Source organism: Pseudomonas sp. StFLB209, from assembly GCF_000829415.1.
Taxonomy (GTDB): Bacteria; Pseudomonadota; Gammaproteobacteria; order Pseudomonadales; family Pseudomonadaceae; genus Aquipseudomonas.
Window position 1 is genome coordinate 1,359,763 of sequence record NZ_AP014637.1, and the last position, 57,671, is coordinate 1,417,433.

Annotated in this window: 48 protein-coding genes, 1 tRNA gene and 1 pseudogene (2 of these 50 only partly in view); 26 read left to right on the plus strand and 24 right to left on the minus strand. The window is 61.4% G+C overall.

Annotated features, from left to right (window positions below):
- The 4 genes from PSCI_RS06330 to PSCI_RS06345 form a co-directional block, all read left to right on the plus strand.
- Positions 1-201, plus strand: the final stretch of a protein-coding gene (locus PSCI_RS06330; protein ID WP_045484288.1) for a PrkA family serine protein kinase. The gene continues 1,722 nt to the left of window position 1, outside the view; 201 of the gene's 1,923 nt are visible here — the last part of the coding sequence; its start codon lies off the left edge, out of view; its stop codon occupies positions 199-201.
- Between the two features lie 154 nt (positions 202-355).
- Positions 356-1,627 carry a YeaH/YhbH family protein gene (locus PSCI_RS06335; protein WP_045484290.1) on the plus strand — a complete coding sequence of 424 codons (1,272 nt, stop codon included), beginning with the start codon at positions 356-358 and terminating at the stop codon, positions 1,625-1,627.
- Positions 1,624-3,189 carry a SpoVR family protein gene (locus PSCI_RS06340; protein ID WP_045484293.1) on the plus strand — a complete coding sequence of 522 codons (1,566 nt, stop codon included), beginning with the start codon at positions 1,624-1,626 and terminating at the stop codon, positions 3,187-3,189. The genes PSCI_RS06335 and PSCI_RS06340 overlap by 4 nt, the downstream gene beginning before the upstream one ends.
- A gap of 131 nt (positions 3,190-3,320) precedes the next feature.
- Positions 3,321-4,562 carry a multifunctional CCA addition/repair protein gene (locus tag PSCI_RS06345; RefSeq protein ID WP_045484296.1) on the plus strand — a complete coding sequence of 414 codons (1,242 nt, stop codon included), beginning with the start codon at positions 3,321-3,323 and terminating at the stop codon, positions 4,560-4,562.
- Between the two features lie 77 nt (positions 4,563-4,639).
- On the opposite strand, the gene folK is transcribed toward PSCI_RS06345, so the two are convergent.
- Positions 4,640-5,206 carry a 2-amino-4-hydroxy-6-hydroxymethyldihydropteridine diphosphokinase gene (gene folK, locus PSCI_RS06350; RefSeq protein WP_045484300.1) on the minus strand — a complete coding sequence of 189 codons (567 nt, stop codon included), beginning with the start codon at positions 5,204-5,206 and terminating at the stop codon, positions 4,640-4,642.
- Entirely contained in the window at positions 5,197-5,550 is a 354-nt protein-coding gene (gene folB / locus PSCI_RS06355; protein ID WP_045484303.1) for a dihydroneopterin aldolase, read from the minus strand. Before folB ends, folK begins: the two co-directional genes overlap by 10 nt.
- Before the next feature lie 74 nt (positions 5,551-5,624).
- On the opposite strand from folB, the gene plsY reads away from it, so the two are divergent.
- Positions 5,625-6,194 carry a glycerol-3-phosphate 1-O-acyltransferase PlsY gene (gene plsY, locus PSCI_RS06360; RefSeq protein ID WP_045484306.1) on the plus strand — a complete coding sequence of 190 codons (570 nt, stop codon included), beginning with the start codon at positions 5,625-5,627 and terminating at the stop codon, positions 6,192-6,194.
- Between the two features lie 49 nt (positions 6,195-6,243).
- On the opposite strand, the gene tsaD is transcribed toward plsY, so the two are convergent.
- On the minus strand, positions 6,244-7,269 hold the full coding sequence (tsaD, locus tag PSCI_RS06365; protein WP_045484309.1) for a tRNA (adenosine(37)-N6)-threonylcarbamoyltransferase complex transferase subunit TsaD: 1,026 nt from the start codon (positions 7,267-7,269) through the stop codon (positions 6,244-6,246).
- 236 nt (positions 7,270-7,505) lie between these two features.
- Between tsaD and rpsU the strand changes: the two genes are divergently transcribed.
- The 5 genes and pseudogenes from rpsU (at position 7,506) to PSCI_RS06390 (ending at position 14,165) form a co-directional block, all read left to right on the plus strand.
- Positions 7,506-7,721, plus strand: a complete 216-nt coding sequence (rpsU, locus tag PSCI_RS06370; protein WP_003255575.1) for a 30S ribosomal protein S21 — start codon at positions 7,506-7,508, stop codon at positions 7,719-7,721.
- Between the two features lie 378 nt (positions 7,722-8,099).
- On the plus strand, positions 8,100-10,076 hold the full coding sequence (gene dnaG, locus PSCI_RS06375) for a DNA primase (RefSeq protein WP_045484313.1): 1,977 nt from the start codon (positions 8,100-8,102) through the stop codon (positions 10,074-10,076).
- A gap of 67 nt (positions 10,077-10,143) precedes the next feature.
- Positions 10,144-11,991 carry an RNA polymerase sigma factor RpoD gene (rpoD, locus tag PSCI_RS06380; RefSeq protein ID WP_045484316.1) on the plus strand — a complete coding sequence of 616 codons (1,848 nt, stop codon included), beginning with the start codon at positions 10,144-10,146 and terminating at the stop codon, positions 11,989-11,991.
- 284 nt (positions 11,992-12,275) lie between these two features.
- A pseudogene (locus PSCI_RS06385) lies at positions 12,276-14,072 on the plus strand (putative bifunctional diguanylate cyclase/phosphodiesterase); the annotation flags it as partial.
- Between the two features lie 16 nt (positions 14,073-14,088).
- Positions 14,089-14,165 (plus strand) — tRNA-Ile (locus PSCI_RS06390).
- Between the two features lie 297 nt (positions 14,166-14,462).
- On the opposite strand, the gene PSCI_RS06395 is transcribed toward PSCI_RS06390, so the two are convergent.
- Entirely contained in the window at positions 14,463-14,756 is a 294-nt protein-coding gene (locus PSCI_RS06395) for a helix-turn-helix domain-containing protein (RefSeq protein WP_045484319.1), read from the minus strand.
- Between the two features lie 127 nt (positions 14,757-14,883).
- On the opposite strand from PSCI_RS06395, the gene PSCI_RS06400 reads away from it, so the two are divergent.
- Together PSCI_RS06400 and PSCI_RS06405 are read left to right on the plus strand one after the other, a co-directional pair.
- Positions 14,884-15,318 carry a hypothetical protein gene (locus PSCI_RS06400; RefSeq protein ID WP_045484322.1) on the plus strand — a complete coding sequence of 145 codons (435 nt, stop codon included), beginning with the start codon at positions 14,884-14,886 and terminating at the stop codon, positions 15,316-15,318.
- 81 nt (positions 15,319-15,399) lie between these two features.
- On the plus strand, positions 15,400-16,524 hold the full coding sequence (locus PSCI_RS06405) for a Fic family protein (RefSeq protein WP_045484325.1): 1,125 nt from the start codon (positions 15,400-15,402) through the stop codon (positions 16,522-16,524).
- A gap of 424 nt (positions 16,525-16,948) precedes the next feature.
- On the opposite strand, the gene PSCI_RS06410 is transcribed toward PSCI_RS06405, so the two are convergent.
- The 7 genes from PSCI_RS06410 to PSCI_RS06440 form a co-directional block, all read right to left on the minus strand.
- The gene (locus tag PSCI_RS06410; protein ID WP_052483358.1) at positions 16,949-18,262 is read right to left on the minus strand and encodes a GGDEF domain-containing response regulator; all 1,314 of its coding nucleotides are present in this window, start codon (positions 18,260-18,262) and stop codon (positions 16,949-16,951) included.
- Positions 18,263-18,440: 178 nt separating this feature from the next.
- Positions 18,441-19,346: a hydroxymethylglutaryl-CoA lyase gene (locus tag PSCI_RS06415; protein ID WP_045484328.1), complete on the minus strand. Its 906-nt coding sequence runs from the start codon at positions 19,344-19,346 to the stop codon at positions 18,441-18,443.
- Positions 19,347-19,475: 129 nt separating this feature from the next.
- Positions 19,476-21,380, minus strand: a complete 1,905-nt coding sequence (locus tag PSCI_RS06420) for an acetyl/propionyl/methylcrotonyl-CoA carboxylase subunit alpha (protein ID WP_045484331.1) — start codon at positions 21,378-21,380, stop codon at positions 19,476-19,478.
- A gap of 30 nt (positions 21,381-21,410) precedes the next feature.
- Positions 21,411-22,199 (minus strand): gamma-carboxygeranoyl-CoA hydratase, encoded by a 789-nt coding sequence (locus PSCI_RS06425; RefSeq protein WP_045484334.1) that lies wholly within the window; start codon positions 22,197-22,199, stop codon positions 21,411-21,413.
- Positions 22,200-22,213: 14 nt separating this feature from the next.
- Positions 22,214-23,821, minus strand: coding sequence for a carboxyl transferase domain-containing protein (locus tag PSCI_RS06430; protein ID WP_045484337.1), 1,608 nt, complete (start codon positions 23,819-23,821; stop codon positions 22,214-22,216).
- Positions 23,822-23,832: 11 nt separating this feature from the next.
- Positions 23,833-25,008: an isovaleryl-CoA dehydrogenase gene (locus tag PSCI_RS06435; protein ID WP_045484340.1), complete on the minus strand. Its 1,176-nt coding sequence runs from the start codon at positions 25,006-25,008 to the stop codon at positions 23,833-23,835.
- 39 nt (positions 25,009-25,047) lie between these two features.
- Complete coding sequence (locus PSCI_RS06440; protein ID WP_231906564.1) at positions 25,048-28,545, minus strand: indolepyruvate ferredoxin oxidoreductase family protein; 3,498 nt, start codon at positions 28,543-28,545, stop codon at positions 25,048-25,050.
- A gap of 216 nt (positions 28,546-28,761) precedes the next feature.
- Between PSCI_RS06440 and PSCI_RS06445 the strand changes: the two genes are divergently transcribed.
- The 5 genes from PSCI_RS06445 (at position 28,762) to PSCI_RS06465 (ending at position 34,045) form a co-directional block, all read left to right on the plus strand.
- On the plus strand, positions 28,762-29,673 hold the full coding sequence (locus PSCI_RS06445) for a LysR family transcriptional regulator (RefSeq protein ID WP_045484343.1): 912 nt from the start codon (positions 28,762-28,764) through the stop codon (positions 29,671-29,673).
- 120 nt (positions 29,674-29,793) lie between these two features.
- Positions 29,794-30,972: an acetyl-CoA C-acetyltransferase gene (locus tag PSCI_RS06450; RefSeq protein ID WP_045484346.1), complete on the plus strand. Its 1,179-nt coding sequence runs from the start codon at positions 29,794-29,796 to the stop codon at positions 30,970-30,972.
- 241 nt (positions 30,973-31,213) lie between these two features.
- On the plus strand, positions 31,214-32,284 hold the full coding sequence (locus tag PSCI_RS06455) for an ABC transporter substrate-binding protein (RefSeq protein WP_045484349.1): 1,071 nt from the start codon (positions 31,214-31,216) through the stop codon (positions 32,282-32,284).
- Complete coding sequence (locus PSCI_RS06460) at positions 32,265-33,260, plus strand: ABC transporter permease (protein WP_045484351.1); 996 nt, start codon at positions 32,265-32,267, stop codon at positions 33,258-33,260. Before PSCI_RS06455 ends, PSCI_RS06460 begins: the two co-directional genes overlap by 20 nt.
- The gene (locus PSCI_RS06465) at positions 33,254-34,045 is read left to right on the plus strand and encodes an ABC transporter ATP-binding protein (protein WP_045484353.1); all 792 of its coding nucleotides are present in this window, start codon (positions 33,254-33,256) and stop codon (positions 34,043-34,045) included. The genes PSCI_RS06460 and PSCI_RS06465 overlap by 7 nt, the downstream gene beginning before the upstream one ends.
- Here PSCI_RS06465 and PSCI_RS06470 read toward each other — a convergent pair whose 3' ends face one another.
- On the minus strand, positions 34,046-34,507 hold the full coding sequence (locus PSCI_RS06470; RefSeq protein ID WP_045493915.1) for an RES family NAD+ phosphorylase: 462 nt from the start codon (positions 34,505-34,507) through the stop codon (positions 34,046-34,048). It lies immediately after the preceding gene.
- A complete protein-coding gene (gene parS, locus PSCI_RS06475) occupies positions 34,507-34,977 on the minus strand; it encodes a type II RES/Xre toxin-antitoxin system antitoxin (RefSeq protein WP_045484355.1) in 471 nt (156 codons plus the stop codon). Before parS ends, PSCI_RS06470 begins: the two co-directional genes overlap by 1 nt.
- A gap of 187 nt (positions 34,978-35,164) precedes the next feature.
- On the opposite strand from parS, the gene PSCI_RS06480 reads away from it, so the two are divergent.
- From PSCI_RS06480 to pqqD, 9 genes are all read left to right on the plus strand, one after another.
- The gene (locus PSCI_RS06480) at positions 35,165-35,647 is read left to right on the plus strand and encodes a sigma-70 family RNA polymerase sigma factor (RefSeq protein ID WP_045493919.1); all 483 of its coding nucleotides are present in this window, start codon (positions 35,165-35,167) and stop codon (positions 35,645-35,647) included.
- 2 nt (positions 35,648-35,649) lie between these two features.
- On the plus strand, positions 35,650-36,642 hold the full coding sequence (locus PSCI_RS06485; protein WP_052483359.1) for a FecR family protein: 993 nt from the start codon (positions 35,650-35,652) through the stop codon (positions 36,640-36,642).
- A 139-nt stretch (positions 36,643-36,781) separates the two neighbouring features.
- Entirely contained in the window at positions 36,782-39,214 is a 2,433-nt protein-coding gene (locus tag PSCI_RS06490; protein ID WP_045484360.1) for a TonB-dependent siderophore receptor, read from the plus strand.
- Between the two features lie 789 nt (positions 39,215-40,003).
- The gene (locus PSCI_RS06495) at positions 40,004-41,629 is read left to right on the plus strand and encodes a methyl-accepting chemotaxis protein (protein ID WP_045484363.1); all 1,626 of its coding nucleotides are present in this window, start codon (positions 40,004-40,006) and stop codon (positions 41,627-41,629) included.
- A gap of 100 nt (positions 41,630-41,729) precedes the next feature.
- On the plus strand, positions 41,730-42,785 hold the full coding sequence (locus tag PSCI_RS06500; RefSeq protein ID WP_045484366.1) for an FUSC family protein: 1,056 nt from the start codon (positions 41,730-41,732) through the stop codon (positions 42,783-42,785).
- 48 nt (positions 42,786-42,833) lie between these two features.
- Positions 42,834-43,295, plus strand: coding sequence for an Lrp/AsnC family transcriptional regulator (locus PSCI_RS06505; RefSeq protein WP_045484369.1), 462 nt, complete (start codon positions 42,834-42,836; stop codon positions 43,293-43,295).
- A 143-nt stretch (positions 43,296-43,438) separates the two neighbouring features.
- Positions 43,439-45,118 (plus strand): flavin monoamine oxidase family protein, encoded by a 1,680-nt coding sequence (locus tag PSCI_RS06510; RefSeq protein ID WP_045484372.1) that lies wholly within the window; start codon positions 43,439-43,441, stop codon positions 45,116-45,118.
- 14 nt (positions 45,119-45,132) lie between these two features.
- Complete coding sequence (locus PSCI_RS06515) at positions 45,133-45,933, plus strand: carbon-nitrogen hydrolase family protein (RefSeq protein WP_045484375.1); 801 nt, start codon at positions 45,133-45,135, stop codon at positions 45,931-45,933.
- A gap of 100 nt (positions 45,934-46,033) precedes the next feature.
- Entirely contained in the window at positions 46,034-46,312 is a 279-nt protein-coding gene (gene pqqD, locus PSCI_RS06520; RefSeq protein WP_045484378.1) for a pyrroloquinoline quinone biosynthesis peptide chaperone PqqD, read from the plus strand.
- Positions 46,313-46,360: 48 nt separating this feature from the next.
- Here pqqD and PSCI_RS28440 read toward each other — a convergent pair whose 3' ends face one another.
- The 11 genes from PSCI_RS28440 to bioF all read right to left on the minus strand — a co-directional run.
- A complete protein-coding gene (locus PSCI_RS28440; RefSeq protein WP_045484381.1) occupies positions 46,361-46,522 on the minus strand; it encodes a YqaE/Pmp3 family membrane protein in 162 nt (53 codons plus the stop codon).
- A gap of 336 nt (positions 46,523-46,858) precedes the next feature.
- Positions 46,859-48,634, minus strand: a complete 1,776-nt coding sequence (locus tag PSCI_RS06530) for an acyl-CoA dehydrogenase C-terminal domain-containing protein (RefSeq protein ID WP_045484384.1) — start codon at positions 48,632-48,634, stop codon at positions 46,859-46,861.
- A 219-nt stretch (positions 48,635-48,853) separates the two neighbouring features.
- Positions 48,854-50,152, minus strand: coding sequence for a GGDEF domain-containing protein (locus PSCI_RS06535; protein ID WP_045484387.1), 1,299 nt, complete (start codon positions 50,150-50,152; stop codon positions 48,854-48,856).
- 258 nt (positions 50,153-50,410) lie between these two features.
- Positions 50,411-52,216, minus strand: a complete 1,806-nt coding sequence (locus PSCI_RS06540; RefSeq protein WP_045484390.1) for a phenylacyl-CoA dehydrogenase — start codon at positions 52,214-52,216, stop codon at positions 50,411-50,413.
- A gap of 319 nt (positions 52,217-52,535) precedes the next feature.
- The gene (locus PSCI_RS06545; protein WP_045484393.1) at positions 52,536-53,066 is read right to left on the minus strand and encodes a type II toxin-antitoxin system VapC family toxin; all 531 of its coding nucleotides are present in this window, start codon (positions 53,064-53,066) and stop codon (positions 52,536-52,538) included.
- Position 53,067: 1 nt separating this feature from the next.
- A complete protein-coding gene (locus PSCI_RS06550) occupies positions 53,068-53,727 on the minus strand; it encodes a hypothetical protein (RefSeq protein WP_231906374.1) in 660 nt (219 codons plus the stop codon).
- A 240-nt stretch (positions 53,728-53,967) separates the two neighbouring features.
- Positions 53,968-54,264 carry a hypothetical protein gene (locus tag PSCI_RS06555; protein ID WP_045484399.1) on the minus strand — a complete coding sequence of 99 codons (297 nt, stop codon included), beginning with the start codon at positions 54,262-54,264 and terminating at the stop codon, positions 53,968-53,970.
- A 147-nt stretch (positions 54,265-54,411) separates the two neighbouring features.
- Positions 54,412-55,092: a dethiobiotin synthase gene (bioD, locus tag PSCI_RS06560; RefSeq protein ID WP_045484402.1), complete on the minus strand. Its 681-nt coding sequence runs from the start codon at positions 55,090-55,092 to the stop codon at positions 54,412-54,414.
- On the minus strand, positions 55,089-55,898 hold the full coding sequence (bioC, locus tag PSCI_RS06565; protein ID WP_045484405.1) for a malonyl-ACP O-methyltransferase BioC: 810 nt from the start codon (positions 55,896-55,898) through the stop codon (positions 55,089-55,091). Before bioC ends, bioD begins: the two co-directional genes overlap by 4 nt.
- Positions 55,891-56,622, minus strand: a complete 732-nt coding sequence (locus PSCI_RS06570; RefSeq protein WP_045484409.1) for an alpha/beta fold hydrolase — start codon at positions 56,620-56,622, stop codon at positions 55,891-55,893. The genes bioC and PSCI_RS06570 overlap by 8 nt, the downstream gene beginning before the upstream one ends.
- On the minus strand, positions 56,615-57,671 hold the 3' portion of the coding sequence (gene bioF, locus PSCI_RS06575) for an 8-amino-7-oxononanoate synthase (protein WP_045484412.1). It continues 134 nt past the right edge of the window; only the last 1,057 of its 1,191 coding nucleotides appear in the window; its start codon lies beyond the right edge, outside the window; it ends in the stop codon at positions 56,615-56,617. The genes PSCI_RS06570 and bioF overlap by 8 nt, the downstream gene beginning before the upstream one ends.

Below are 57,671 nucleotides of genomic sequence, written 5' to 3' on the forward strand. Positions count from 1 at the left end.
AAGCTGCGGGTGGTGATCGAGAAGAAAATGTTCTCCAACACCGAAGACCTGCTGCCGGTCATCAGCTTCAACGCCAAAGCCAGCAAAGAGGACCAACAGAAACACAACGACTTCGTCACTCGAATGGTCGAGCGGGGCTACACCGACAAACAGGTACGGCTACTCTCCGAGTGGTACCTGCGCGTACGCAAATCGCAATAAGACAGCCACAAGCGACAAGCTTCGAGTGGCCAGCACGTCAGTGCGTCGTCCTCACAGGTTCGACGCACTGACCGATGGTCGCGTGAAGCCGGCGTTTCGACAGTCTAACTTGCAGCTTGTAGCTTGGAGCTTGCAGCTCCCCTAAGGGGCCCGTATGAGCTATGTGATCGACCGACGCCTCAATGGCAAGAACAAGAGCACGGTGAACCGCCAGCGTTTCCTGCGGCGTTACCGTGACCACATCAAGAAGGCGGTGGAAGAAGCCGTCAGCCGTCGTTCCATCACCGATATGGAACATGGCGAACAGATCAGCATTCCTGGCCGCGATATCGACGAGCCAGTGCTGCACCACGGGCGCGGCGGCAAACAGACCGTGGTGCATCCCGGCAACAAGGAATTCACCGCAGGCGAGCGCATCGCCCGGCCGCAAGGCGGTGGCGCCGGTAAAGGAGCCGGCAAGGCCAGCAACAGCGGCGAAGGCATGGACGAGTTCGTGTTCCAGATCACTCAGGAAGAGTTTCTGGAGTTCATGTTCGAAGACCTCGAGCTGCCCAACCTGGTCAAGCGCAACCTCACCGGCACCGACACCTTCAAGACCGTACGTGCAGGGATCAGCAACGAGGGCAACCCTTCACGCATCAACATCATCCGCACCCTGCGCTCGGCTCATGCGCGGCGCATTGCGCTGTCCGGCAGCAGCCGCGCCAAGCTCAAGCAGGCCCAGGCCGAACTTGAGCGAATCAAGCTGGAAGAGCCGGACAACTTCGGCGATATCCAGGAACTTGAAACAGAAATAGAACGGCTCAAGGGCCGTATTCGTCGCGTTCCTTACCTGGATACCTTTGACCTCAAATACAACCTGCTGGTCAAGCAACCCAACCCCAGCTCCAAGGCCGTGATGTTCTGCCTGATGGACGTATCCGGCTCCATGACCCAGGCCACCAAGGACGTCGCCAAGCGCTTCTTCATCCTGCTGTACCTGTTTCTCAAGCGTAACTACGACAAGATCGAAGTCGTGTTCATCCGTCACCACACCAGTGCCCGGGAAGTCGACGAAGAAGAGTTTTTCTATTCACGCGAAACCGGCGGCACCATCGTTTCCAGCGCTCTGAAACTGATGCAGGAGATCATGGCCGAGCGTTACCCGGCCAGCGAGTGGAACATCTACGCCGCACAGGCTTCCGATGGCGACAACTGGAACGACGACTCGCCCATTTGCCGGGAAATTCTCACCAAGCAGATCATGCCGTTCGTGCAGTACTACACCTATGTGGAGATCACCCCGCGCGAGCACCAAGCGCTGTGGTTCGAATACGAACGCATCGGCGAAGAGTTCGCCGACACCTTCGCCCAACAGCAACTGGTTTCCGCCGGTGATATCTACCCGGTATTCCGTGAACTCTTCCAGCGCAGGTTAGTGACATGACCGCTAGAGATCAGAAACGCCAGCCCCTCTCCACGGGGTCAGAGTGGACATTCGAACTGATCCAGGCCTACGACCGTGAAATCAGCCGTATTGCCGACCGTTACGCCCTGGACACCTACCCCAACCAGATCGAGGTTATTACTGCCGAACAGATGATGGACGCCTACGCTTCGGTCGGCATGCCGCTGGGCTACCATCACTGGTCCTACGGCAAGCAGTTCCTGAGCACCGAGAAATCCTATTCCCGCGGGCAAATGGGCCTGGCCTACGAGATCGTCATCAACTCCGACCCGTGCATCGCCTACCTGATGGAAGAGAACACCATCTGCATGCAGGCACTGGTGGTGGCCCACGCCTGCTACGGGCATAACAGTTTCTTCAAGGGCAACTACCTGTTTCGCACCTGGACCGATGCCAGCTCGATCATCGATTATCTGGTGTTCGCCAAGCAGTACATCACCCAGTGCGAAGAACGCCACGGTATCGATGCCGTCGAAGACCTGATCGACTCGTGCCACGCACTGATGAACTACGGCGTGGACCGCTACAAGCGGCCGTATCCGATCTCCGCCGAGGAAGAGCGCCGCCGGCAAAAAGACCGTGAAGAACACCTGCAACGGCAGATCAACGACCTGTGGCGCACCATCCCGAAAAACGCAGGGAAAAACAGCCAGTCAGACAACGCCCGCTTCCCGGCCGAGCCGCAGGAAAACATCCTCTACTTCATCGAGAAACACGCCCCGTTGCTGGAGCCCTGGCAGCGTGAGGTGGTGCGCATCGTGCGCAAGATCGCGCAGTACTTCTATCCACAGCGCCAGACCCAGGTGATGAACGAAGGCTGGGCGACCTTCTGGCACTACACACTGATCAACGACCTCTACGACGAGGGCCTGGTCACCGACGGCTTCATGTTCGAGTTCCTCCAATCGCACACCAGCGTGATCTATCAGCCGGGTTTTGACAGCCCCTATTACAGCGGCATCAACCCCTACACCCTGGGCTTCTCGATGTTTCAGGATATCCGCCGGATTTGCGAGAACCCCACCGAAGAAGACCGCCGCTGGTTCCCGGACATTGCCGGTGGCGACTGGCTGAGCACCATCAAGTTCGCCATGAGCAGCTTCAAGGACGAGAGCTTCATCCTCCAGTACCTGTCACCCAAGGTCATGCGCGACCTGAAGCTGTTCAGCATCATGGACGACGACCAGAAAGATGAACTGCTGGTGCCGGCCATTCATGACGAGGACGGTTACCGCACCATCCGCGAAACCCTGGCCGCGCAGTACAACCTCGGCAACCGCGAACCCAATGTGCAGATCTATAGCATCGACCGACGCGGCGACCGCTCGCTGACCCTGCGCCATCAGCAATACAACCGCAAGCCGCTGGGCGAGTCCACTGACGAGGTACTCAAGCACCTGCATCGCCTGTGGGGCTTTGACGTACATCTGGAAACCCTGCAGGGCGACCAGGTGGTCAAGACCCATCACGTGCCGCCCCGTGGCGAGGGTGCCGAAAGCGAATACCCGCGCCTGGATCTGGCGGTGGTCCACCACCTCTGAAAGGGCGGCTGCAACAACCTAAGCGCGGCAGCCAGCAGGTCGTTTGGGGAGGTTTCAGAAAGATCGTCATGCACTTTTAACCTCCGTCAGCCCCACACAGGGTTTATCCTGTCGGGCTTACGGAGGTTCTTATGCAGATCTATAAAGTCGGCGGCGCCGTGCGCGACCGCTTGCTGGGGCAACCCGTCACCGATATCGACTGGGTCGTGGTCGGCGCGACCAGCGACGAAATGCTGATCAAGGGCTATCGCCCGGTGGGCACGGACTTTCCGGTATTCCTCCATCCCCTGACCGGTGAAGAACATGCCCTGGCGCGTACCGAGCGCAAGAGCGGGGTCGGCTACGGCGGCTTCGTCTTTCATGCCAGCCCCGAGGTTACGCTGGAACAGGACCTGATCCGTCGCGACCTGACCATCAACGCGATGGCCGAAGACAAGGACGGCAACCTGACCGACCCCTACGGCGGCCAGCACGACCTTGAGGCCCGCATACTCCGTCATGTGTCCCCGGCCTTTGCCGAAGATCCCCTGCGCGTGCTGCGCGTCGCCCGCTTTGCGGCACGTTACGCCGGTCATGGGTTCAGCATCGCGCCCGAAACCATGGACCTGATGCGCCAGCTCAGCGAGTCGGGCGAACTTCAGGCGTTGACGCCGGAGCGCAGCTGGAAAGAAATCTCCCGCGCCCTGATGGAGGACCACCCTGAGGTGTTCATTCGAGTGCTGCACGACTGCGGCGCGCTCAAAGAACTGATGCCAGAGGTCGAAGCCTTGTTTGGCGTACCGCAGCCCGAGGCACATCACCCCGAGATCGACACCGGTGAGCATGTACTGAACGTTTTGCAACAGACCGCACGGCACCAGCAACCACTGAGCGTACGCTGGGCCTGCCTGCTGCATGACCTGGGCAAAGGCGTCACCCCGGAAAGCGAATGGCCCCGGCACATCGCCCATGAACACACCGGCCTGCCACTGATCAAGGCACTCAACGAACGGTTTCGCGCGCCTCGGGAATGCCAGGAGTTGGCACTGCTGGTCGGCCAGTACCACACCCATGGGCACCGGGCACTGGAGCTAAAGCCCTCGACCCTGCTGGAGCTGCTGCAGAGCTTCGACGTGTACCGGCGCCCGCAGCGGTTCCAGGAGTTTATCTGCGCCTGCGAAATGGACGCTCGCGGCCGGCTGGGGTTCGAACAGCGCGATTATCCACAGGCAAGCTACCTGCAGGGCGCCGCCGAAACCGCACGCGCCGTGTCGGTACAACCGCTACTGGAAAAAGGCCTCAAAGGCCAGGAACTGGGCAATGCGCTGAAAGAAGCGCGGCTGGATCGGCTGAAGATCTACAAGGCCGAGTATCAGCAAGGACTTCAGGGCTGAAACAGAGCGCCGCCCGGCTGCTCTTGCGGTAAACATCTGCCCCCGTAGGAGCGGCTTCAGCCGCGAAGGCTTCGCCGCTAAAGCGGCTCCTGCGATGCGCCGTGTTTACCGTGCGACAGAGCGGTCTCAAGCAGCTCCGGTGGCGTCAAAGCCTGCCCCCGCCATTCAAACGCCACCGGCCACAATTGCTGGTCGATCTGGGCGCCGGCCCAGAGCTCGACAAACGACTGCCCAGTTCCCGGATGCACACGCTCCGGGGCGATCAATGACAACGGCCACAAAACAAAGGCATTTTTGAGAATTTCAGCGCGCGGCAGGATCAGCCCGTCGAAATTGCCGACCAGATCACCGTACAGCAACACGTCGATATCCAGCGGCAAACCGACGCGATCAGGCGCGTAACGGCCGTTATCTGCCTCGATGAATTTCAACCGGCGGTCCAGTTCAATCAGCGGCAGATCAGTCAGCGCCGAAACCACCAGATTGAAGAACGGCCCGCTCTTGATCCCCACCGCATGGCTTTCGAACACGGGCGAGCAATTCAGGTCGGTAAGAAACCCGGCCAGGGCATCAAGCCCGGCTGCCAGGTGCCGTTCGCGCTCGATATTGCTGCCCAGGCCCAGGAAAATCCGCGTCAGCGACATCCGCGCTCGATCTCCACGCCCACACCCTTGGCGGCGGCAACGGCGCCGGGCTTGGTCAGTTTGATGTGCAACCACGGAATGTTGAACTCACTCATCAACACCTCGGCCAGCCGTTCGGCAAACGTCTCGACCAACTGGAACTGGCTCTGCGCAGCAAAAGCCTGGATGCGCTCGGACACACTGGCGTAATCCAGTGCCTTGCTCAGGTCGTCGTTCTCGGCTGCCGGGCGGTTATCCCAGGCGAAACTCAAGTCCAGACGCAGGCACTGACGAATGCTGCGCTCCCAATCGTAGGCGCCGATGACGGTGTCAACTTCCAGCCCTTCGATGAACACTCTGTCCAAGCACTACTCTCCACTGCACGACAAGGGCGCGATGCGCCGTTAGAATCAGGGCATCCTCGCCCGGAATGGTTAGCATGTTTTGGTTACTGGCGATATTCGCCTACCTGCTCGGCTCACTGTCCTTCGCCATCCTGCTCAGCCGCCTCACTGGCAGCCCGGACCCACGTGCCAGCGGCTCAGGCAACGCCGGGGCAACCAACATGCTGCGCCTGGCCGGCAAGAAACTCGCCATCCTGACGCTGGCGGGCGATCTTTGCAAAGGCCTGTTGCCTGTGCTGATCGCCGACTACTGCGGCCTGAGCCACAACGAGCAGGCCTGGATCGGTGTCTGCGCGGTGCTGGGGCATCTGTTTCCGCTGTACTTCCGCTTTCAGGGTGGCAAGGGTGTCGCCACCGCCGCCGGCATGCTGCTCGGGCTGTATCCGCCGGCGGCCTTGCTGGCTGCGCTCATCTGGCTACTGACCTTTCATCTGACCCGCACCAGCTCGCTGGCGGCATTGATCGCCACGCCCCTGACCCTGCCACTGCTGGCCTGGCAGGAACCCAGAGTGCTGCTGCCAGTCAGCGTCCTGACCCTGCTGATTGTCTGGCGTCATCGCGGCAATCTACGCGACCTGCTCGAAGGACGCGAACGACATTTTTGAATGCCCGTATGAAAATTGATCAGCACCAAAACCGCTGCACGTCGCCCGCTCACAGGCTCGGCAACTGCTCCATCGGCCAGCGGGCCTGAACACTGATCCCAAGCCCTTCCTTCTGCCCGGCCAGCAACCGCTGGCAGCCGGCATAGGCGATCATCGCGCCGTTGTCCGTACAGAACTGTGGCCGTGCGTAGAAAACCTGGCCGTTCATCTCACCCAGCATGCTCTCCAGCGACGCACGCAGCGCCTTGTTGGCGCTCACACCACCGGCGATCACCAGGCTCTTGAGCCCGGCCTGTTTGAGTGCCCGCTTGCACTTGATGGTCAAAGTGTCCACCACCGCCTGCTGGAAGGCCAGCGAGATGTCGCAACGGGTTTGTTCGCTGTCGTCGCCAGACGCCTGGCACTGCTGCCAGGTGTTGAGCGCCGAGGTTTTCAGGCCGCTGAAGCTGAACGTCAGGCCCGGACGATCGGTCATCGGCCGCGGAAAAGTAAAACGCCCTGGCACGCCCTTGCTCGCCAAATGGGCAATTTCCGGGCCGCCAGGGTAGCGCAGGCCCATCATCTTGGCGGTCTTGTCGAAGGCTTCACCGGCCGCGTCATCCAGCGACTCGCCCATCAGTTCGTATTCACCGATGCCATCGACCCGGACCAGTTGGGTGTGACCACCGGAAACCAGCAAAGCAACGAACGGAAACTCGGGTGGCTGGGCTTCAAGCATCGGTGCCAGCAGATGGCCTTCCATGTGATGCACGCCCAGCGCCGGAATGTCCCAGGCAAACGCCAGCGCTTGCGCACACGACGCACCGACCAGCAACGCGCCGACCAGCCCGGGGCCGGCCGTGTAGGCAATGGCGTCGATATCGGTGGCCACGCAGTCGGCTTCGGCCAGCACCTGACGAATCAGCGGCAGCATGCGCTTGACGTGATCGCGCGAGGCCAGCTCGGGCACCACACCGCCATACACCCGGTGCAGGTCGATCTGGCTGAACAGCGCGTCGGCCAGCAGGCCGCGCTCGCTGTCGTATAATGCGACGCCGGTTTCATCGCAGGAAGTTTCTAATCCCAGTACTAGCATGGGGTGCGCCTTTTCAGGGGGGCAAACTTGACGAGACCGCGCAAAAGCCTGAGCGCTCAGCCTCAAGAAGGCGCGCATCATAGTCGCCGACCCGCATGCCGACCAGTGCTTTTCGATCAGAGGCTTTGCATTCCTGCTGACGAAGGGGTAACATCCGCAACCCTTAAAAACCGACGTATTCAGTGCAACGTTTGCACGAAGCGTTGCCCCCCGGTAATGAATGAAGGTAGCTCTGGATGCCAGCCGTCAAAGTAAAAGAGAACGAACCCTTCGACGTAGCTCTGCGTCGTTTCAAGCGCTCCTGCGAAAAAGCCGGTGTTCTGGCTGAAGTTCGCAGCCGTGAATTCTACGAGAAGCCAACTGCAGAGCGTAAGCGCAAAGCAGCGGCAGCCGTAAAGCGTCACGCCAAGAAAGTTCAGCGCGAACAGCGCCGCGCCGTTCGTCTGTACTAATACAGACTGACGCCGCAAGCTTCTGCCTTGCCCGGCCATAAGCCGGGCTGTCGGCAGTTGTTGTTTACTGACAAAACCCATCAGGCATTGCCTGAGCAAGCGGGTTTGGTCAGCGCACTTCCAGCCTGACTCCAGGCCGTGCGATGCGTTTTCCTGTAAAGCGCTTCAACGCACAAAGACGTTATGCCCTCGCGACTTTTCTCGCTTAAAGCCAACGGGGCTACGTTTCAACCGGCCACACCAGGGCCGGCTCAAGCGCATCTTTCAAAAAAGCACCTCAACAAAGCTCCCTGTCGTATCAGGGCCGAGTGCATTGACGTCATTCATACCGCACAATGACGAGCGCTGTAACACCGCATTTCGCCTGATGAGAACGCCATGGCCGGGTTGATTCCCCAGAGTTTCATTGACGACCTCCTGAACCGCACCGATATCGTCGACGTGGTGAGTTCGCGCGTGCAACTCAAGAAGGCCGGCAAAAACCATGTGGCCTGCTGCCCGTTCCACAAGGAAAAGAGCCCGTCGTTCAGCGTCAGCCCCGACAAGCAGTTCTACTACTGCTTCGGTTGTGGCGCGGGCGGTAACGCGCTGGGCTTCATCATGGACCACGACAACCTGGACTTTCCCCAGGCTGTCGAAGAACTGGCCAAGGCCGCTGGCATGGAAGTGCCGCGCGAGCAGAGCGTGCGCGGCCAGAAACCGCGCCAGCCAACCGATTCGCCGCTGTACCCGTTGCTGGAAGCCGCCGCCGAGTTCTACCGCCAGGCACTCAAAAACCACCCGGCGCGCAAAGCTGCCGTCGATTACCTCAAAGGCCGCGGCCTGTCGGGTGAAATCGCCCGCGACTTCGGCATGGGCTTTGCCCCACCCGGCTGGGACAACCTCTACAAACACCTGAGCAGTGACAGCCTGCAACAGAAGGTGATGATCGACGCAGGACTGCTGATCGAAAACACCGAGACCGGCAAGCGTTACGACCGCTTCCGCGACCGGGTGATGTTTCCGATCCGCGACAGCCGAGGTCGGGTGATCGCCTTTGGTGGCCGGGTGCTCGGCGACGACAAGCCCAAGTACCTGAACTCACCGGAAACCCCGGTGTTTCACAAAGGCCAGGAACTGTACGGCCTGTATGAGGCGCGCAAATTCAATCGCAACCTCGACGAAATCATCGTCGTCGAGGGCTACATGGACGTCATTGCCCTGGCCCAGCAAGGCCTGCGCAATGCCGTCGCCACGCTGGGCACCGCCACCAGCGAAGAACACCTCAAGCGGCTGTTTCGCGTGGTGCCCAGCGTATTGTTTTGCTTCGACGGCGACCAGGCCGGTCGCAATGCCGCCTGGCGCGCACTGGAAGCGACGCTGTCGAGCCTGCAGGACGGGCGCAAGGCACGCTTTCTGTTTCTGCCCGAAGGCGAAGACCCGGACACCCTGGTGCGCGCCGAAGGCACGGACGCCTTCAAGGCGCGGATCAACCAGCATGCACAACCGCTGGCTGATTACTTTTTCGAACAACTGACCCATGAGGCCGATCCGCGCTCACTGGAGGGCAAGGCACACCTGGTAACGCTGGCCGCGCCGCTGATCGAAAAAGTCCCCGGCGCCAACCTGCGCACCCTGATGCGCCAGCGCCTTAGCGAGATTACCGGGCTCAGCGGCGAGGCCATGAGCCAGATGGCGCACAATGCCCCGGCGCAGAGCATGCCGGCCCATGACAGCCATGCTGACTACAACGGCATGCCTGACTACGCCGACTTTGCTCCGGCGGGCGGCTATGAAGCCTACGATCAGGAGCCGCAGTGGACGCCGCCCAGAGGTGGCGGCGGTGCCGGTCGTCAGAATCAGAAAAAATGGGACGGCAAGCCCTGGAACAAGAAAGGCCAGGGTCAGGACTTTGAACAACGCAAGCCGCGCACGCCGGTTACGGTCGAGCAACCGATGCAGACCGCTCTGCGCACCTTGCTGCACCACCCGGAACTGGCCGAAAAGGTCGACAATGCGAGCCGGTTTGCCGATGAAGACAATTTCCAGGCGCAGCTGCTGGTCGCTTTGATCGAAGCCCGGCAAAAGAATCCGGGGTTGCGGTCGTTACAGTTGATAGCCCGCTGGCACGGCACCGAACAGGGCCGTTTGCTGCGCGCACTGGCCGAAAAGGAATGGTTGATCGAGGCCGACAACCTTGAACAACAGTTTTTCGACACTATAACTAGGTTAACCGCCCGCCAACGCGAGCGACTCCTGGACCGTTTGATCACCAAGGAAAAGCAGACCGGGCTGACTGCAGATGAAAAAATCCAGCTCTTGAGTCTGCTTTGTCGCAAAGAGCAGACACAAAACCCGACCTCAACTGGCGCGTGAGGTCCTAGCTCGGGTATAATCCTCGGCTTGTTTTTTGCCCGCCAAGACCTTCAGTGGATAGGGTGTTATGTCCGGAAAAGCGCAACAGCAGTCTCGTATTAAAGAGTTGATCACCCTGGGTCGTGAGCAGAAGTATCTGACTTACGCAGAGGTCAACGACCACTTGCCTGAGGATATTTCAGATCCTGAGCAGGTGGAAGACATCATCCGCATGATCAACGACATGGGGATCCCGGTCCACGAGAGTGCTCCGGATGCAGACGCCCTCATGCTGGCCGATGCCGACACCGACGAAGCAGCCGCTGAAGAAGCCGCCGCAGCGTTGGCGGCGGTAGAAAGCGACATCGGCCGCACCACCGACCCGGTGCGCATGTACATGCGCGAAATGGGTACGGTCGAGCTTCTGACCCGCGAAGGCGAGATCGAAATCGCCAAACGCATCGAGGAAGGTATCCGGGAAGTCATGGGCGCTATCTCCCATTTCCCTGGCACCGTCGAATACATCCTCTCCGAATACACTCGCGTCACCAGCGAAGGCGGTCGGCTGTCCGACGTCCTGAGCGGCTACATCGACCCGGATGACGGCATTGCGCCGCCAGCCGAAGTGCCGCCGCCAATGGACGAAAAGACCGCCAAGGCTGCCGAAGGTGACGACGACGAAGACGAAGAGTCCGAAAGCGGCGACGACGAGGAAGAGGCCGAGAGCGGTCCGGACCCGGTCGTTGCCCAGCAGCGTTTCGGTGCTGTTGCCGACCAGTTGGCAATCGCCCTCAAGGCCCTGAAAAAAGGCCGTGACGACAAGCAGGCCATCGCTGAAATGCTGGCCCTGGCTGATCTGTTCATGCCGATCAAGCTGGTGCCGAAGCAATTCGAAGTGCTGGTCGAACGCGTCCGTGGTGCTCTGGAGCGCCTGCGTGCCCAAGAGCGCGCCATCATGCAACTGTGTGTGCGTGATGCCCGCATGCCACGTGCCGACTTCCTGCGCCAGTTCCCTGGCAACGAAGTTGACCTGGCCTGGAGCGACTCGCTGGCCAACAGCAAGAGCAAGCATGGCGAAGCCATCGTGCGCTTCCAGCCTGACATCAAGCGTTGCCAGCAGAAGCTGCGCGACCTTGAAGAAGAAACCGGCCTGACCGTTGCTGAAATCAAGGACATCAACCGTCGCATGTCGATCGGTGAGGCCAAGGCCCGCCGCGCCAAGAAAGAAATGGTCGAGGCGAACCTGCGTCTGGTGATCTCCATCGCCAAGAAGTACACCAACCGTGGCCTGCAATTCCTCGACCTGATCCAGGAAGGCAACATTGGTCTGATGAAGGCGGTGGACAAGTTCGAATACCGTCGCGGCTACAAGTTCTCGACCTACGCCACCTGGTGGATCCGTCAGGCCATCACCCGGTCGATTGCCGACCAGGCGCGCACCATCCGTATTCCGGTGCACATGATCGAGACGATCAACAAGCTCAACCGTATTTCCCGGCAGATGCTGCAGGAAATGGGTCGTGAACCGACCCCGGAAGAGCTGGGCGAGCGCATGGAAATGCCTGAGGACAAGATCCGCAAGGTACTGAAGATCGCCAAAGAGCCGATCTCCATGGAAACCCCGATCGGTGACGACGAAGATTCGCATCTGGGCGACTTCATCGAGGACTCCACCATGCAGTCGCCAATTGACGTGGCGACCGTAGAGAGCCTCAAGGAAGCCACCCGCGAAGTGCTGTCGGGCCTCACCGCCCGCGAAGCCAAAGTCCTGCGTATGCGTTTCGGTATCGACATGAACACCGACCACACGCTGGAAGAAGTCGGCAAGCAATTCGACGTGACCCGTGAGCGTATCCGTCAGATCGAAGCCAAGGCGCTGCGCAAGCTGCGCCACCCGACCCGTAGCGAGCACCTGCGCTCGTTCCTGGACGAGTAAGCGCTTCAGCGTTCACCAGAACCCCCGGCTTGCCGGGGGTTTTGCGTTTCTGAGCCCTACCCATAACCCTGTAGGACCGGCCGGGCGGCGATCCGTTTTATCCGCGAAGCTTCGCAGCAAAGCAGCTCTTACATACCTCCCCAATCCCACCAATCATCATTTACCCGGCAAGCCCGGCAAATATGTCCTACACCTATGTACGCCACGGGCAAAAAACCTGTGCGCACCGGCCCCCTGTTGTAGCCGGCCTCACTCGCCCGCTTCAACAAGGATGTGCATTCATGCATGGACTTATACTCGACCTCGACGCTTGCCCGTCAATCGACAGTTCCCCGGCACCCTTACCTGCCGCACTGGCCCACGAGCCGGACAACCGCCTGCAGCTCGCCGCCACGGCCTTTGAACACAGTACCGCTGCGGTAATGATCACCGACACCCACCAGCGCATCCTGGCGGTCAACGCGGCGTTCAGCATCATCACCGGCTACAGCGAACAACAAGCCCTCAACCAGACACCCCGCCTGCTTGCCTCCGGCCAGCACGACAGCGCGTTCTTCGCCGCCATGTGGCACAAGCTCAACGCCGAAGGCCAATGGCAAGGCGAAATCTGCAACCGCCGCCAGAACGGCGACACCTACCCCAGTTGGCTGAGCATCAACACCCAACGCGACGCCGACGGCACTATCAGCCACTTCATCGCTGTGTTTGCCGACATCTCCGACCTCAAACGCTCCGCCGCCCGCCTCGACCACCAGGCCCACCACGACCCGCTGACCGGCCTGCCCAACCGCACCCTGTTCGAAAACCGCCTGAGCAGCGCCCTGCAACACAGCCAGGACTCCGCCAGCCTCGGCGCGGTGCTGTTCATCGACCTGGACCGCTTCAAACCCGTCAACGACACCCTCGGCCACGCCGTAGGTGACCTGCTGCTGAAAAGCCTGGCCCAGCGCCTCAAAGACAACCTGCGCGACATCGATACCGTGGCCCGCTTGGGCGGCGACGAATTCGTGGTCCTGTTGCCCGGCCTGCTGCAAGCCAGCGACGCCCAGAGCATCGCCAGCAAACTGCTGACCAGCCTGCAGACGCCCCTGCCCGCTGGCGAACACCAACTGGTGATCGGTGCCAGCATCGGCATCAGCCTGTTCCCCGATGACGGCCTGGACAGCGCCACCCTGCTCAAAAACGCCGATGCCGCCATGTACCGCGCCAAAGCCAAAGGCCGTAACTGCGTGGAACGCTACAGCCACGACCTCAGCGTACGCCGCCGCGAGCGCATCGCCCTGGAACAGCAACTCCAACAGGCCATCGACAACCACCAGCTAAGCCTGAGCTTCCAGCCGCGCATCAGCCTGCCCGACCAGCGCCTGAGCGGCGCCGCCGTGCAACTGCGCTGGAACCACCCGCAACTCGGCCTGCTGACGCCCGAACACTTCATGCCACTGGCCGAAGCCAGCGGCAGCAGCCGCCAGATCGGCGAATGGCTGATGGAAACCGCGTGCCGACAACTGCAGCACTGGCAAAAACAACAACCCGGCTTCGGCCCGCTGGCCATCAGCCTGACCAGCGCCCAACTGCGCCAGCCGCAACTGCCCGAGCGGATGCTGCAACTGCTCAGCGCCTTTCGCCTGAAACCTGCCAGCCTGCAACTGGAAATCACCGAACAAAGCATCATGAACCAGCCCGAACACACCCTCAGCGTGCTGCACAGCCTCAAACGCCTGGGCATCCGCCTGGCGATCGACGACTTCGGCACCGGCCATTCCTCACTGGGCTACCTTAAACGCCTGCCGCTGGACGCCCTGAAAATCGACCGCAGCTTCATCCGCAGCCTGCCCGAAGACCGCCACGACACCGCCATCGTCCGCGCCATCATCGCCCTGGGCCACAGCCTGCAACTGACCGTCATCGCCGAAGGCATCGAAACCCCGGAACAACGGCGGGTGCTGGAAGCGGAAGGCTGCCGGCAGCTCCAGGGGCCACTCATCGGCGCCCCGCTGGCGGCGGAGGACTTTCAGGAAAAATGTGTTGTAACGAGGTTTTTGGAAAATGCCGATGGTGCCGCCCGCCAAGCACCGTTATAATCCGCGACCTGCAAAAGGGCCTATAGCTCAGTTGGTTAGAGCAGAGGACTCATAATCCTTTGGTCCACGGTTCGAGTCCGTGTGGGCCCACCAGAAAATCGAAAGCCGCGCATTGCGCGGCTTTTTTGTATCTTGCGGGAAGCGTCGCTCATCTCGTCTCGCCCCCTCTCATCGTCCACAAAACGTCCGCACCTTCGCCACTCAGCCAGCCGGCGGGCAAGACGCTTCAGAACTTGCATACCGCAAAAAATACGTCGCGCACATAGGTCGCCACCAGCGACATAAGGGCACAACGTGTCGCTAAAACTCAAAAACAGCGACACGTTATTTAGAGATAAACACTCAAGGCCCCCTTGGCCGCATCGCATACTCGAAAGCAGTAGCCGCAACTCAGTCCTGTGACATCGGCTCAGCAAAGCCCAGCACATCACCCAGCGCCTCATCCATCAACTTCCCCACATCCGCACCAAGAAACTCCGCCTGCACAAGCGCGATCAACGCAATCGGGCTCACACCCAGAACCTGCGCAAGATCCCCAATGGTCCCCAGCGTCGGCGAGTACTCGCCCTTTTCCAGCATCCGGACATAGCGCTCGCTGACCACCGCACCGAAGTCTTCCTGGGTCAGGCCCTTTAGCCGTCGCAGGCGCTTGAAGGTTGTGCCGAAGGCAACGTTGTAGTCCATCTGTGGCTGCTCAAAAAATGAGCATTCAACACGTTGCACAAAAACCAGAACAGGAAGTATGCATCCGGTAACGAAACGCATCTTTATGCGATCAACCCATCCTCATCGTCCATCCAAGGAGGAGTTCATGAGCCATCACATATCCCCAATCACTCTCAACCATCTACCTACCCTCTCACCCCGCCCCGACAACGCCGCCGATCACACCGGCAAGCGCCGCGGCACCCTGACGGCAATCGCCTGGTATCGCTCCAGCCGCTCCGGCAAAGGCACGGTCTGGCTATGCCGATGCGACTGCGGTCTGTTCGAGTACCGACGCCCCGGCACGTGGGCCAACCGCCCTTCTCCTGACGACACATGCAAAGCCTGCCTGCGCGCCAAGGGGCCGAATGCGCGACACACGGCTCCGGCTCGCTTGCAGCGCTGGGCGGACAGTTTGCGCAGTAACGGGCTGACCGATGCGGAGATTGCCAGGATTCGGGCGCCGGGCATGATGGTGGAAACCCGAGGTTTAACGGCTAGTGAGATACGTGAGCAGTTGGCTGTTATGGATGTACGTTAGACAGTGAGCCGAATATCCAGCACTATAAGCTCATTCGATGAGCCGAATAGGCTCTCTAATCGGCTCATGAGCGAGAATGCTATGCAGAACCCCTTCTGGATCTGGCAGCAGCCCCAATGGCCGCATTTTAATTGGCAAGCCGACATACTGGCGCCGCTGCTGCGTGCCTGCACGATGGCTCAGGGTCGTTTGCTCGGTATGGTCGGTGCCGTCAGTGCGGATGCCGAGGCGCAGAGCCGTCTGGATGCCATGTTGCGCAATATCATTACCTCGTCAGCCATTGAGGGCGAGCAGTTGAATGCTGGCTCGGTGCGTTCCTCTCTGGCCCGGCGCTTGGGCATTAACGAGCAAGGTCCGGTGTCGCCTCGCTCTGAAGGGTTGGCCGAGTTGCTGGTGGATGCCACCGGCACGTCTTCACAACCGCTTGATCTGCAGCGGCTGTTTGCCTGGCACCGCTGGCTGTTCCCGGTTGATGAGGGATTGTTAGCTCGCCCGCTCGGTATCGGCACGTTGCGCGGCCATGAGCCGATGCAGGTTGTCTCCGGTCGGCTTGATCGGCCTACCGTGCACTTTGAGGCGCCACCCCGTGAGGGACTGGAGCAGCAACTGGATACGTTTCTTGCGTGGTTCGAGAACAGCCGCAGCGATAGCCAGCTTGATCCGTTGCTACGCGCCGGTATCGCCCATTTCTGGTTTGTCACCCTTCACCCGTTCGATGACGGCAATGGCCGCCTGACGCGCACCATCACCGATCTGGCCCTGGCCCAAAGCGAGCAGCAGGCCATCCGCTTCTATGCAATGTCGGCGAGCATTCTGGAAGATCGCGCCGGTTACTACCGCATTCTTGAGGCCAGCCAGAAAGGCAGCCTGGATATCACCGCGTGGCTGCAATGGTTCCTGAGCACGCTGCTGAACAGCCTGGAACAAGCCTTGGCCCGGATCGATCGGGTACTGGCCAAGGCCCGCTTCTGGCAGGCGCATCGTGATCAGGCCCTGTCGGCAGAGCAAATCAAAGTGCTTAACCGCCTGCTCGATGGTGGTGAGCGGGGCTTTGAAGAGGGCATCAGTGCAGCGCAATATCAGGCCGTTGCCAAGGTTTCCAAGGCTACCGCCACACGGCACTTGAGTGATCTGATGGAAAAGGGCTGTCTTGTGCGACTGCCGGGTGGTGGGCGTAGTACTCGTTATCAGATTGCGGTGAGCTGAAATTCATCGAACACATGCTTGAATTGGTCACCCCGGGAGATGCGCACGCTCGGGTTGCCAGTGAAAGGGTCGGTAAAACTGCGGTATCTGCTGTGCACTTACCGCCGCCTTCGTCGGCAAGCCAACCCCACCGGGTCTGCGGTGCTTATCTGAACAGGATGGGTAGCTAAGTCAGTGTCGCACTGTGACTACAGGCTACTTAATCACAGCGAGTAGCAGGTATAGTTGACCCCGTTCCCGAAAGGGGCTTGCGAGACTCTAAGGATCCTGGGTAACTAGCAATCGTAGAGCCAGGCAGGTACATGGCGATGACAAGCCGACCTGTCTGTGAATGAGGCGCCGTAAGGCGCCTTTGTCATATCTGTAATCTGGAAAATGCCTCTTTGGCCCTATGCGCCGATTTGCGCAACGACCAGGCCCCACCTCAAGTAATCACGTTATCTACCGTCTCATGAAACCGGTACTGCCCCTTGCCCCCGCGCTTGGCGGCGTACATCGCCGCATCGGCCGCACGCAGGATGTCTTCGACGTGGTTGCCGCTGGACGGGATAAACGCAATCCCGATGCTCGCGCCCAGGCGAAACGGTCCCTCATCCACCGTGACCTGTTCGATCAGTTTCTGCGCAATGGCCGCCGCGTCGGCCGGGGTGTGCATGCTGTCGACGATCACCGCGAACTCATCGCCGCCAATGCGCGCCAGACGGTCGTAGGGGCGCAGGCAGGCTTGCATCTGGACGCTGACCCAGCGCAGCACTTCGTCGCCCTTTTCATGGCTCAGGGTGTCGTTGATCAGTTTGAAGCCATCGAGGTCCAGATACAGCAAGGCACTTAACGAGCCGGTGCGCTGGGTGCGGGACACGGCGCCGTGCAGTGCCTGCATGAAGCCACGACGGTTGAGCAGGCCGGTCAGGGCATCGGTGATTGCCTGCAGCTCCAGTTGCCGGTGCAGGTCACGGACCACTGACATGTCCACTGCCAGCACGGTCATGCTCTGTTGCTCGCCCGGTAACGGCGAGCAGGACATCGCCACCGGAATGTTGCTACCGTCCCGGCCGCGCAGGTTGGCGTCGTGCAGTCGCAGGTTATCGCCGCGTTGCCGCGAGTCATGGAACACCGAGGTCTGCCAGTTGTTTTCGTGCGGCGACTCGACCCACGACAGCAGGTCGCTGCCTTGCAGTTCTTCACTGGAACAGCCGAGCATGCGGGTGATGGCCGGGTTGGCGTAACGCACCCGGCCGTCATCACCGACCACCAGAATACCCTCGGCGGTGTTGTCGAGGATCGAGGCGTTGAAGGCGCGCTCCTGCTCCAGTTGCTGGGTCAGCCGCAGCAGGCTGCGCCGGTATTGTTCGTGCTCCAGCAATATCCTGGCCTTGTGCAACAGGACCGCCGGTTGTACCGGCTTGGTCAGGAAATCCACCGCGCCGGAGGTATAGCCCTCATTGAGCACGGCATCGGTCTGGCGCAACCCGGAAATGAAGATGATCGGCGTGTAACGGCTTTGCGGCTCGGCACGCATGCGCCGGGCGGCTTCGAAACCGCCCATGCGCGGCATCTCGACATCCATCAGGACCAGGCCGATGTTGCCCCGGCTCACACATTCCAGCGCCTCGTCCCCGGAACCGGCGCAGCGTACGGGCCGATCCAGGTCTTCCAGCAGCTCGATCATTTCTTCACGGATATCTTGCTGGTCGTCGACCACCAGAATTTCCAGCGACTCATCCTGCGCTAACGGCACATCTACCTCCATGTCTGCAACGGACCGCCCCAGCCAAAGGGCCGTGGTAAACGGCCGCATCGCTACGTGCACGTTTGCTCACAGTCTAGTCACGCTTTGCAAAACATGTAGGCCAGCCCGCTTGCTTCGAGAACCGGTGCGCACTCTGGACGTTGACTCACAGCATCGCTGTTTGGCGTTAACAACTATTCGCCAGCAACGCCGTCGCCACCCGCGAGCCATTGACCCGCCCCAGCAAGGTACAGATTCGCTGCCCCGCCTCGGCCAGCGCTCGAAGTTCAATGCCGGTTTCAATGCCCAGCCCATTAAGCAGATAAACCACGTCTTCGCTGGCGACATTGCCGGTCGCGCCCTTGGCATAGGGGCAACCGCCCAGGCCGGCCACGGAGCTGTCGAACACCGCGACGCCTTCGAGCAGGCTGGCGTAGATATTGGTCAGCGCCTGGCCATAGGTGTCATGAAAATGCCCGGCCAGTTGCTCACGTGGCACCACCCGCCCCACCACGTCGAGCAACCGGCGGGTGGCCGTGGCCGTACCGACGCCGATGGTGTCGCCCAGCGAGATTTCATAGCAGCCCAGCGCCAGCAGCGCCTTGCTGACATTCGCCACGGCGGTCGGCGCGATATCACCCTCGTAAGGGCAACCCAGCACACAGGACACGTAACCGCGCACGCGGATACCCTGCTGCGCGGCCAGTTGCATGACGGGTACGAAGCGCTCCAGGCTGTCGCTGATCGAGCAGTTGATATTGCGCTGCGAGAATGACTCGGAGGCGGCGGCAAACACTGCCACTTCGCGCACTCCGGCTTCAATGGCGGCTTCAAGGCCGCGCAGGTTCGGGGTCAGGGCGCTGTACGTTACGCCAGCTCGCGGGTGGATACCGGCAAATACCTCGGCGCTGCCGGCCATCTGCGGCACCCATTTGGGCGAAACAAAACTACCCACCTCGATATGCCTCAGCCCGGCCGCCGCCAGGTCATCGACCAGCTGGACCTTGTCAGCCACGGCAATGGGCCGGGCTTCGTTCTGCAGCCCGTCGCGGGGGCCGACTTCGACCAGCCGAACGTGTTGCGGCAGGTTCATGATGATCTCCCTGGCGCATCCCGTAGGAGCGGCTTTAGCCGCGAAGGCTTCCCGGCTAAAGCGGATCGCCGCCCGCCCGGTCCTGCGCAGCGGTGACAAGGCCGCGGGTGAGCGCCTACACAGGACTCTCTAATCATGAGTTTCCAGCTCCACCAACACAGTGCCTTCAGCAATCAATTCACCTTCCTGGCAATACAGCGCCTTGACCACTCCGGCCTCGGCTGCCCGAATGCTGTGTTCCATTTTCATTGCTTCGAGCACCACCAGTTGCGTGCCGGCTTCGACACGCTGGCCGACCTCGACCAGCACGTTGACGATGCTGCCATTCATCGGCGCGACCAGCCCTGCCTGTTGCTCATGGCCAGCGGCAGCATTGGCAATCGGATCGAAGCGTTTGACCGCCAGCCATTCAAGCCCCCACCGCAGGTACAGCGTGTCACCTTCACGCAACACGCTGCGCGGCGGGGCTGTGTCCGGGCTGACTTTCACCTCCCGCAGCGCTTCGCCAGAGCTCAGGACCAGACCGGTTACAGCCGGCAAGCCACTGCGCCAGGCATTGCGCGCCGCCCAGGGTGAATGCGGATCATCGGCCCGCAGCCGGGCCGGTTCACTGGCCAGCACAGCGGCGCCAGCCTGTTGCCAGAAAGCATCGGGCAAGGGTGCGGGCGCCGGCAGCAGTTGCGCCTGATGCCGCTCGATGAACCCGGTGTCCAGTTCGGCAGCGGCAAACGCCGGGTGGGCGAGGATACGTTGCAGGAACACAAGGTTGGTCTTGAACCCGGCCACCACGGTTTCAGCCAGCATCGCCAGCAGCCGCTGCCGGGCTTCTTCGCGGTTCTCGCCCCAGGCAATCAGCTTGGCCAGCATCGGGTCGTAGAACGGCGAAATGTCATCACCCTCCTGCACCCCGCTATCAACCCGGCGCCCCGCTCCTGGTGCGGCTTCGCGATACAGCGCCAGATGACCGCTGGCCGGCAGAAAACCGCCTTCCGGGTCTTCGGCATACAGGCGTACTTCAATCGCATGGCCGTTGAGCGGCACTTGCTCCTGAGTGATCGGCAGCGGCTCACCGCGGGCCACGCGAATCTGCCAGGCCACCAGGTCCAGGCCGGTGATCGCTTCGGTCACCGGGTGTTCGACCTGCAGGCGGGTGTTCATTTCCATGAAGAAGAATTCGCCGCGGGCATCGAGCAGAAACTCGACTGTCCCGGCGCCGACATAACCGATGGCCTGGGCGGCGCGCACTGCCGCTTCGCCCATCGCCTTGCGCAATGCCGGGGTCAGGCCCGGTGCCGGTGCTTCTTCGACCACCTTCTGGTGGCGGCGCTGGATCGAACAGTCACGCTCGTTGAGGTACAGGCAGTGGCCGTGACGGTCGGCAAACACCTGGATCTCCACATGGCGGGGTTGCAGCAGGTACTTTTCCACCAGCATGCGTGCGTCACCAAACGAAGACTGCGCCTCACGCCGCGCCGAGGCCAGCGCTTCGGCCAGTTCGGTTTCGCGCTCGACCACTTTCATGCCCTTGCCGCCACCGCCCGCCGTAGCCTTGAGCAGCACCGGGTAACCGATGCGCTGGGCGGCGCTGCGAAAGGTTTCCAGGTCCTGGTCTTCACCGTGATAGCCCGGCACCAGCGGCACCCCGGCGGCTTCCATCAAGGCTTTGGCAGCGGACTTGCTGCCCATGGCTTCGATGGCGCTGGCCGGTGGGCCGAGAAACACCAGCCCGGCGTCTTCCAGACGTCTGGCGAAGGCGGCGTTCTCAGACAGAAAACCATAGCCGGGGTGCACGGCATCGGCGCCGCTGGCACGGGCCGCTGCAATGATTTTGTCGGCCAGCAGGTAACTTTCGCCAGGCCGGGCGCCGCCCAGGTCGATGGCCACATCCGCCTCGCGCACGTGGCGGGCGTTGCGGTCGATGGCACTGTGCACGGCCACACTGGTGATGCCCAGCGCCTTGGCGGTGCGCATCACCCGGCAGGCGATTTCGCCACGGTTGGCAACCAGCAGGGTATTGATTGTTGTTGTGTTCATATCGGTGTGCTCAGTCGGTTGACGGGCGGCTCACTGCCACGCGGGTTTGCGCTTGTCGAGAAAGGCGCCCAGCCCTTCCTGGCCTTCTTCGCTGACACGAATGCCGGCAATCACGCTCTCGGTACGCTGACGCAGGCCATCGCTGAGTTCACCACTGCCCACGTCGTGCAGCAGCGCTTTGCACACCCGCATCGCGTGCGGGCTGTTGAGCAACAGGTTGGCGGTCCACTGCGCCAGCGCACTGTCCAGTTGCCCGTCGGGGTAGCACTCGGCAAGCAGGCCCAGTTCACGGGCACGCTCGCCGTTGAAGCGTTCGGCACTCAGCGCATAGCGACGGCTGGCGCGCTCACCGAGCGCCTGCACCACGTACGGGCTGATCACCGCAGGCGCCAGGCCGATGCGCACTTCCGAGAGGCTGAACAGCGCGTCCGTGCTGCCAATGGCGATGTCGCAACAGGCGACCAGCCCCACCGCACCGCCAAACGCTGCGCCCTGCACCACGGCCAGGGTCGGGCACGGCAGGCGATACAGCAGGTTCATCAACTCGCCGAGCTGATGGGCATCCTTGAGGTTGGCGGCGTAGTCGAGCCGGGCGCTGGCCTGCATCCAGGCCAGGTCGGCACCGGCCGAGAAGTGTTTGCCGCGCCCGCGCAGGATCAGAAACCGCACGTCATCGTCATCACCGACCTGGCGCAGCGCCTGAATCAGTTCGTCGATCATCGCGGCGTTGAAGGCGTTGTGCTTGTCCGGGCGGTTCAGCCACAGGGTCGCGATGCCGCGTGGCTCGTGAACCAGCTCGATGGTGTTGAATGCGTTCATCAGCGCTCCTCCCGTCACATGCGGAACACACCGAAGCGGGTCGCTTCGATCGGTGCATTGAGGCTGGCGGAAATCGCCAGGGCCAGCACTTCGCGGGTCTGCGCCGGGTCGATGACGCCGTCGTCCCACAGCCGTGCGCTGGAGTAAGTGGCGGCGGCCTGGCGCTCGTACTGCTCGACGATCGGCTGGCGCAACTGTTGCTCGTCGGCGTCGGAAAACGCCTGGCCGGCACGCTCGGCCTGCTCGCGTTTGACCTGCACCAGCACGCCCGCCGCCTGCTGGGCGCCCATCACGCCAATTCGTGCATTGGGCCACATCCACAAAAAGCGCGGGTCAAAGGCACGGCCGCACATGCCGTAGTTACCGGCACCGAAGCTGCCGCCGATAATCACCGTGAACTTCGGCACGCTGGCGCAGGCCACTGCGGTGACCAGCTTGGCGCCATGCTTGGCGATGCCACCGGCTTCATATTTCTGGCCGACCATAAAGCCGGTGATGTTCTGCAAGAACACCAGGGGGATGCCGCGCTGGCAGGCCAGTTCGATAAAGTGCGCGCCTTTCTGCGCGGCTTCGGCAAACAAAATGCCGTTATTGGCCAGCACCGCCACCGGGTAGCCGCCGATCCGCGCAAAGCCGCACACCAAGGTGGCGCCGAACAGTGCCTTGAATTCGTCGAGCTGCGAGTCATCGACAATCCGCGCGATCACTTCGCGCACGTCGAACGGTTGTTTCGGGTCTGCCGGAACAATTCCGTACAGCTCCTCGGCGCCATAGCGCGGAGCGACCGGTGCCAGCGCCTGCAACGCCCCAAGCTTGCGCCAATTGAGGTTGGCCACGCAGCGCCGCGCCAGGGCCAGGGCATGGGCGTCGTCTTCGGCGTAATGGTCGGCGACCCCGGAGGTCTTGCAGTGCACATCGGCACCGCCAAGATCTTCGGCGCTCACCACCTCACCGGTGGCGGCTTTGACCAGCGGCGGGCCGGCCAGAAAGATGGTCGCCTGGTTGCGGACCATGATGGTCTCGTCGCTCATCGCCGGCACATAGGCACCACCTGCGGTGCACGAGCCCATCACCACGGCGATCTGCGCGATGCCCTGGGCACTGAGGTTGGCCTGGTTGAAGAAGATCCGCCCGAAGTGCTCACGGTCCGGGAACACTTCGTCCTGGCGCGGCAGGTTGGCGCCACCGGAGTCAACCAGGTACAGACACGGCAGGCGGTTTTCGCGGGCGATGGCCTGGGCGCGCAGGTGTTTTTTCACGGTCAGCGGGTAATAACTGCCGCCTTTGACGGTGGCATCATTGGCGATGATCATGCACTCGACGCCTTCGACCCGGCCAATACCGGCGATCAATCCGGCTGCCGGCACGTCTTCGCCATACACCTCATAAGCGGCCAACTGACCGATTTCCAGAAACGGCGAACCGGGGTCGAGCAGGCGATCGATGCGTTCACGGGGCAACAGCTTGCCGCGTGATGTGTGGCGCTGCTGAGCCTTGGCGCCACCGCCTTCGCGAATGCTGGCCAGCAGGCTATGCAGCGCCTCAACCTGGCCCTGCATGGCCGCTTGGTTGGCGAGGTATTCAGGTGAGCGGGTGTTGATTTGCGTCTGCAGGATAGTCATGACGGCCTCACTCACATCGTCTCGTTGAACAGCTCGCGGCCGATCAGCATGCGGCGGATTTCGCTGGTGCCAGCACCGATCTCATACAGCTTGGCGTCGCGCCACAGCCGGCCCACCGCAAACTCGTTGATGTAGCCGTTGCCGCCGAGAATCTGGATCGCCTCACCGGCCAGCCAGGTGGCTTTTTCAGCGGTGTAGAGAATCACCCCGGCGCAGTCCTTGCGCACCTGGCGCACGTGGCTGCTGCCCAGCGCGTCGAGGTGCTTGCCCACCGCATACAGGTAGGCGCGGCAGGCCTGCTGGGTGGTGTACATGTCAGCGATCTTGCCCTGGATCAGCTGGAACTCGCCGATGCTCTGGCCGAACTGCTTGCGGTCGTGAATGTACGGCACCACCACATCCATGGCCGCCTGCATCAGCCCCAACGGGCCGCCGGACAGCACCGCGCGTTCGTAGTCCAGGCCGCTCATCAGCACCTTGGTGCCTTCGCCAACGCCGCCGAGGATGTTTTCTTCCGGCACCTCGACATCCTGAAACACCAGCTCGCCGGTGTGCGAGCCGCGCATGCCGAGCTTGTCGAGCTTCTGCGCCACCGAGAACCCCGGTGCGCCCTTTTCCAGAATGAACGCGGTCATGCCTTTGGCACCGGCACTCAGGTCGGTCTTGGCGTAGACCACCAGTACATCGCAATCCGGGCCGTTGGTGATCCACATCTTGGTGCCGTTGAGCACGTAGCGGTCGCCCTTTTTGTCGGCACGCAGCTTCATCGACACCACGTCAGAGCCAGCGTTGGGTTCGCTCATGGCCAGCGCGCCGATGTGTTCGCCGCTGATCAATTTGGGCAGGAAGCGGCGCTTCTGCGCATCGCTGCCATTGCGGTTGATCTGGTTGACGCAAAGGTTCGAGTGCGCGCCGTAAGACAGCCCGATGCCGCCTGCGGCGCGGGAGATTTCTTCCATGGCGATCATGTGCGCCAGATAGCCCATGCCGGTGCCGCCGTACTCTTCGCTGACGGTCAGGCCCAGCAGCCCCATGTCACCGAATTTGCGCCACAGATCCATCGGGAACTGGTCGCTGCGATCAGCCTCTGCGGCACGCGGGGCGATCTCCTTGGCGGCAAAGGCCGCGACCGAGTCGCGGAGCATGTCTATTTCCTCGCCGAGGAAAAAATTCAGTCCTGGGATCATGGTGTGTCTCCGTTCTTATGATTATGGGTTGGGTGCCGTTTACAGCTGCACGGTATCAATCCGTTCGCCCTGGCCTGGCTCTGCAGCATGAAACTGCGGGCCGTTGCGCCATTCATCCAGCAGGCGCTCACGCTTGAGTTGAGCATGGCCCAGATACCGCTCTTTCACCGCGCCATAACCGCGCACCGCATCGGGCAGCGCCGCCAGTTGGCTGGCCAGCGCCAGGTTGTCGCTGCGCAGGCCGCCGAGCAGTTCATCGAGTATGGCTTCATAACTGCGCAGCCAGGCCAGCTCGGTCTTGCGCTCATGAGTGTGGGCGAAGGGGTCGAGCCAGGTGTTACGCACCCGCCGCAACCGTGCCAGCCAGCCGAAGGCCTTGAGCATCCAGGGGCCATAACTGGTTTTCTTGCCTTGCACACCCGCCGCGCTTTTATTCAGCAAAGGCGCAGCCAGGTGAAAGTGCAACCTGTAGTCGCCTTCAAAGGTGGATTCAATCTGCTTGAGAAAGTCGCCTTGGGTGAACAGCCGGGCCACCTCGTACTCATCCTTGATCGCCAGCACCTTGAAGTAATAACGCGCCACCGCCTCGCTCAACGCGCCGGGCTGGCCGGCCAGCCGGGTCTCGGCGGCAGCAAAAGCATCCACCCGATCTTTGTAACGAGCGGCCAGGGCAGCGTCTTGGTAATCAGTAAGAAACGCCACACGACGCGCCACTTGCTCGTCCAGCGTCCTGGCCAACTTGGGCGCGCGCTGATCGGCGATCAGTGCTTGTACCCGTGGCAGGTCCACCGCTGCACGGCGGCCCCAGGTAAATGCCGCCAGGTTGAACGGCACGGCGGTGCCGTTCAGTTCAATGGCCTGCTGCAGGGCTTCGATGCCCACCGGCAGCCAGCCTTGCTGGCAGGCAAAGCCGAGCATGAAGGTGTTGGTGGCAATGGAATCGCCCATCAGCGCGGTCGCCAGCTGGCTGGCCTGGACGAACAGTGCCTGCTCATCGCCCACCGCTTCGCGGATCTGCGCGGTCATTTCCGGGGTACGGAACTGCGCGTCGGGGTAGCGCTGCAAATCGCCGGTTTCTGCCTGGGCGGCGAAGTTACGCACAAAGGCGCCGGTCAGGCTTTCTTCACAATTGACCAGCGCATGGGTCACGCCCTGGCGGACTTTCGACAGGGTTTCGTGGTTGGCACTGACCACCAGATCACAGCCCAGCAACAGGCTGGCCTCGCCTTCGGCGATGCGCGGTGCATGCAGGTCGTGCTGGCGGGCGGCGATGCGCAGGTGCGACCACACTGCGCCGCCCTTCTGCGCCATGCCGGCCATGTCCAGGCTCAGGGTGCCCTTGCCCTCGATGAACGCAGCCATGCCCAGCAGCGCGCCGATGGTCACCACCCCGGTGCCACCGACCCCGGTGATCAGGATGCTGTAGGGCTGCTGTAGAGGAGCTGTTACCGGCACCGGCAGCGGCAGCGGCCATTGCTCGGCCTCGCCCTGGCCCAGCGCTTTGGGCTTGCGCAAGGCGCCGCCCTCGACGGTGACGAAGCTTGGGCAGAAGCCGCTCAGGCAGGTGAAGTCCTTGTTGCACGACGACTGGTCGATCTCCCGTTTGTTGCCGAACTCGGTCTCGACACTGGTCACCGACATGCAGTTCGACTGGCTGCTGCAATCGCCGCAGCCTTCGCACACCGCCTGGTTGATCACCACCCGACGCGCCGGGTCGGGGAATTTGCCGCGTTTGCGCCGCCGGCGTTTTTCCGCGGCGCAGGTCTGGTCATAGATGATCGACGACACGCCGCTGAATTCGCGCAGTTCTTTTTGCAGTTCATCCATGCGGTCGCGGCGCCACACCGGCACACCCGGTGCCAGATCCTGGACATCGCGATAGCGCTCGGTGTCGTCGGTCACCACCACGATGCGCCCGACTCCTTCGGCAGCCAGTTGCCGGGAGATCTGCGCCACACTGAGGCTGCCGTCCACCGGCTGGCCGCCGGTCATCGCCACGGCGTCGTTGTAGAGAATCTTGTAGGTGATGTTGATCCTGGCCGCGACCGCCGCCCGAATCGCCAGCAGCCCGGAGTGGAAGTAGGTGCCATCGCCAAGGTTGGCGAACACGTGCGGCGTGTCGGTGAATGGCGCCTGGCCGATCCACGCGGCGCCCTCGCCGCCCATCTGGCTGAAGGTGCGGGTCTGTGGATAAATCCACGCCGCCATGTAGTGGCAACCAATGCCCGCCAGTGCCCGGCTGCCTTCCGGCACCTTGGTCGAACTGTTGTGCGGGCAGCCGGAGCAGTAATGCGGCGCCCGGTCCATCAGGGTTGCAAAGCGCTGGCCGGTCGACAGTTGCGCTTCAAGCACCGCCAGGCACACCTGCAACTCGCCGCTCTGGTGGTGGCGCAAAATACGCCGCGCCAGCGCCCGTGCGATCTGCGACGGGGTCAGGTCGCCAATCGCTGGCAGCAGCCAGTCGGTATGCGGCCGGGTCCACTCGCCTTTGTCGTCGAACTTGCCGACGATGCGCGGGCGCACGTCTTCACGCCAGTTGTAGAGTTCTTCCTTGAGCTGGTATTCGATCATCTGGCGTTTTTCTTCGACCACGACGATCTCTTCCAGGCCATCGGCAAAGTGCCGTACGCCTTCGGCATCCATCGGCCAGACCATGCCGACCTTGTAGATGCGCAGGCCGATCTGCGCGGCGCGCGCCTCATCGATGCCGAGGATCTTCAGCGCCTGGCAAACGTCCAGGTACGATTTGCCCGAGGTGACGATGCCGATCCGCGCCTTGGGCGCATCCATGACAATCCGGTCCAGGCCGTTGGCCCGCGCATAAGCGGCGGCGGCGTACAGTTTGTGTTCGAGCAGGCGTTTTTCCTGGGCCAGCGGCGGGTCAGGCCAGCGGATATTCAGGCCACCCTCGGGCAGTTCGAAGTCGGGTAGCACCGGCTGCACACGGTCCAGGCTCAGGTCTACGACGGCGCCGCTTTCAACGGTGTCGGCCACCGCCTTCATCGCCACCCAGCAACCGCTGTAGCGCGACATGGCAAACCCGTGCAGGCCAAAATCGAGGTACTCCTGCACGCCGGAAGGCGCCAGCACCGGCATCATCACCGCCTTGAAAATGTGCTCGGTCTGATGCGGCAGCGACGATGAGCGGGCGCCGTGGTCATCACCGGCAATCGCCAGCACGCCACCGAAGGCCGAAGAACCTGCTGCGTTGGCATGCCGCAACACATCGCCGCAGCGGTCAACACCCGGCCCCTTGCCGTACCAGATGCCGAATACACCGTCGTAGCGCGCGCCGTCGAACATGTTGACCTGTTGAGTACCCCACAATGAGGTGGCGGCGAGGTCTTCGTTGAGGCCAGGCTGGAATTTGATGTGCTGTGCCTGCAGATGCTCACGGGCTTTCCACAATGCCTGGTCGAAGCCGCCCAACGGCGAGCCACGGTAACCGGAGATAAACCCTGCGGTGTTCAGCCCCGCGGCCAGGTCGCGCTGGCGCTGCATCAGTGGCAGCCGCACCAGCGCCTGGATGCCGGTCATCAGGGCTTTTCCCTGGGTCTGGGTGTATTTGTCGTCGAGCACGGTCAGCGATGCGGTCACGGCCAATCCTCCGATTCTTGTTATCCGGGGGGCTGTAGGGTTCGGCCCGCCGGTTTGTTCTGGAGTGGTTTGGTGGAGCTTGTTTTTCTGGAGTCTAGAAGCGCCGATCCGCTATCGTAAATTTATAAAAAATGCATCGAGGTATCTGAAAAACACATGTCAGTCCGAAACGATATCTCCATGCGCCAATTGCGCTATTTCGTCGCCGCCGCCGAACTCGGGCAGTTTTCCCAGGCCGCCCTGACCGTGCACGTTTCGCAGTCGGCCATCACCACGGCGGTCAGCCAGCTGGAAGACATGCTGGGTGTGCGACTGTTCGAACGCCTGGCCCACGGGGTGAGCCTGACCGCCGAAGGGCACAAGTTTTATCAGCATGCCCGGCACATTCTCGACACCCTGCAAGATGCGGTCAGCCATCCGCTACTGCTCAGCCATAACCTGCAAGGCACAGTGCGCGTGGGCGCGTCTTACACGGTACTGGGCTACTTCCTGCCGAACCTGCTGGCACGCTTCAAACGCAGTTATCCGCAAGTCGAAATCGATCTGATCGACATGGACACACCGGGCATCGAGCAGGGCATTGCCGACGGATCGCTGGAGCTGGGCCTGACCATTGTTTCCAACGTCGACAGCGCCCTGCCGTTCGAGCGCCATGTGCTGATGCGCTCACGGCGACAGATGTGGCTGCCGAGCGGCCACCCGCTGCTGCAAGTGGAGTCGGTGAGCCTGGCTGACGTCGCCGGGCATGCCTACATCATGGCCACCGTGGATGAAGGCGAAAGCTCGGCGCTGCGCTACTGGCAGGCGGCCGGCCTGCAACCGAAAGTGGTGTTCCGCACCTCGTCGATCGAAGCCTTGCGCGGCCTGGTGGCCCATGGCTTCGGAGTCAGCATCCTGTCGGACATGGTCTATCGTCCTTGGTCGCTGGAGGGTAAAAAGATCGAGGTGCGCCCGGTGGCCGGCAATATTCCGCCCATGGAGCTGGGCCTGATCTGGGGCCGCGACCTGACCTTCAGCGAGCCGGCGCGGGCGTTTCAGCAGTTTCTGATTTCAGCTACTCAGCTTTAGGGGCATTAATCAGCTTTGCAAAACAATTCAGAAGAAAAACAAATTTAACAAATCATTTTCCAGGCTCGACACTGGGGTACTCATACCTACAAAAAGCAGCCTCTGCACAGGAGAAGCATCATGCAAGACGTGGTCATCGTTGCGGCGACCCGCACCGCCATCGGCAGCTTTCAGGGTGCCCTGGCCGGCATTCCCGCGCCGGAGCTGGGCGCGCTGGTCATCCGCCGGCTGCTGGAGCAGACCGGGCTGGACGCCGCGCAGGTCGATGAAGTGATCCTCGGTCAGGTGCTGACCGCCGGCAGCGGCCAGAACCCCGCACGTCAGGCATCGATCCTGGCCGGCCTGCCGCACAGCGTACCGGCGCTGACCCTGAACAAGGTATGTGGCTCGGGGCTCAAGGCCATTCATCTGGGCGCCCAGGCGATCCGTTGCGGCGATGCCGAGGTAATCATCGCGGGCGGCATGGAGAACATGAGCCTGGCGCCCTACGTGCTGCCAGCGGCGCGCACCGGGCTGCGCATGGGCCATGCCCAGATGGTCGACAGCATGATCACCGACGGTCTGTGGGACGCTTTCAACGATTACCACATGGGCATCACTGCCGAAAATCTGGTGGCAAAGTACGGCATCAGCCGCGAAGCCCAGGACGCCTTTGCCGCCGCCTCGCAGCACAAGGCAATCGCAGCTATTGAGGCCGGACGCTTCAAGGATGAAATCACCCCGGTTTCGATCCCGCAGAAAAAGGGCGAACCCCGGCTGTTCGACACCGACGAACAACCCCGCGCCGAGACCAGTGCCGAGTCGCTGGCCAAGCTGCGCCCGGCGTTTCGCAAGGACGGCAGCGTCACCGCAGGTAACGCCTCCAGCCTCAACGACGGCGCCGCTGCGGTGCTGCTGATGAGCGCAGCCAAGGCGGCGGAACTCGGCCTGCCGGTGCTGGCCAGCATCAAAGCCTACGCCAACGCCGGGGTCGATCCGGCGATCATGGGCATCGGCCCGGTGGCGGCAACCCGTCGCTGCCTGGACAAGGCCGGCTGGCAACTGAACGAGCTGGACCTGATCGAAGCCAACGAAGCCTTCGCAGCGCAGGCGCTGTCGGTGGGTCAGGAACTGGGCTGGGACGCGAGCAAGGTCAACGTCAATGGCGGCGCCATCGCTTTGGGCCACCCGATTGGCGCCTCAGGCTGCCGGGTGCTGGTGACCTTGCTGCACGAAATGATCCGCCGCGATGCGAAGAAGGGCCTGGCGACACTGTGTATTGGCGGCGGGCAAGGCGTGGCACTGGCGATTGCCCGGTAAGCACGGCAGGCCGGCGTTCTGCTTCAGCGCCGCAGCTTTCGCCGCTGAAGCGGCTCCTACAGTTTTGCGTCGCCCCGGAGCCCTTCACGGCAAAACAACTTGCATATTAGGTTATTCCTAAATTGAATTTCCCTGATGATGATTATTACCGATAACGTGTAATTCATTCAGGGAATGGCGATTTTCTTCATAAGGCATGCGCATCGCCTCCTGGCCCCTTTCATTCGCCACCGGAGGCTCCATGAGCATCACGTCCATCAATCGCCGTCGTCTTCTGGCCATGGCCGGCACCGCCACGGCGGCGGCGCTGGTCAGTCGGCTGGGGTTTGCTGACAGCAGCCATGCAGGTCATGCCGGGCACGGCACTGCGCCAACAGGCAGCGGGCTGGATCTGGACAGCACGCGCTGGGTGCTGCCCGAGCCGCGCAAGGTCAAGATCGCCACCAACCTCAATGCTGTCTGCCTGGCCCCGGTGGCGGTCGCTGACAGCCAGGGCATCTTCAAACGGCATAACCTGGATGTTGAGTTCGTCAACTTCGGCAATTCCACCGAAGTGCTGCTCGAATCGATGGCCACCGGTAAGGCCGACGCCGCCACCGGCATGGCGCTGCGCTGGCTCAAGGCACTGGAACAGGGCTTTGACGTCAAGCTGACTGCCGGCACCCACGGTGGCTGCCTGCGCCTGTTGACCCTCAAGGATGGCCCACAGGATCTGGCCTCGCTCAAAGGCACGACCATCGGCGTGACCGACATGGCCGCCGCCGACAAGAACTTCTTCTCGCTGATGCTCAAGCGCCATGGGGTGGACCCGATCCGTGACGTGACCTGGCGGGTCTACCCTATCGACCTGCTCAGTGTGGCGCTGGAGAAAGGCGAGATTCAGGCCGCCAGCGGTTCCGACCCGATCATGTACCGGGTCAAGCAGCAACCGGCGTTCCGTGAGCTGGCGACCAACATGATTGAGGAATACGCCAACATGAGCTGCTGCGTGGTCGGGGTCAGCGGCAAGCTGGCGCGCAACGAGCAGCCGGTTGCCGCTGCGATCACTCACTCGATTTTGCAGGCCCATGCCTGGGCCTTCAAAAACCCCGATGCGGTGGCCGATGAATTCCTCAAGTTCGCGCTCAACACCAACAAACAAGAGGTGCGCGCCATCCTCACCGAGCACACCCACGGTTACTACTCGGTGGGCAAGACCTTCGAGCAGGAAATCGCCGTGTACGCCCGCGACCTCAAGCAGGTCGAAGTTCTGAAGCCGCGTACCGATCCTGCGCAATTCGCGGAGAGTATCCATGCCGACGTATTCGCTTGAGCAGACCCAAACCGCCCAGCCCACAAGCGTTGCGCTGTGGTGCAGCGGGCTGCTGGCCGCCGCTGCCTGGCTGGCCTTCGCGCTGTTCACCGGCTTGTACCCGGACGGCGGACGCCCCTGGCCCTTCACTCGCGAACTGGCCCTCGGTGCCGGCGCCGTCGCCCTGCTGCTGACCCTGTTCGCCGTGTTCCCCGGCGTGTTCGCCCGGCTGGTCAGGGTTTTAAAACCGGCAGGTCCCTGGCTGGTGGTATTGCCGTTGCTGCTGGGCGTGTGGGTGCTGGTGACCGCCAAGATCGTTCTGCTGCCGGTGCCGTTCTTCGCCCCGCCGCAAGCGCTGATCGAGGTGTTTGTCGATGACTGGCCACGCCTGGGCGAAAGCTTGCTGCACTCGTTGTGGTTGCTGTTCAACGGCGTGGTATTGGGTGGCGTGACTGGCTTTATCGCCGGAGTATCGATCGGCTGGTCGCAACGCATCGGCTATTGGGTGCACCCGGTACTGCGCATTCTCGGCCCGGTGCCGTCCACCGCACTGCTGCCAATCTGCTTTTTCTTCTTCCCCACCAGCTGGAGCGCCAGCGTATTTCTGATAGCCCTGGCAACCTGGTTCCCGGTCACGGTGCTGACTTGGTCGGGCGTGGCCGGGGTCGATAAGGCGTACTACGAAGTGGCCCGTACGCTGGGCGCCAATTCACGCTTTCTGATCCTGCGCGTGGCGATTCCCGCCGCACTGCCCAACGTATTCGTCGGCCTGTTCATGGGCCTGGGTGCGTCGTTCTCGGTGCTGGTAGTGGCGGAGATGATGGGCGTCAAAGCAGGCCTTGGCTGGTACCTGCAATGGGCGCAGGGCTGGGCCGCTTACGCCAACATGTACGCCGCGCTGATCGTCATGGCGCTGCTGTGCTCGGGGTTGATCACCCTGTTGTTCAAGGTGCGTGACCGGGTGTTGTCGTGGCAGAAAGGAGCGGTGCAATGGTAGCAAGTGCAGCTGCAATTCAGACCCAGGACATCGGCATGGCCCTGGATATTCGCGGCCTGAGCCATGCCTTCGATCTGGGCGACAGCCGCCTGCCGGTGCTGGACAAGGTCGACCTGCAACTGGCACCTGGCGAAAGCGTGGGGCTGCTGGGGCCGTCAGGCTGTGGCAAGTCGACCCTGCTGCGCCTGGTCGCTGGCCTGGAAAAGCTGCAAGCCGGCCATTTACAGGCTGACGGCGCGCAGATTCCTGGCCCGCACCACTCGCGGGTGCTGGTGTTTCAGGACCCGACCCTCTACCCATGGCGCAGCGTGTGGGACAACGTCGCGCTCGGCCTGCAAGCCCGAGGCCAGCTCAAGACCCACAAGCACCGGGTTGATGAGACTCTTGGCAAGGTCGGACTGCTGGAATTTCGCGACGCCTACCCACGCCAGCTCTCCGGCGGCATGGCCCAGCGCGCCGCCCTGGCCCGCGCCCTGATCAACGAACCGCGCCTGCTGCTGCTCGACGAGCCGCTGGGCAAGCTCGACTCGCTGACCCGCATCGCCATGCAGGGCGAACTGATTCGCCTGTGGCAGCAGCAACGCTACAGCTCGCTGCTGGTCACCCATGACGTCGAAGAGGCATTGCTGCTGTGTGACCGCGTGCTGGTGTTCTCCGCACGCCCGGCCAGGGTGCTGGCCGAACTCAAGGTCGACCGGCCTTACCCACGCCGGCGGGATGATCCAAGGCTGCTGGAGCTGCGTCATCATGCGCTGGAGTTGCTTGGGCAGGGGAGTGACTGGTGATCAGGGCTTGAACATCCGGGGGTCGTAAGTGAAGTCATACACCGCGACCACCTGAACCTCACTGATAGCCGGATGGTTCGGGTTAATGATCAGGTTGTGCTCCAAAGGCAAAACTGCCGAGGGCACAACCAGGCCAAGATGAGATTTGGAAGCCAGCCAGCGGGTTCCAAAATCCATGCTGGGTCGGTCGCTCGGCAAAGCATCCCAGCCCGTGGGCAAAACCGTCACATCAGGTTGCCAATACAAGGATTCATCATCCGGTAGATCAAAGCAGGTGATCTTCAATGGCACCGACGGTGGGCCTTCGGCATGTACAAAGGTTTCCAGACAACAGATGGCCGGTGTCAGTCCCAGATAAACACATGGCACGTCCGGGTCATTCCAGCGCCCACCATCGATGGCTGCGCCCTTGCCTGACAGGTCAGTCGCACGCTTGGCTTTTGCTACTCGCCATGCTCTCATCAGGCCGCGCCGCCCCACTCGATGGCATGCAAGACCCGCCGGACCTGTCGGGCGCCAATCTCGGTTTCACACAACATGACAGGCTCCTGACCACCCAAGGCACGGTTAGCTCTCGACATCCAGCTGACCGCCTCTTCCCGGCTCTCAAAGACCTCCTCAGCCAAATGACAAACCGAACCTATCCGGTCAAGCCGCTCGGATGCGACCAGATCCAGGTTTTTGTGCTCTCGACGCCGACGCTCCAGGGTTGAGATCGAAGCGTTGAGCAGCGTTTCGAGGCTGCGCTCAGGCAAACCGAACGTAACCCGGATCGCCTGAAAAAGGCTGGCCGAGAAACCCGCACGAATCTGCACAAGCCGCTCAGACTCACTGAGCCCGACGCGGCCGGAGCTGAACTCCCAAAAGGCAGAAATCACTGCATTGGCTTCGTCTTTTCTGGCAGCGGATCGGTTCAGGGCTGTAGCGCTCATGGGAAAACCGTCATTTGAATTGAAAAAAAACATCAAATGAAGCTTACACGCTTTGCTGCGAACATAGGTACAGCCTTATGTCACCTGCGGTGCATGAAATGAGACATGGCATCCCTCCCACGAATGAGATAACTTCTCAATCCCATTTCGCCAAGAGCCTCTCGCCGTGGCCGACTCCGACAAGCTGATGCATGACGTCTACAGCGAACACCACGCCGGGGTGTTCAGCTGGCTACGGCGCAAACTCGGTTGTGCACACAACGCGGCGGATGTGGCGCAAGACACCTTTGTACGCATCCTCTCGTCTCGCGATGCACTGCTGAGAGCCAGCGACTCGCGGGGCTACATCGCGACCATCGCGCGTAACCTGCTGATCGACCGCGCTCGCCGTCGACGTCTGGAGCAAGCCTATTTGCAGGAGCTATCGCTGCTGGCGCAAGACCACGAGGGTGCGCCCAGCACCGAGCGGCTGTGGGCAACCATTGAGGCGCTGGAGCAGATTTGCCAGATCCTCGAAGGTCTGCCAGCCAGGCCACGAGAGGCGTTCTTGCTGCATTACCTTGAGGGCATGACCCAGGCCAACGTAGCCGAACAGTTGGGCATCAGTGTGCGCATGGTGCAGAAGTATTTGGTTCAAGTGCTGATTCACTGCCAGCAGGCACAGAATTGAGTGTGAGCCAGCAAACCGATCTGCAACGCCAGGCGGCCCAATGGCTGGTGCTACTGAGCAGTGACGACGAGGCTGAACGGGTGCGGGCCGAGCAGGACTTTCAGCACTGGAAACAGACCAGCCCGGAGCATGCCCAGGCGGCTGCCGGTATGGAACGTCTTTTGGCCAGCCTGCGTGACATGCGTGAGGAACCAGCCAGCGAGCAGCGTCTGCACCGGTTGATCGACAACGAAATCCGCCATACACGGCAGCAACGGCGTTCCGCTCGTCTGGGCACAGCCCTGGGCATCTGTCTGGTGCTGATGATCCCGGCCTGGCTGAGCTGGCAGCAGCGGCCGGGGCTGTGGTTGCTGGCCGATCTGGATACGCCCATCGGCCAATGGCAGGACACCCGCCTGGCAGACGGCAGTCGTCTGACCCTGGCCGGGGGCAGTGCGGTGAATGTGCATTTCAGCGCGACAGGTCGGGAAGTCGAATTGCTGCGCGGCGAGATCCGCGTCGAAGTTGCCGCCGATGCGCAGCGCCCCTTCAAGGTCGTCACCCGGGAAGGCAGTATTCGGGCACTCGGCACCCGCTTCATGGTGGACAAACAGGCGGGCGCGACCACTCTGAGCATGCTGGAGTCCCGTGTCCTGGCCCGTGCCAGCCAGGCGCAGGATCAAGGCTTGGTGGTAAGCGCCGGACAACAGGTGCGCATTCACCAGAACGGACTGGGTGAAGTGCACAACATCGATGCGCAGATCCTGGATCAGGCCTGGCAACAGCACCGGCTGATCGCCCGCGGCCTGCCACTACCCGATGTACTGAGCCAGCTGGAGCGCCAGTACGCTGGTGTACTGAGCTTCGACCACAGGGCTCTGGCCCACATTCAAGTATTCGCCGCCTTGCCTCTGGATAACCCGCAGCGCGCACTGCAATTGCTGGAAACCACCCTGCCGATCAAGATCACGCGCCTGACGCCATGGCTGATCAGGGTACAACCTCAGGAGCCTTGAAAAACTCACTTACCGTTTACCAAAGACCACACCAGCCCTCTGCCCGACCGTCCGCAAGAAAAAAGATGACCGCCGGTTCGCCTTTCTTCTTCTCGCTCGTTGAGGTTCGAAAGAATCAGATCAGGGGAGACGCTTTATCATGCCACAGCCACGCTTCAAGCCATTGTTACTCGCCATTCAACTGGCCTTCGCCTTGCCTCTGGCCGCAGCGAGCCTGGCGCACGCCGCCCAGCAACAGACGCTGGTCTACAACATTGCCCCGGGACCGCTGGGCGATGTGCTTAGCCAGTTCGCCACCCAGGCCGGAATCGATATATCGGTAGATGGTGGCCAGATCAAAGGTCTGCGCAGCCCGGGCCTGCGTGGCAGCTTCGATGTCCAGCAGGGCCTGCAACAACTGCTGACAGGAAGCGGCTATGGTTTCAGCCAGACGGCGGTCGGTTACATGTTGATTGCACAACCTGACCGTAGCGACGCCCTGCAACTGGAAGCCACCAGCATCATCAGCAGCGCCACTGAAAACCCCAAGGGGCCGGTGCAAGGCTACCTGGCCAGCCACTCCACCACCGCGACCAAGACCGATACCCCGTTGCTGGAAACCACCCAGTCAATCTCGGTGATCACCCGTGATCGAATGACCGCTCAGGGAGCCCAGACTGTCAGCGAAAGCCTGGGGTATACCGCTGGCGTACATGCCAATGTTTCGGGCAACAACCCCACCGATAACACACTTATTGTCCGTGGCTTTCAGCAGATCAACGCCAATGCCTACACCGATGGACTGCGCAATCAGCAGATCGGCTACTACGCGCCCGAGCCCTATGGCATGGAACGTATCGAACTGCTGCGCGGGCCGGCATCGGTGCTTTATGGTCAAGGCTCGCCAGGCGGCACCTTGAACTTTGTCTCCAAACGCCCGACATTCACCAGCCACCGGGAAGTGGGCCTGTCCACCGGCAGCGACAATCGTGCCCAGGCCAGTTTCGATGTCGGCGATGTGCTGGATGAGCAGAGGACTCTGAGTTATCGCCTGGTAGCTCTGGGTCGCGACGCCGACAACAGCATCGACGGCATCAAGGACGACCGGGTGTATGTTGCGCCGAGCCTGACCTGGGCTCCCGACGAAGACACCTCGCTGACGCTGCTGACCGCCTACCAGCGCAACAAGAACCTGTTTACCAGCAATATGCCCTACTCGATGTTCGACGGCTCCAACCCCAACGGTCGGGTACCCCGCCATCGCTCGCTGAACGAACCGGGCTTTGATGCGGAAAAAAGCGAGCAGACCAGCATTGGTTACGAATTCAGCCATAACCTGAGCGACACCTGGACCTTCAGGCAGAACCTGCGCTACACCCACTACACAGGTTACGAACACCAGCTGTACCGTAACAGCGGCGTCATCAATGACACCACCATCAATCGCTATTACCAGTTGCGCGGTTATGGCAATGACAACTATGCGGTGGATAACCAGTTACTCGGCAAATTCAGCACCGGCCCATTGGCCCATACCCTGCTCACCGGCGTGGATTACCAGCACAGTAAACGCGAGAACCATGTGCAGACCGGCGATGCACCGTCGATCAACGTCTATGCACCGGATCGCAGTGTGCGCATCGATACCAGCCGCTATACCAGCATTCTCGACACCCATGAGCGCACCCGCCAGACCGGCATCTATCTGCAAGACCAGATCAAACTGGATAGTTGGGTCGCCTCGATTGGCGGTCGTTATGACTGGGCCAGCACCGATACCGACAGCCGGACCCTGAGCGCCGCAACAGGTCTGACCAGCGGAGGCCTGAAAGCCACCGATGCAGAGGATTTCACGGGCCGGCTGGGCCTCGGCTACCTGTTTGACTCTGGCCTGTTTCCTTACGTGAGCTATAGCGAGTCTTTCACGCCGCTGAGCGGTACCGATGCTCAGGGTGCGCAATTCAAACCAGAGACCGGCAAACAGTATGAGGCCGGCGTGAAGTACCAGCCGACCGGGCAAGACAGTTATCTGACTATTGCTGCGTTCGATCTGCGTCGCCAGAACGTGCTGACCGCTGATACCGCGCGCCAGGGTTTTAGTGTCCAGGAAGGCGAAGTGACTTCTCGCGGCATCGAAGTGGAGGGTACATTCGAGCCGCTGCAAGGGCTCAACCTGATTGCGTCCTACACGACCAGTCGCACCGAGGTAACCAAGGATAATCCCAATGCTGCCGGAGTAAGCACCAAAGGCAAGACGCCGTTCCGTACGCCTGAACAACTGGCCTCGCTGTGGAGTGACTACACCCTGCAAACCGGACCGCTGGCAGGGCTGGGCTTTGGTATCGGAGCACGCTACACCGGCTCGACCTATGGCGATGCGCAGAACACCTTCAAGGTACCGTCATATACCTTGATTGACGCGATGATCAGTTACGACTTTGGCAAGGCAGACTCCCAGCTTCAGGGCCTCAGCGCGCGGGTCAACGTCAAGAACCTGACAGACAAGTACTATGTGGCAGGCTGTTTTATCAACGTCGCCTGCCTGCCCGGAGCCGAACGAACGCTAACCGCAGACCTCAGCTACAAGTGGTAAGCACGCGCAGCAAACAAGAAGGCTGCTGAGGCAGCCTCATGCGCTACAGGTTTTTGACCAGTAGCCGACGCTGGTGATGACGCTCTTGCGTTGCTCGGCGCTGGCTCGCAGATAAGACAGGCCGACATGGAAAGCCCCCATCAATACACCCAAGAGTCGCAGCTGGTATTTGTTGAGCACCCGGCGTACTGATCGCAGCGCCTGTCGCTGCCAGCGATTTTCCAGCAAGACCGGGAATAACTTACAAATATTGGCACTAACGTCCTAGTAACGTCGGAAAACACCGATACAGAGGCGTTAACTAGTTATCGTAGAAAATCCTAAATAAAGCCGATGTATAGCCGACATAAGTCGCATGCCTGCAGTACAACGAAGAAACATCTTTTTACTTGTACTGAAAGAAGCAATTGGCCATCATTGAACAATCGTACAAGAAAGCTCGTCCGGCACACCTGCTTGTTCGAACACGAACAACATCAAGCAGCCTGGCCCTGAGCCACGGCGTCTCGAATGATTTCACACCTGAGCAATGACAGGCCCTGGCGGGTCTGTGGGCGTTCATTGCCTGCACATGCGCGAGCCGCTGAGCGTGGTGGTTGCGCCGGGTGAAATCCAGCTAATCGATTCAACCAAACCGCGTGACGTGCGTTAAGGAAATATCTGGCCAGTCATGCCGTTATTTGCCTTACAGATCACGCCGGAATAGTTCAGGGCTGTATCCAGGCCGCCGCCTGAGATCCCCAGGATCATTTGCAAGCCACACTTTAAAACTGCCATGAAGGACTAAACATGAACTTGAGGGACTTGAAAGTCGGCACGCGGGCCGCAGCCATTTTTCTACTGCTCGGGGCGCTGGTGCTGGGCATGGGCGTGACCGCTCTGTTCCAGGCCAAACGTATGGATACTGCGACCGACGAAGTCAGGGAGGTCTGGTTGCCGGCGGTCATTGCCCTGGGAGACCTGGGCACTGATCTGGGGCGCGTTCGGGCACTCACCCTGCGCGCCATCCTGCAAGACGACAGCGCCGAGCGCGAGCGGACCCTCAGCATGATCCGCGGTATCAACGACACCATTCCCAAGGTCGTCAAAAGCTATGAAGACACCATTCAGGTGCCAGAAGACCGTGCCTTGTTCAATGACTTCAAAGCCACCAGTGACCGCTATCACCAGTTGCAGGCCAAGGTGCTTGCCACGCTGCAGGACGGACGCAAGCAAGAGGCGGTGGATCTGATCAACGGCCCGCTGGTCGAGTACGCCGACAACATGATGGCCTCACTGAAGAAACTGGTGCGCTACAACGCCGATGGTGCCGTCAGTGCAGCCAAGCTCAGCAGTGATGTTTTCGATGAAGCCTTTGCCGTCATCATCGTCGCCTTGCTGGCCATCTTGCTGGCCATGGCGGTGATTGCCTGGGTACTGACCCGCAGCATCGTCAGCCCGCTGGCCGACGCAGTGACCGCCGCCAACCGGGTGGCCAGCGGCGACCTGACCCGCGACATCAAGGTCTCGGGCCACGACGAACCGGCACAGTTGCTGAACGCCCTGAACATCATGCAGCACAACCTGCGTGACACCATTACCCAGATCGCCGCCTCGTCGAACCAGTTGGCCTCGGCCTCCGAAGAGCTCAACTCGGTAACCGAAGACGCCAGCCGCGGCCTGCACAAGCAGAATGCCGAGATCGAGCAGGCCGCCACTGCGGTGAATGAGATGACCGCGGCGGTCGAGGAAGTGGCCAGCAACGCGGTGATCACCGCCGAAGCCTCCAAAGGCGCAGACAAGAGCACCGCCCAGGGCCGCGAGAAGGTCAATCAGGCGCTGGAGTCGATCGAGCATCTGGTCGGCGATGTGTCGACCACCTCCCAGGAAATCGAACAACTGGCCAGCCAGGTCAACGACATCAGCAAGGTGCTGGACGTGATCCGCTCGGTGGCCGAGCAGACCAACCTGCTGGCCCTCAATGCCGCCATCGAAGCCGCCCGGGCCGGTGAGGCCGGACGCGGCTTTGCCGTGGTGGCCGATGAGGTGCGCGGCCTGGCGCACCGCACCCAGGAGTCGACCCAGGAGATCGAGAAAATGATCGGCGGCATCCAGACCGGTTCGGAACGCGCCGTGGATGCGATGCAAAGCAGCCGCCAGCGCGCCACCGCAACGCTGGACGTGGCCCAGGCCGCCAACCAGGCGCTGGAGGGTATTGCCGAAGCGATCAATTCGATCAACCAGCGTAACCTGGTGATCGCCAGCGCCTCGGAGCAACAGGCCCAGGTGGCCCGCGAAGTGGACCGCAACCTGGTGAACATCCGCGATCTGTCGATGCAGACCTCGGCCGGCGCCAACCAGACCAGCGCCGCGAGCCAGGAACTATCGAGCCTGGCGGTCGGCCTTAACACCATGATTTCCCGTTTCAAGGTCTGACCGGTTTCACAATCGCGCCAATACAAGCGCTGCCAGCCTCTGGCAGCGCTGCACCGGTTATGGCCTACTCCACTGACCTCAGTTGATGGTACGCCCCCGCATGCCCTTTCCTCGCACTGCTTCCATTCCCGCCTGGCTTCGCCCTGTACTACGCCCGTTGCTTGACCCTTATCGCCGCTACCGACACGCCCGGCTGATCCATGCCGCCCGAATCTCGGTCGGCCTGCTGGTGTCGATCCTGCTCACCAGCGGGTTGAACCTGCCACATGGCGAGTGGGCCTCGGTGACCATGCTGATCGTGATCGGCGGCCTGCAGCATCATGGCAATATCCGCAAGAAATCCGTGGAACGTGCCTATGGCACCCTGATCGGCGCAGGCCTTGGGCTGTGCGTGGTGGTCCAGCAGGGTTATCTGGAAATGCCGCTGCTGACCTACACCCTGATGTCAGTGATGTGCGGGTTCTTCGCCTACCACGCCATCGGCAAGGGCGGCTATACCGCGCTCCTGTCGGCGATCACGCTGTTCATCGTCGCAGGCCACGGGGTCAACCCGATCAGCGACGGGCTGTGGCGCACGGTGGATATTCTGATCGGTATCGGTCTGGCGCTGGCATTCTCGTTCGCCCTGCCGCTGTATGCGGTGTTCTCCTGGCGCTATAACCTGGCCAGCGGCCTGCGTGACTGCGCCAAGGTGTATGGGCGGATCAGCCATGGCCAGGCGGTCAACGCCGATGAACACCTCAAGCTCACCGCCAGCCTCAACGCGACCATGCTGCAACTGCGCTCGCTGCTGCCGTCGGTGTCCAAGGAGGTGAAGATTTCCATGGTCGAGCTGGACACCATCCAGAGCCAGTTCCGGATGTGCCTGAGCCTGCTGGAAATCCTCGCCAATACCCGCCCGGCCAACCCTGACCCGCTCACCCGGGCGCTACTGGATGCCGACTACCGGCAGAACCGCCGCCGCCTGCTGGGCATGGCCAGGGCGTTGCAGACCGGCGCGACCGAACACCTCAACCGCAGCTTTGAAGCCTTGCAGCTGCCCGGTGACGTTCCCGCCGAACTGACCGGTTATCTGCTGATGAGCCAGCGCCTGAGCCACACGCTCGATCAATTGCAGGCACGTCTGGCCAAGACCTCCCGGCGCTGGAAGTTGTGACCGGCAGGCAACACCCCGTACCATGCGGCGCATTGTAAGGAGACGCCCTTGTCCGCCAGCCGCCCGCCCGTTCTTGATGATCTTGACCACCGGTTGATCGCCGCTTTGCAGCTCAACGCCCGCGAAAGCGTGGCCGTGCTGGCCCGCCAACTGGGCATCGCGCGCACCACCGTGACGTCGCGGCTGGCACGCCTGGAAAAGAGCAAGGTCATCACCGGCTACGGTGTACGGCTGGGTCAGCGAGTGGTCGATGGCGGCCTGCAGGCCTACGTCGGCATCACCGTCAGGCCGCGAGCCGGCAAGGACGTGCTGCGTCGCCTCGCGACTCTCAGCGAAGTCCAGCAACTGTGCGCGGTGAGTGGCGAGTTCGACTATGTTGCCTGGCTACGCACTGAATCCCCGGAGCAACTGGACCAGTTGCTCGACCTGATCGGCAGTGTCGAGGGGGTGGAAAAGACCACCACCTCGATCATTCTCAGCAGCAAGATCGACCGCGGCCAGCCAGTTTGAATGGCGTTTTCGTCATAGTGCGCAAGCAGGTCGTCAGATTGCATCACCGACGCACAGAGCGACGACAGTTTTCGTCTTATTAACGTGCTCATGCCTGCCTAGACTGTCCTTACCCGTGCCATCGCCACCATTAAGGGACAGCCATGAATCACCCTCGTCATCGTGCAGACGGTCAACAACCGATCACTATGTTCGGTCCGGACTTCCCTTTTGCCTTCGACGAGTGGATCACCCACCCCGCCGGGCTGGGCAGCATCCCGGAACATCATCATGGCCGTGAAGTGGCGATCATCGGCTCCGGCATCGCCGGCATGGTCGCCGCCTATGAACTGATGAAGCTGGGCCTCAAGCCGGTGGTCTACGAGGCTTCGCAGATGGGCGGGCGGCTGCGCTCCCAGCCATTCGAAGGCGCTGAAGGCATCATTGCCGAACTGGGAGGCATGCGCTTTCCGGCCTCGTCCACGGCGTTCTATCACTATGTCGACAAACTCGGCCTGCAGACCCAGCCATTTCCCAACCCGCTGACCCCGGCCTCCGGCAGCACGGTGGTGGATCTGGAAGGCAATACCTACTATGCGCAAAGCCTCAGCGACCTGCCCGCCCTGTTTCAGGAAGTGGCCGATGCCTGGGCCGACGCCCTGGAGAGCGGCGCGCGGTTTTCCGAAATCCAGCAGGCGATCCGCGAACGCAATGTGCCACGCCTCAAGGCGTTGTGGAATGAACTGGTACCGCTGTGGGACGACCGCACCTTTTACGACTTCGTGGCCACCTCGAAAGCTTTTGCCAAACTGTCGTTCTACCACCGCGAAGTGTTCGGCCAGGTCGGTTTCGGCACCGGTGGCTGGGACTCGGACTTCCCCAACTCGATGCTGGAAATTTTCCGCGTGGTAATGACCAACTGCGATGAAGACCAGCACTTGATTGTCGGTGGCGTGCAACAGGTGCCGCTGGGCATCTGGCGCCATGTGCCGCCGCACTGCGCCCATTGGCCGGCCGGCACCAGCCTGTCGTCACTGCACCATGGCGCGCCGCGCCCTGGCGTCAAACGCATCGCCCGCGCCTCCGACGGCCAGTTGGCGATCACCGACAACTGGGGCGACACGCGTCTGTACCCGGCAGTACTGACCACTTGCCAGAGCTGGCTGCTGACCACCCAGATCGAATGCGAAGAGTCACTGTTCTCGCAGAAAATGTGGATGGCCCTGGACCGTACCCGCTACATGCAGTCGTCGAAAACCTTTGTGATGGTCGACCGGCCCTTCTGGAAAGACAAAGACCCGCAAACCGGCCGCGACCTGATGAGCATGACCCTCACCGACCGTCTGACCCGTGGCACCTACCTGTTTGACAACGGCGACGACAAACCAGGAGTGATCTGCCTGTCCTACTCGTGGATGAGCGATGCACTGAAAATGCTGCCACAGCCGATCGACAAGCGCGTGCGTCTGGCCCTGGATGCGCTGAAGAAGATTTACCCGAAGGTGGATATCGCCGCGCACATCATCGGCGACCCGATTACCGTTTCGTGGGAGGCCGATCCGCATTTCCTGGGTGCCTTCAAAGGCGCACTGCCCGGCCATTACCGCTATAACCAGCGGATGTACGCGCACTTCATGCAGCACGACATGCCCGCCGAACACCGCGGCATGTTCCTCGCCGGTGATGACATATCCTGGACCCCGGCCTGGGTCGAGGGTGCGGTGCAGACCTCGCTCAATGCGGTGTGGGGCATCATGAACCACTTTGGCGGCAAGTCCCCCGCCGACAACCCCGGCCCAGGCGATGTGTTCGATGAAATCGGCCCCATTGCGCTGGGCGACTAACACCGAGGTTTAGCATGCGGATCGCGATTTACCAATGCCCGCCCCTGCCCCTGGACATTGATGCCAACCTGGCGCGGCTGGCCGCCCAGGCACAGGCCGCCAGCCGTGCTGGTGCACAGTTGCTGGTCTGCCCGGAGATGTTCCTCAGCGGTTACAACATCGGTCGTCAGGCGGTCGAACGACTGGCCGAAGCCGCAGACGGCCCGGCAGCCGAACAGGTCGCGACGATTGCCCGGCACAGCGGTATGGCGATTGTCTATGGCTACCCGGAGCGGGCCACGGACGGCCTGCTGTATAACGCCGCGCAACTGATCGACGCGGCCGGCAACCGGCTGGTCAACTATCGCAAGACCCACCTGTTCGGCGAGCTGGATAAAACCATGTTCAGCGCCGGGGCCGCGCACTGTGCGGTGGTCGAACTGCACGGTTGGCGGCTGGGGCTACTGATCTGCTACGACGTAGAGTTTGCGGAGACGGCGCGTCATCTCGCGCTGGCCGGTGCCGACCTGATCGTGGTGCCCACCGCCAATATGGCGCCCTATGACTTCGTGTGTGAGGTGACGGTGCGCGCCCGCGCCTTCGAGAACCAGTGCTACCTGGCGTATGCCAACTACTGCGGTAGTGAGGGCGAAATCCACTATTGCGGCCTGAGCAGCCTTAACGGGCCGCAGGGCTGCCGCCCGTTGCTGGCAGGCGAGGACGAAGCGTTGCTGATCGCTGACCTGCAACGCTCAGGCATCGATAACGCCAAGGATTTAAACAATTACGCCGCTGATCGCCGCCCTGATCTGTATGAGCGACTGTTGAAAAACTGAGCCGCCGTCATTGCATTGCGCGACTACACTGCAAGTGAGGATTGATGATCGGCCTCCCGGCCGGTCACGAGCAAAGTGTCTGTCAGCAGAGGATCACTCCATGAAAGCCGATCGCACACTCACCCCGCACTGGCACACAGGCTGCAGCCTGGAGCGGGCTCCTGATCGACATGGCCATGTACTGCTGTTTCGTCCCGGCGGCATGATCCGCCTGGACGATGACGCGGCACGGGTTGGCGAATTGATTGATGGTCGGCACACGGTCGAGCAGATCATCGAGATTCTGCATACCCGTTTCCCTAACCTTCCGGAAACGGGTACCGACGTTGATGACTTCATCAGGAGAGCCAGCCAGAAGCACTGGATCGACCTGCACTGAAGCGCCTTCGGGCCTGGCCAGGACCAGGCCTGAAAGCGGCGCGGCAGGTTACTTGCGGCTGGCGATGATGTACACCGCGTGGATGATGCCAGGGAAGTAACCCAGCAGGGTCAACAGAATGTTGAGCCAGAACGCGCCGCCGAAACCGACTTGCAGGAACACGCCCAGTGGAGGCAGCAGAATGGCGATGATAATGCGGATGATGTCCATGGGTAAGCTCCTGATTGAAGGGCCTTGATGGCCTGTATTCAATCGACCCTTGGCCGCTGTCAGTGGTTCCGTAGCTTCTGGCAGACCGCCATCACCCGACCCGGAACAAAAACACGTGCACAAAGAAAACCCCGCCGCAGCGGGGTTTTCCAGACTGTTTCCCTGACTTCCCTTTCTTCCCGCCATCCTGGCAGGTATCCCTTACGTGTCCCTGTTATCTAGTGCGCATCCTGCGCAACGTCCATGTGGCTAATTTAACTTTGGATCCTTTTTATCGAAAGAGGCGATTTGCCGCCACGTGGTGTAAGCCATGGCTTACACCAATGAGAATCATTATCAGAATTGCTCGGCGTCCAGCAGGTACAGCGATTCACTGCCTGCGCGTACCGCAGCGGCGAGTGAATGAATACGCGGCAACAAGCGAGCAAAATAGAAACGCGCAGTCGCCAGCTTGCCGGCATAGAACGAATCTTCAGCTTCTTTGGCTTGTGCGACCAGAGCCATGCGCGCCCACAGCCAGGCATAGGCTGTGTAGCCGAACAGATGCAGATACTCCACTGACGCAGCGCCGATTTCATTCGGGTTGCTGCGCGCGCGGTCAAGTATCCATTGAGTCAGGTCGTCGAGGGTCTGCAAGGCATTTGCCAGCGGCTTGACGAATTCCGCAGGCGCTTCGCCGCTGTCGATGAACTGCCGAACCTCCTCGGAAAACACCCGGTACCAGGCACCGTCAGAACCGACGATCTTGCGCCCCACCAGGTCCAGCGCCTGGATGCCGTTGGTGCCTTCGTAGATCTGGGTGATGCGCACATCACGCACCAGTTGCTCCTGGCCCCACTCGCGAATGTAACCGTGGCCGCCGAACACTTGCTGGCCGTGAACAGTGGTTTCCAGACCGACATCGGTGAGAAAGGCCTTGGCCACCGGGGTCAGCAACGCCACCAGTTGTTCGGCGCGCTCACGCTGCTGCGGCTCTTCACTGTATTTGGCGATGTCCAGTTGTACCGCCACATAAGTGGAAAATGCCCGCCCACCCTCGTTGAGGGCTTTCATGGTCAGCAGCATGCGCCGCACGTCGGGGTGCACGATGATCGGGTCGGCGACCTTGTCGCGGTTCTGCGCGCCCGTCGGCGCACGGCTTTGCAGACGGTCACGGGCATATTCGATGGCGTTCTGGTAGGAGCGCTCGCCGGATGCCAAGCCCTGGATGCCGACCCCCAGACGCTCGTAGTTCATCATGGTGAACATCGCCGCCAGGCCCTTGTGCGGCTCACCCACCAGCCAGCCACGGGCCTGGTCGAAATTCATCACACAGGTGGCAGAAGCCTGGATACCCATCTTGTGTTCGATGGAACCGCAACTGACCGGGTTGCGCGCCCCCAGGCTGCCGTCGTCATTGACCAGAAACTTGGGCACCAGAAACAGTGAAATGCCCTTGGGGCCGGCTGGCGCATCGGGCAGCCTGGCCAGGACCAGATGGATGATGTTCTCGGTCAGGTCGTGCTCACCGCCGGTAATGAAAATCTTGCTGCCGCTGATCAGATAGCTGGCGTCGGGCTGCGGCTCGGCGCGGGTGCGGATGATTCCCAGGTCAGTCCCGGCGTGGGCTTCGGTCAGGCACATCGAGCCACACCAGACACCGGCGTACATGTTGGGCAGGTACTGCGCCTTGAGCGCCTCACTGGCATGGGTATTGAGCGAGACACACGCGCCGGAGGTCAGCATCGGGTACAGACCGAACGCCAGGCTCGCGGAGTTGAGCATTTCTTCGACCTGCGCCGAGACCACCTTGGGCATGCCCATGCCACCAAACTCGGGGTTGCCACCCACGCCCACCCAGCCGCCCTCGGCATAGGTGCGGTAGGCATCGACAAAGCCGGTTGGCGTACTGACCACGGTGTCGTTCCAGCGGCAGCCCTCTTCGTCGCCGTTACGGCTCAGGGGCGCAATGCTGCGGCTGGTGACCTTGCCGGCTTCTTCAAGAATCGCCTCGACGGTTTCGGTGTCCACAGTGTCGGCCAATGCCGGCAAACTGGCCCAGAGTCGGGAAACCTCAAAGACCTCATTGAGGACGAAGCGCATATCACGCAGCGGCGCTTTGTAGTCAGCCATGGCACACCTCGCAAACGGGAAGCAAAAGATCTGAGCCTGGAAACCGGACCTGCCACAGACCGGTCAAGGCGTTCGAAGCCCGAGTTTAGCCGAACAACCATTACGACACATAGGGTCCGTTTGTGACCACAAGGTATTTATCAGTCACGTAAAATGGCAGGCCGAAAAAAAACACGGCGCCGCCCATCACGGCCCGTGTCCACTTGTCTTTGCTGCTGTTCAGCCAACGGGGTCAGGGCTGCGCACCGCTCCGCGTTTGGCAGTCTGCCCATGCGCAATCACACAGTTGCGTCCGGCGCCCTTGGCGGCATACAGCGCCTGGTCGGCGGCCTTGAGTACTTCTTCAGGTGTGCGGTGTTCAGGCTGGCGCTCGGCCACCCCGATACTGACGGTGACCGACACGCTGCTGGCCGACGCAGCACCGCGCCGCTGCCGCCCCTGTTGATCGTCCTGCGGCCGGTTCTCCTTGTTGCGCAACTGGATCTCGTAGTGGGCAATGGTCTCGCGAATCACCTCAAGGTGCGGCAGGCACTCTTCCAGCGCCTTGCCGGCAAACACAATGGCAAATTCTTCACCACCGTAGCGGTAAGCCTTGCCGCCGCCATTGGTGATTTTCGACAGTTTGCTGGCCACCAGACGCAGCACCTGATCGCCCACATCATGGCCGTGGGTGTCGTTGAATTTCTTGAAGTGGTCCACGTCGCTCATGGCCAGCACATAGTTGCGTCCCAGGCGCTGCATCCGCTCATTGAGCGCGCGTCGCCCCGGCAAGCCGGTCAGCTCGTCGCGGAACGCCATCTGATACGCCTCATGGGCCACGCCTGCCGCAATCATCAGCATCACCTGGCTGCACATGATATTGAGCGTGAATGGCAGGATGAAGGTCTTGGGCAGTGCCCAGAACAGCGCCAGCAAACCGACCAGTTGCGCCGCATGCAGCGGCCTGGGTTTGCTCAGATACTGCCAGATCAACACGCCGAAGCCGATGATAAACATCAGGTACGACAGCTGGATCAGGCTCATCCACGAGCCGTGCAAGGCCGGCCAGCGAATGTCCGCCAGCCAGTTCTGCACTTCATTCGGATAGCTCTGCTCCATGCCCAAGGCAACGCTGCCGACCACCAGCAGCACCGCCAGACGGGCCACGATGTCCTGAAACAGGTGAGTGCGCTCCTCCCAGGCCGCGTACAGCGCATACATCACCGGCAGTAGCAGGCAGGTCAGGTGGAAAATCACCGCCGCATCTTCGCGGACCCTGCCGTTGTCACGGTAGAAGTCCGTCTGGGTGTCGAGCAGAAAATAGGCAATGTACACCGTCACCATCAACGACAACTCGCGCTGACGCCGGTAGACCGCGCAATAGGCACCGCCCAGCAGCAGCACCAGGGTCGGCAGGACGTTGAACAGTGAGGTGAAGAACACACTCAGGTCTTTGACATAGGCCGCTGCCAGCCCAGCCAGGAACAGGCTGCCGGCGGGCAGGAAGTGACTCAGTCGTGCAGCAGATGGATGCAACAAGGGGGATGTCTCCTACTCGGCATCGAGCAATCGCTCAGCATGATGTCATTGTGCCCACATTCGGCAAGCAATGCATACAACCGAACCAATTAGTTAACTAAGTGCTGTAACGGCAGGAAACTCAAAAGGTTTATCAGGGATATATGAAGGTTATCTAACAGCGGTTGTTACCCGGACATCTGCCCAGAAAAAATAAAACGCCCCCGCTCGTGTGAACGGGGGCGTTTCCGGTATTGCTGGGCGGAGCCGAATCCGGACTCAGTAAGCCAGACCGAAGTCCTCTTCACTGATTTCCATCAGGTTGGCAGCGCCAGACAGGATCGCTGCGGCATGGCTGCGGGTGCGGGGCAGGATACGCTGGTAATAGAAGCGCGCAGTCTGCAGTTTGGCTTTGTAGAACGCCTCGTCGCCCGTACCCTCGGCAATCTTCTCCGCGGCCAGGCGGGCCATGTCGGCCCAGAAGTAAGCCAGGCAGACGTAACCGGAGAACATCAGGTAATCCACCGAAGCGGCGCCGACTTCTTCGCGGTCTTTCATGGCGGCCATGCCGACCTTCATGGTCAACTCGCCCCACTCCTTGTTCAACGCCGCCAGCGGGGCGATGTACGCCGACAGGGCTTCGTTGCCTTCGTTGGCTTGGCAGAATTTGTGGACGATCTTGGTGAAGCCCTTGAGCGCCTCGCCCTGGGTCATCAGTACCTTGCGACCGAGCAGGTCGAGGGCCTGGATGCCGGTGGTGCCTTCATAGAGCATCGAAATGCGGCTGTCGCGCACGTTCTGCTCCATGCCCCACTCGGCGATGAAGCCGTGACCGCCATAGATCTGCACGCCATGGTTGGCAGCCTCGAAGCCCACCTCGGTCATGAATGCCTTGGCAATCGGGGTCATGAACGCCAACAGCGCGTCGGCCGACTTGCGTTGCTCCTCGTCCTGGCTGTACTTGACGATGTCCACCAGCTTGGCGGTGAAGTACACCATCGCCCGGTTGCCTTCGGCGAACGCCTTGATGGTCAGCAGCATGCGCCGTACATCAGGGTGCACGATGATCGGGTCGGCGGCTTTATCCGGTGCCTTGGGACCGGTCAGCGAACGCATCTGCAGACGCTCGCGGGCGTATTTCAGGCCACCCTGGAACGCCACCTCGGCGTGCGCCAGGCCCTGCAGTGCAGTGCCCAGGCGCGCGGTGTTCATGAAGGTGAACATGCAGTTCAGGCCCTTGTTCGCCGGGCCGATCAGGAAACCTGTCGCACCGTCGAAGTTCATCACGCAGGTGGCGTTGCCGTGAATGCCCATCTTGTGCTCCAGCGAGCCACAGGTGACGGCATTGCGCGCGCCGATGGCACCTTGGGCGTCAGGCAGGAATTTGGGCACGATGAACAGCGAAATGCCTTTGGTGCCAGCCGGTGCATCCGGCAGGCGGGCCAGCACGATGTGCACGATGTTGTCGGCCATGTCGTGTTCACCGGCCGAAATGAAAATCTTGGTGCCGCTGACCTTGTAGCTGCCGTCGGCCTGGGGCTCGGCCTTGGTGCGCAGCATGCCCAGGTCGGTGCCGCAGTGCGGTTCGGTCAGGCACATGGTGCCGGTCCATTCACCGGAGACCAGCTTGGTCAGGTAGGTGTGCTGCTGTTCAGCCGTACCGTGGGCCGACAGGGTATTCATCGCGCCATGCGACAAACCGGGGTACATGCCCCACGACCAGTTGGCTTCCCCCACCAGCTCGCTGACCGCCAGACCCAGAGACTCCGGCAGGCCCTGGCCGCCATGCTCGACATCATGGGCCAGGCTCGGCCAGCCGCCTTCGACGAATTGCTGATAAGCCTGTTTGAAACCGGTTGGCGTTTTCACGCCAGACTCGCTCCAGGTACAGCCTTCGGTGTCACCGACCCGATTCAGCGGTGCCAGCACCTGCTCACAGAACTTGGCGCCTTCTTCAAGGATGGCGTCGACCGTATCGGGCGTGGCGTCCTCGCAGCCAGGCAGGCTCTGATAGTGCGCCGCATAACCCAGCAGTTCATCACGTACGAAACGAATATCACGCAAGGGGGCTTTGTAATCTGGCATAGCGAAAACCTCTGCTGGTGAATCCCGGAATGAATGACTGGCCGGTCATGCTGGAAACATTGTTGTCCAGCTGATGATCGCGGCCGCCCACCGATCAAACAGTTGTTTGAAACTTACGTTTACACCCGCACCTTGTCAATAGCGTGCCACTCACCATCGGTCTAACGTCACGATCGACCACGCACGACAAGGCCCGCAGCGATGCTGGCAACATGCATTCAAGTCTAGTTGAGCGAGTAGAGGTTGCGGGGACGATACACAGGGCGAACCGGACAAAGGCCGGAGCAGCCAGAAAGCGGCTTTACGGCCGAAGAAATGCTCAGAGCTGGAAATCGACCTCCAACTGCTCAGGGTCAGGCTCGATGTCCCCAAGGCTGCGCACGGCCATGCCGAGACTCTCCGCTTTTTCGAACAATTGTTTGTCGTGTGTCCAGATTTCATTGGCATTGTTGGCCAATGCAATGGCCAGAATCTGCCGATCAAACCGGAATTTGGCTTTGGTTACCGAAGGATCAGCGAGTGCCACCTTAAGCTCTTGTGTCGTAATCATCCCGGCGCATTCAATGGCTGCAATCTCATCGAAACTGACCATTTCAAAGCAGGATAACTGCCGGATGCTTTCGACCAGTTTTGCGCTCTGCCCAGGTGAAAAACCGATCAATACCTCAGCCAGCACCGGAGCAGGAATGAGCACACTGCCGCGGGCTGCGTCGATTTTTTCGACAAGTGCTTCGGCACGGTCAATTGCCCGCTCGATGGGCATGCTATTGCGAGGATCGTAAAGAATCGAACCGGGTTTGACGTTTCCTATCACCTGCAGGAGAACATTCGTGTCTAAAACGACCCTCACCTTACCCCCTCAATTCCAGAATCAACGCATGAGCATCATCCATCTCGCTCACACCGCCAGCGCTCAACGCCCTCAATTTCTTGATACCTGATTTGAGTGTGCCGTTCTCTAAACGGTCGAAAGAGTGAGCTTGCAGCTTCTTGAGGCGCCAGCCCCCGTTTGGCCGGCTTTCCCACACACCTTCACCATGCAGCCGGACAGGCTTGAACAGCAGGCTGCCCAACTGCTCAGCCAACGCGGTGCCTACCTCGCACAGCAGTGACTCGCCAGTAGCGCCTTCAAGACGCACCAGAATGGTTTCATCTTTGCCGCCAACGAAATAGAGCCTGCCTTGAACGCTGCCTTTTTTGCGAATCACCACTGGAGGAGCGGCAGTTTTGGCCTTTGGGAATTCCAACACTTGGGCAGTGCCATTGAGAAGCGTGCCGTCCACACGATCTTCTTCCATGAGCGAGGCAAGTTGCTGATAGGCCTTTTGGGCACGCCTGGCGCCTTCGCCTGCGGCGGCAAGGCACGCCTGGTGCACTACAGCCTGATACTTGTCGTCCTCAACGAGGGCATTCAGGCACGCTGAGCCTTGGCTGACACCCTCAAAATGAACGCTCTCCCGATACCCCAGCAGCCTAGAGAGCTCGCGCAGGTACTCAGCCAGCCGGGTCATTGAAAGCTGCTCAGGAGAGGTACCGTCGAGGTGCAGGGTTATCGTTTGCATGGCTCGAGTATAGGAGAAACCATTACCCGCGCCTACGACACTCCCAGCCCGGAAACAAGACATCATCTGACAAGTTGTATCCAAGCGTTATGGGCATTGTGGCGCACATAACGAAAACGCCGTGCACAAAGACACGGCGTTTCATATTCACCCTCTCGATGGGGCTGGCCTGAAAATCAGGCCCCAGGGTCAGGCGTAGGTGTCGATCAGGGTGCCCAGCGCTTCATTGCTTGCGCGCTGCGCAGCAGCGCCCGCTTCAGCCTGCGCTTTGCCGGCCGCGAGTTCGACAATGTTGGCGGGCAGATCGGAACGCTGGCTACGGTCGACGGAGCGCAGGTTTTCCAGCTGGAAATCCGAAGACTGGCTGCGGCCGGAGACTTCGATACCGCTACTGGCGATCTGGGTGGCCGCCTGATCGACACGATCCTGCCCGACCTGAATAGCGGTCAAGCCTGGATAAAACGTGTTGCTCAAGGAGATTTGCATAAGCCAATCCTCAGCTCAGAGTTACAAACAAGCCTATTGAACCAGCAATAAAGGCAAAAGGCCCGATAAAAAGACTAATGGCACAACGCCTGGCAATAGGCTCAATCTTGAGCAAAAGCAAAAGTCCTTCTAGATCAGGCAGATGCTTTACCCAAGGCGATCCAGGTGTAAATATCTGGCAACATTTTCGCTGTTCGCCTGCTCCAGACGCGGCACCTGGCCGAGACAGGGCGCCGGTAATTGTTCGCTCAAGGTCTGCAGATTTTCATGCAGACGCGAGGTGCCCGGATCGACAATGTTTGCCACCCAACCGGCCAATGGCAGGCCGTCGCGCAGGATCGCTTCGGCGCTTAGCACGGCATGGTTGATGCAGCCCAGGCGCACGCCCACCACCAGAATCACCGGCAGCTTCAAGGCCATCGCCAGATCGGACAAATATTCGCGGTCATTGAGCGGCACCCGCCAGCCGCCAGCGCCTTCGATCAAGGTGAAGTCGGCCTGGCGCGCGAGCAAGCGTTGCATGGCAGGCAATAGACTGGCCAGCTCAAGCTGCACCCCTGCTTCCCTCGCGGCCAGATGCGGGGCGATGGCCGGTTCCAGGGCCAATGGGTTGACCTCGGCGTAGTCCAGCGGCAGCGAGCATTCGCCAAGCAACGCCAAGGCATCGCTGTTGCGCAGGCCATCGGCGGTGCGCGTGCAACCGGACGCCACCGGCTTGCCGGCCACGGTACTCAACCCGGCGTGCCGCGCCGCACGCAGCAAACCGGCCGCCACGGTGGTCTTGCCGACATCGGTGTCGGTGCCAGCAATGAAAAAAGCTGAACTCATGGCTGGTTTTCCAGAACCGCGTAAAGCACCTGATAGGTGGCCGGTAGCCCCTGTGGCTGGCGAAACGCTTCGTAGGCCTGCAGCAAACCTTGCATCCGTTGCCGCCCGGTCAGCCCGGTCGGCCGGCCCGGATTGAGGTTGTGGGCACCCAGCGCTTTCAACTCATGGGTCAGGCTGCGTACATCCGGGTAGTGCAGCACATGGGGCAGCACTTCCAGGCTGCGAATACGCAAGCCGCTGGCGTCACACAAGCGCTGGTAGTCGTGCTGCTCACGAAAGCGATTGACGTGCACCTGACCGTCCACTTGCTGCCAACTGCTGCGCAGCTCATGCAGAGTGCCGACGCACAGGCTGGAGAATGCAAACACCCCACCGGGCCGCAATACCCGCCGCGCCTCGCTCAATACCGCAGCGAAGTTGCCGCACCACTGTACGGCCAGGCTGGAGAACAGCAAATCGAAACGGCCACCGTGCAACGGCAGATTTTCCGCATCGCCGGCGACAAAATGTGCAGCGCCGCCCTGGGGCTGTGCGTGGCGCAGCATGCCTTGGGCAATATCCAGCGCCATGCCCTGCGCAGCCGGGAAGCGCTGCGCCAATGCGCGGCTGAAGTACCCGGTGCCGCAGCCCAGGTCCAGCCACTGCGCAGGCGTCAGTGCCTGAGGAATCCCCCTCAACAGGTGTTGCCCGACCGCTCGTTGCAAGTCGGCCACACTGTCGTAACTGCCCGCCGCTTTGGAGAATGATGCGGCGACCTGTTGTTTGTCTGGCAGGCCGAGCCCACGCACGGCACAAAGATCAGTCATCATCGGACTCATGTAAAAAGGCCCGGATTGCCGCCGCCACTCCATGGGGGTTTTCCAGAATAAATGCATGGCTGGCCTGTTCAATCACGCCAACCTCCACATCTGGCAACAAGGCCAATAGATCGCTTGCCGCTTCAGCGGGCACAAACGCATCGTTACCGGCAAACAGGTGTAATTGCGGGCCACGATAGCTCTGCAACGCTTCACGGGTATCGAGCCGCTCCAGCAGCCTGAGGCCATCGAGCAACGCTTGCTTCGAGGCATTGGGCGCCGCGGCCTTGAGCTGCCGCGACAGGCCGCGCGGGTCGGCGCTGCCCTGGCTGCACAACAGGCTGAAGCGGCGCAGGGTCACGTCGGGGTCGTGTTCACAACCGCTGAGAAACGCCGCAAAGTCAGCCGGCGTCATCGCATGCGGCCAGGCGCCGTGCGGCACAAAGCAGGCGTTGCTGGCCAGGGTCAGCAAACCGCAACAACGCTCGCCACGCCGCGCCGCCAGCTCGGCGGCGAGCATGCCGCCCAGCGACCAGCCGCCCAGCCACACATCGTCAGGCAGGCCATCGTCCAGTTCATCGAGCCACGCCGATAAATCCGCGTTGCCCGTTTGCGGCAACGGCTCGACCTCGACTTTCAGGTGCTCATCCGGGCCGCGCAAGGCGGCAGCCAGCGGCTCCAGCGGCGAGACACCCAAGCCCCAACCGGGCAACAACACCAGACGATCACGCATGAGCCTGCTCCATCGTTTCATCCACACCCAGCAGTGGCCAGCACTGCGCCAGTGCTTGCAACAATAGCTGCACCTGCTCGGATGTGTGGGCTGCGCTCAGAGTGACCCGCAAACGGGCACTGCCGGCCGGCACGGTGGGCGGGCGGATCGCAGTCACCAGCAGGCCCCGCTCGCGCAACATCTGCGACAGGCGCAAGGCCCGTCCGGCATCGCCAATCACAATCGGCTGGATCGGTGTAAAACTGTCCATCAGGGTCAGGCCGATTTGCTCGGCACCCTGACGGAACTGCGCGATCAGGGCATTGAGGTGCTCGCGCCGCCAGTGTTCACTGCGCAGCAGTTGCAGGCTCTTGAGCGTGGCACAGGCCAGCGCCGGCGGCTGACTGGTGGTGTAGATGTATGGCCGGGCAAACTGAATCAGCGTCTCGATCAGCTCTTCACTGCCCGCAACAAACGCCCCACTGGTGCCAAACGCCTTGCCCAGCGTACCGATCAGCACCGGTACATCGTCGATCCCCAGACCAAAGTGCTCGACACAACCTCCGCCATTGGCCCCCAGCGGGCCAAAGCCATGGGCATCGTCAACCATCAGCCAGGCGCCGCGAGCTTTAGCGGTACGCGCCAGGGCCGGCAGGTCGGCAATGTCGCCGTCCATGCTGAACACCCCGTCGCTGACCACCAGGCGGTCACCCACGGCCTTGTCCAGACGCGCCGCGAGACTTTGTGCGTCGTTGTGCAAGTAACGGCTGAACCGCGCACCGCTGAGCAGCCCGGCATCGAGCAAGGACGCATGATTAAGGCGGTCTTCCAGCACACTGTCGCCCTGCCCCACCAAGGCGGTGACCGTCCCCAGATTGGCCATGTAGCCATTGGAGAACAGCAAGGCGCGCGGGCGCCCGGTGAACTCGGCCAGAGCCTCTTCCAGCTCGTGATGCGGGCTGCTGTGACCGATCACCAGATGCGAAGCCCCGCCGCCGACACCCCAGCGCTCGGCACCGGCTTGCCAGGCAGCGACCACCTCTGGATGGCTGGCCAACCCGAGGTAGTCA

Bases quoted from the DNA above. Each gene is read 5' to 3' on its own strand.
- PSCI_RS06450 (WP_045484346.1), top strand. From the start codon at position 29,794: ATGCAAGACGTGGTCATCGTTGCGGCGACCCGCACCGCCATCGGCAGC.
- PSCI_RS06455 (WP_045484349.1), top strand. From the start codon at position 31,214: ATGAGCATCACGTCCATCAATCGCCGTCGTCTTCTGGCCATGGCCGGC.
- PSCI_RS06470 (WP_045493915.1), bottom strand. From the start codon at position 34,507: ATGAGAGCATGGCGAGTAGCAAAAGCCAAGCGTGCGACTGACCTGTCA.
- PSCI_RS06345 (WP_045484296.1), top strand. From the start codon at position 3,321: ATGCAGATCTATAAAGTCGGCGGCGCCGTGCGCGACCGCTTGCTGGGG.
- PSCI_RS06415 (WP_045484328.1), bottom strand. From the start codon at position 19,346: ATGAACCTGCCGCAACACGTTCGGCTGGTCGAAGTCGGCCCCCGCGAC.
- tsaD (WP_045484309.1), bottom strand. From the start codon at position 7,269: ATGCTAGTACTGGGATTAGAAACTTCCTGCGATGAAACCGGCGTCGCA.
- PSCI_RS06395 (WP_045484319.1), bottom strand. From the start codon at position 14,756: ATGGACTACAACGTTGCCTTCGGCACAACCTTCAAGCGCCTGCGACGG.
- PSCI_RS06510 (WP_045484372.1), top strand. From the start codon at position 43,439: ATGAATCACCCTCGTCATCGTGCAGACGGTCAACAACCGATCACTATG.
- PSCI_RS28440 (WP_045484381.1), bottom strand. From the start codon at position 46,522: ATGGACATCATCCGCATTATCATCGCCATTCTGCTGCCTCCACTGGGC.
- PSCI_RS06570 (WP_045484409.1), bottom strand. From the start codon at position 56,622: ATGCGTGATCGTCTGGTGTTGTTGCCCGGTTGGGGCTTGGGTGTCTCG.
- PSCI_RS06490 (WP_045484360.1), top strand. From the start codon at position 36,782: ATGCCACAGCCACGCTTCAAGCCATTGTTACTCGCCATTCAACTGGCC.
- dnaG (WP_045484313.1), top strand. From the start codon at position 8,100: ATGGCCGGGTTGATTCCCCAGAGTTTCATTGACGACCTCCTGAACCGC.
- PSCI_RS06540 (WP_045484390.1), bottom strand. From the start codon at position 52,216: ATGCCAGATTACAAAGCCCCCTTGCGTGATATTCGTTTCGTACGTGAT.
- PSCI_RS06400 (WP_045484322.1), top strand. From the start codon at position 14,884: ATGAGCCATCACATATCCCCAATCACTCTCAACCATCTACCTACCCTC.
- PSCI_RS06550 (WP_231906374.1), bottom strand. From the start codon at position 53,727: ATGACCCGGCTGGCTGAGTACCTGCGCGAGCTCTCTAGGCTGCTGGGG.
- plsY (WP_045484306.1), top strand. From the start codon at position 5,625: ATGTTTTGGTTACTGGCGATATTCGCCTACCTGCTCGGCTCACTGTCC.
- PSCI_RS06555 (WP_045484399.1), bottom strand. From the start codon at position 54,264: ATGCAAATCTCCTTGAGCAACACGTTTTATCCAGGCTTGACCGCTATT.
- pqqD (WP_045484378.1), top strand. From the start codon at position 46,034: ATGAAAGCCGATCGCACACTCACCCCGCACTGGCACACAGGCTGCAGC.
- PSCI_RS06335 (WP_045484290.1), top strand. From the start codon at position 356: ATGAGCTATGTGATCGACCGACGCCTCAATGGCAAGAACAAGAGCACG.
- bioC (WP_045484405.1), bottom strand. From the start codon at position 55,898: ATGACTGATCTTTGTGCCGTGCGTGGGCTCGGCCTGCCAGACAAACAA.
- PSCI_RS06405 (WP_045484325.1), top strand. From the start codon at position 15,400: ATGCAGAACCCCTTCTGGATCTGGCAGCAGCCCCAATGGCCGCATTTT.
- PSCI_RS06500 (WP_045484366.1), top strand. From the start codon at position 41,730: ATGCCCTTTCCTCGCACTGCTTCCATTCCCGCCTGGCTTCGCCCTGTA.
- PSCI_RS06495 (WP_045484363.1), top strand. From the start codon at position 40,004: ATGAACTTGAGGGACTTGAAAGTCGGCACGCGGGCCGCAGCCATTTTT.
- PSCI_RS06530 (WP_045484384.1), bottom strand. From the start codon at position 48,634: ATGGCTGACTACAAAGCGCCGCTGCGTGATATGCGCTTCGTCCTCAAT.
- PSCI_RS06420 (WP_045484331.1), bottom strand. From the start codon at position 21,380: ATGAACACAACAACAATCAATACCCTGCTGGTTGCCAACCGTGGCGAA.
- PSCI_RS06445 (WP_045484343.1), top strand. From the start codon at position 28,762: ATGTCAGTCCGAAACGATATCTCCATGCGCCAATTGCGCTATTTCGTC.
- bioD (WP_045484402.1), bottom strand. From the start codon at position 55,092: ATGAGTTCAGCTTTTTTCATTGCTGGCACCGACACCGATGTCGGCAAG.
- rpsU (WP_003255575.1), top strand. From the start codon at position 7,506: ATGCCAGCCGTCAAAGTAAAAGAGAACGAACCCTTCGACGTAGCTCTG.
- folK (WP_045484300.1), bottom strand. From the start codon at position 5,206: ATGTCGCTGACGCGGATTTTCCTGGGCCTGGGCAGCAATATCGAGCGC.
- PSCI_RS06480 (WP_045493919.1), top strand. From the start codon at position 35,165: ATGCATGACGTCTACAGCGAACACCACGCCGGGGTGTTCAGCTGGCTA.
- parS (WP_045484355.1), bottom strand. From the start codon at position 34,977: ATGAGCGCTACAGCCCTGAACCGATCCGCTGCCAGAAAAGACGAAGCC.
- PSCI_RS06425 (WP_045484334.1), bottom strand. From the start codon at position 22,199: ATGAACGCATTCAACACCATCGAGCTGGTTCACGAGCCACGCGGCATC.
- PSCI_RS06515 (WP_045484375.1), top strand. From the start codon at position 45,133: ATGCGGATCGCGATTTACCAATGCCCGCCCCTGCCCCTGGACATTGAT.
- PSCI_RS06440 (WP_231906564.1), bottom strand. From the start codon at position 28,545: ATGACCGGCATCCAGGCGCTGGTGCGGCTGCCACTGATGCAGCGCCAG.
- PSCI_RS06340 (WP_045484293.1), top strand. From the start codon at position 1,624: ATGACCGCTAGAGATCAGAAACGCCAGCCCCTCTCCACGGGGTCAGAG.
- PSCI_RS06435 (WP_045484340.1), bottom strand. From the start codon at position 25,008: ATGATCCCAGGACTGAATTTTTTCCTCGGCGAGGAAATAGACATGCTC.
- rpoD (WP_045484316.1), top strand. From the start codon at position 10,144: ATGTCCGGAAAAGCGCAACAGCAGTCTCGTATTAAAGAGTTGATCACC.
- PSCI_RS06465 (WP_045484353.1), top strand. From the start codon at position 33,254: ATGGTAGCAAGTGCAGCTGCAATTCAGACCCAGGACATCGGCATGGCC.
- PSCI_RS06430 (WP_045484337.1), bottom strand. From the start codon at position 23,821: ATGACTATCCTGCAGACGCAAATCAACACCCGCTCACCTGAATACCTC.
- PSCI_RS06460 (WP_045484351.1), top strand. From the start codon at position 32,265: ATGCCGACGTATTCGCTTGAGCAGACCCAAACCGCCCAGCCCACAAGC.